This is a genomic window from Agrobacterium sp. El2ro-1b, from assembly GCF_048298475.1.
Taxonomy (GTDB): Bacteria; Pseudomonadota; Alphaproteobacteria; order Rhizobiales; family Rhizobiaceae; genus Agrobacterium; species Agrobacterium fabrum.
The window spans coordinates 825,344-883,014 of the sequence record NZ_CP103459.1; the positions used below are offsets into that span (position 1 = coordinate 825,344).

General features: G+C 60.2%; 53 protein-coding genes (2 of these 53 running past the window's edge). 34 read left to right on the forward strand and 19 right to left on the reverse strand.

All coding sequences use genetic code 11. The features are described from left to right. Positions 1-491 carry the 3' end of a DUF2332 domain-containing protein gene (locus NYR50_RS18015; RefSeq protein ID WP_174011076.1) on the forward strand. 550 nt of this gene lie to the left of the window's left edge, so 491 of the gene's 1,041 nt are visible here — the last part of the coding sequence; the start codon falls outside the window, past its left edge; it ends in the stop codon at positions 489-491. Here the strand turns inward: NYR50_RS18015 and NYR50_RS18020 are convergent. The 5 genes from NYR50_RS18020 to NYR50_RS18040 are packed head-to-tail and all read right to left on the reverse strand — an operon-like array spanning position 488 to position 5,981. Continuing rightward, positions 488-1,042, reverse strand: coding sequence for a sarcosine oxidase subunit gamma (locus tag NYR50_RS18020; protein WP_006313771.1), 555 nt, complete (start codon positions 1,040-1,042; stop codon positions 488-490). The two genes, NYR50_RS18015 and NYR50_RS18020, sit on opposite strands and share 4 nt — an antisense overlap. Further along, entirely contained in the window at positions 1,035-3,995 is a 2,961-nt protein-coding gene (locus NYR50_RS18025; protein ID WP_174011074.1) for a sarcosine oxidase subunit alpha, read from the reverse strand. The genes NYR50_RS18020 and NYR50_RS18025 overlap by 8 nt, the downstream gene beginning before the upstream one ends. Next, positions 3,992-4,306: a sarcosine oxidase subunit delta gene (locus NYR50_RS18030; protein WP_003508553.1), complete on the reverse strand. Its 315-nt coding sequence runs from the start codon at positions 4,304-4,306 to the stop codon at positions 3,992-3,994. Before NYR50_RS18030 ends, NYR50_RS18025 begins: the two co-directional genes overlap by 4 nt. Positions 4,307-4,317: 11 nt before the next feature. Continuing rightward, complete coding sequence (locus tag NYR50_RS18035) at positions 4,318-4,728, reverse strand: hypothetical protein (protein ID WP_162992432.1); 411 nt, start codon at positions 4,726-4,728, stop codon at positions 4,318-4,320. Beyond that, positions 4,728-5,981 carry a sarcosine oxidase subunit beta family protein gene (locus tag NYR50_RS18040; protein WP_003522141.1) on the reverse strand — a complete coding sequence of 418 codons (1,254 nt, stop codon included), beginning with the start codon at positions 5,979-5,981 and terminating at the stop codon, positions 4,728-4,730. Before NYR50_RS18040 ends, NYR50_RS18035 begins: the two co-directional genes overlap by 1 nt. A 316-nt stretch (positions 5,982-6,297) precedes the next feature. On the opposite strand from NYR50_RS18040, the gene rpsU reads away from it, so the two are divergent. Together rpsU and NYR50_RS18050 are read left to right on the forward strand one after the other, a co-directional pair. Further along, on the forward strand, positions 6,298-6,525 hold the full coding sequence (gene rpsU / locus NYR50_RS18045; protein WP_006313768.1) for a 30S ribosomal protein S21: 228 nt from the start codon (positions 6,298-6,300) through the stop codon (positions 6,523-6,525). 135 nt (positions 6,526-6,660) lie between these two features. Further along, on the forward strand, positions 6,661-7,557 hold the full coding sequence (locus NYR50_RS18050) for a tetratricopeptide repeat protein (protein ID WP_174011070.1): 897 nt from the start codon (positions 6,661-6,663) through the stop codon (positions 7,555-7,557). 72 nt (positions 7,558-7,629) lie between these two features. On the opposite strand, the gene NYR50_RS18055 is transcribed toward NYR50_RS18050, so the two are convergent. Then, complete coding sequence (locus NYR50_RS18055) at positions 7,630-7,896, reverse strand: DUF6074 family protein (protein ID WP_174011068.1); 267 nt, start codon at positions 7,894-7,896, stop codon at positions 7,630-7,632. Between the two features lie 343 nt (positions 7,897-8,239). On the opposite strand from NYR50_RS18055, the gene NYR50_RS18060 reads away from it, so the two are divergent. Beyond that, on the forward strand, positions 8,240-8,518 hold the full coding sequence (locus tag NYR50_RS18060) for an exopolysaccharide production repressor protein (RefSeq protein WP_174011267.1): 279 nt from the start codon (positions 8,240-8,242) through the stop codon (positions 8,516-8,518). 111 nt (positions 8,519-8,629) lie between these two features. Beyond that, positions 8,630-9,619: a glycosyltransferase family 2 protein gene (locus NYR50_RS18065; protein ID WP_418137768.1), complete on the forward strand. Its 990-nt coding sequence runs from the start codon at positions 8,630-8,632 to the stop codon at positions 9,617-9,619. A gap of 88 nt (positions 9,620-9,707) precedes the next feature. Here the strand turns inward: NYR50_RS18065 and NYR50_RS18070 are convergent, their stop codons facing one another. Together NYR50_RS18070 and NYR50_RS18075 are read right to left on the reverse strand one after the other, a co-directional pair. Further along, a complete protein-coding gene (locus tag NYR50_RS18070; RefSeq protein ID WP_418137769.1) occupies positions 9,708-10,676 on the reverse strand; it encodes a polysaccharide pyruvyl transferase family protein in 969 nt (322 codons plus the stop codon). Between the two features lie 51 nt (positions 10,677-10,727). Further along, positions 10,728-11,693: a glycosyltransferase family A protein gene (locus NYR50_RS18075; protein WP_418137770.1), complete on the reverse strand. Its 966-nt coding sequence runs from the start codon at positions 11,691-11,693 to the stop codon at positions 10,728-10,730. A gap of 117 nt (positions 11,694-11,810) precedes the next feature. Between NYR50_RS18075 and NYR50_RS18080 the strand changes: the two genes are divergently transcribed. The 10 genes from NYR50_RS18080 (at position 11,811) to NYR50_RS18125 (ending at position 24,305) form a co-directional block, all read left to right on the forward strand. Continuing rightward, entirely contained in the window at positions 11,811-13,289 is a 1,479-nt protein-coding gene (locus NYR50_RS18080) for a lipopolysaccharide biosynthesis protein (protein WP_174011061.1), read from the forward strand. Positions 13,290-13,660: 371 nt separating this feature from the next. Next, a complete protein-coding gene (locus tag NYR50_RS18085) occupies positions 13,661-14,809 on the forward strand; it encodes an acyltransferase family protein (protein WP_211398696.1) in 1,149 nt (382 codons plus the stop codon). Positions 14,810-14,813: 4 nt separating this feature from the next. Beyond that, on the forward strand, positions 14,814-15,605 hold the full coding sequence (locus tag NYR50_RS18090) for a glycoside hydrolase family 16 protein (protein WP_174011060.1): 792 nt from the start codon (positions 14,814-14,816) through the stop codon (positions 15,603-15,605). Between the two features lie 66 nt (positions 15,606-15,671). Next, positions 15,672-16,853, forward strand: a complete 1,182-nt coding sequence (locus NYR50_RS18095; protein ID WP_418137771.1) for a glycosyl transferase family 1 — start codon at positions 15,672-15,674, stop codon at positions 16,851-16,853. A 17-nt stretch (positions 16,854-16,870) separates the two neighbouring features. Continuing rightward, a complete protein-coding gene (locus NYR50_RS18100; protein ID WP_174011056.1) occupies positions 16,871-17,869 on the forward strand; it encodes a glycosyltransferase family 2 protein in 999 nt (332 codons plus the stop codon). Then, positions 17,866-18,810: a glycosyltransferase gene (locus tag NYR50_RS18105; protein ID WP_174011054.1), complete on the forward strand. Its 945-nt coding sequence runs from the start codon at positions 17,866-17,868 to the stop codon at positions 18,808-18,810. The genes NYR50_RS18100 and NYR50_RS18105 overlap by 4 nt, the downstream gene beginning before the upstream one ends. Further along, positions 18,810-19,790: a glycosyltransferase family 2 protein gene (locus NYR50_RS18110; protein ID WP_174011053.1), complete on the forward strand. Its 981-nt coding sequence runs from the start codon at positions 18,810-18,812 to the stop codon at positions 19,788-19,790. The genes NYR50_RS18105 and NYR50_RS18110 overlap by 1 nt, the downstream gene beginning before the upstream one ends. 84 nt (positions 19,791-19,874) lie before the next feature. After that, complete coding sequence (locus NYR50_RS18115; protein WP_006313752.1) at positions 19,875-20,780, forward strand: UTP--glucose-1-phosphate uridylyltransferase; 906 nt, start codon at positions 19,875-19,877, stop codon at positions 20,778-20,780. Between the two features lie 107 nt (positions 20,781-20,887). Then, positions 20,888-23,236 (forward strand): polysaccharide biosynthesis tyrosine autokinase, encoded by a 2,349-nt coding sequence (locus tag NYR50_RS18120; RefSeq protein WP_174011051.1) that lies wholly within the window; start codon positions 20,888-20,890, stop codon positions 23,234-23,236. A 124-nt stretch (positions 23,237-23,360) separates the two neighbouring features. Further along, a complete protein-coding gene (locus NYR50_RS18125; protein ID WP_174011049.1) occupies positions 23,361-24,305 on the forward strand; it encodes a 2-hydroxyacid dehydrogenase in 945 nt (314 codons plus the stop codon). Between the two features lie 24 nt (positions 24,306-24,329). On the opposite strand, the gene NYR50_RS18130 is transcribed toward NYR50_RS18125, so the two are convergent. After that, positions 24,330-27,305: a PAS domain-containing protein gene (locus tag NYR50_RS18130; protein WP_174011047.1), complete on the reverse strand. Its 2,976-nt coding sequence runs from the start codon at positions 27,303-27,305 to the stop codon at positions 24,330-24,332. A 363-nt stretch (positions 27,306-27,668) separates the two neighbouring features. Between NYR50_RS18130 and NYR50_RS18135 the strand changes: the two genes are divergently transcribed. From NYR50_RS18135 to NYR50_RS18145, 3 genes are all read left to right on the forward strand, one after another. Further along, complete coding sequence (locus NYR50_RS18135) at positions 27,669-28,667, forward strand: ABC transporter substrate-binding protein (RefSeq protein WP_174011040.1); 999 nt, start codon at positions 27,669-27,671, stop codon at positions 28,665-28,667. Positions 28,668-28,886: 219 nt separating this feature from the next. Beyond that, entirely contained in the window at positions 28,887-29,774 is an 888-nt protein-coding gene (locus NYR50_RS18140) for an ABC transporter permease (protein WP_174011038.1), read from the forward strand. Beyond that, entirely contained in the window at positions 29,767-30,828 is a 1,062-nt protein-coding gene (locus tag NYR50_RS18145; RefSeq protein WP_174011036.1) for a quaternary amine ABC transporter ATP-binding protein, read from the forward strand. The genes NYR50_RS18140 and NYR50_RS18145 overlap by 8 nt, the downstream gene beginning before the upstream one ends. On the opposite strand, the gene NYR50_RS18150 is transcribed toward NYR50_RS18145, so the two are convergent. After that, complete coding sequence (locus NYR50_RS18150; RefSeq protein ID WP_174011034.1) at positions 30,820-32,055, reverse strand: TIGR03862 family flavoprotein; 1,236 nt, start codon at positions 32,053-32,055, stop codon at positions 30,820-30,822. The two genes, NYR50_RS18145 and NYR50_RS18150, sit on opposite strands and share 9 nt — an antisense overlap. Positions 32,056-32,116: 61 nt before the next feature. Here NYR50_RS18150 and NYR50_RS18155 point away from each other — a divergent pair, with 61 nt between their 5' ends. From NYR50_RS18155 to NYR50_RS18165, 3 genes are read left to right on the forward strand one after another with little or no spacing between them, the layout of a single operon-like run. Then, positions 32,117-32,704: an IMPACT family protein gene (locus NYR50_RS18155; RefSeq protein ID WP_174011032.1), complete on the forward strand. Its 588-nt coding sequence runs from the start codon at positions 32,117-32,119 to the stop codon at positions 32,702-32,704. A gap of 49 nt (positions 32,705-32,753) precedes the next feature. After that, on the forward strand, positions 32,754-33,422 hold the full coding sequence (locus tag NYR50_RS18160; RefSeq protein ID WP_174011030.1) for a pseudouridine synthase: 669 nt from the start codon (positions 32,754-32,756) through the stop codon (positions 33,420-33,422). Between the two features lie 8 nt (positions 33,423-33,430). Continuing rightward, complete coding sequence (locus tag NYR50_RS18165) at positions 33,431-34,057, forward strand: class I SAM-dependent methyltransferase (protein WP_174011028.1); 627 nt, start codon at positions 33,431-33,433, stop codon at positions 34,055-34,057. Here the strand turns inward: NYR50_RS18165 and NYR50_RS18170 are convergent, their stop codons facing one another. Further along, entirely contained in the window at positions 34,058-34,243 is a 186-nt protein-coding gene (locus NYR50_RS18170) for a hypothetical protein (RefSeq protein ID WP_174011026.1), read from the reverse strand. 184 nt (positions 34,244-34,427) lie between these two features. Between NYR50_RS18170 and NYR50_RS18175 the strand changes: the two genes are divergently transcribed. Together NYR50_RS18175 and NYR50_RS18180 are read left to right on the forward strand one after the other, a co-directional pair. Beyond that, positions 34,428-35,657, forward strand: a complete 1,230-nt coding sequence (locus NYR50_RS18175) for a PQQ-dependent sugar dehydrogenase (RefSeq protein ID WP_174011024.1) — start codon at positions 34,428-34,430, stop codon at positions 35,655-35,657. Between the two features lie 87 nt (positions 35,658-35,744). After that, a complete protein-coding gene (locus NYR50_RS18180; RefSeq protein ID WP_092734144.1) occupies positions 35,745-36,761 on the forward strand; it encodes a DNA topoisomerase IB in 1,017 nt (338 codons plus the stop codon). Positions 36,762-36,764: 3 nt separating this feature from the next. Here NYR50_RS18180 and NYR50_RS18185 read toward each other — a convergent pair whose 3' ends face one another. Together NYR50_RS18185 and NYR50_RS18190 are read right to left on the reverse strand one after the other, a co-directional pair. Continuing rightward, complete coding sequence (locus NYR50_RS18185) at positions 36,765-37,487, reverse strand: response regulator transcription factor (protein WP_003522116.1); 723 nt, start codon at positions 37,485-37,487, stop codon at positions 36,765-36,767. A 1-nt stretch (position 37,488) separates the two neighbouring features. After that, entirely contained in the window at positions 37,489-38,724 is a 1,236-nt protein-coding gene (locus tag NYR50_RS18190) for a GAF domain-containing sensor histidine kinase (protein WP_174011022.1), read from the reverse strand. A 308-nt stretch (positions 38,725-39,032) separates the two neighbouring features. Between NYR50_RS18190 and NYR50_RS18195 the strand changes: the two genes are divergently transcribed. From NYR50_RS18195 to recX, 6 genes are all read left to right on the forward strand, one after another. Further along, entirely contained in the window at positions 39,033-40,049 is a 1,017-nt protein-coding gene (locus tag NYR50_RS18195) for an ABC transporter substrate-binding protein (protein WP_174011020.1), read from the forward strand. A gap of 101 nt (positions 40,050-40,150) precedes the next feature. Further along, positions 40,151-41,614, forward strand: a complete 1,464-nt coding sequence (locus NYR50_RS18200; RefSeq protein ID WP_174011018.1) for an ATP-binding cassette domain-containing protein — start codon at positions 40,151-40,153, stop codon at positions 41,612-41,614. Then, complete coding sequence (locus NYR50_RS18205) at positions 41,611-42,552, forward strand: ABC transporter permease (protein ID WP_006313733.1); 942 nt, start codon at positions 41,611-41,613, stop codon at positions 42,550-42,552. The genes NYR50_RS18200 and NYR50_RS18205 overlap by 4 nt, the downstream gene beginning before the upstream one ends. Further along, entirely contained in the window at positions 42,549-43,496 is a 948-nt protein-coding gene (locus tag NYR50_RS18210) for an ABC transporter permease (protein ID WP_174011016.1), read from the forward strand. Before NYR50_RS18205 ends, NYR50_RS18210 begins: the two co-directional genes overlap by 4 nt. Positions 43,497-43,530: 34 nt before the next feature. Continuing rightward, the gene (locus NYR50_RS18215; RefSeq protein ID WP_418137772.1) at positions 43,531-44,451 is read left to right on the forward strand and encodes an SMP-30/gluconolactonase/LRE family protein; all 921 of its coding nucleotides are present in this window, start codon (positions 43,531-43,533) and stop codon (positions 44,449-44,451) included. 70 nt (positions 44,452-44,521) lie between these two features. Further along, positions 44,522-45,112, forward strand: coding sequence for a recombination regulator RecX (gene recX / locus NYR50_RS18220; RefSeq protein ID WP_174011012.1), 591 nt, complete (start codon positions 44,522-44,524; stop codon positions 45,110-45,112). Positions 45,113-45,115: 3 nt separating this feature from the next. Here recX and NYR50_RS18225 read toward each other — a convergent pair whose 3' ends face one another. The 6 genes from NYR50_RS18225 to NYR50_RS18250 all read right to left on the reverse strand — a co-directional run bounded on the left by NYR50_RS18225 (position 45,116) and on the right by NYR50_RS18250 (position 52,271). Then, on the reverse strand, positions 45,116-45,514 hold the full coding sequence (locus NYR50_RS18225; RefSeq protein WP_174011010.1) for a c-type cytochrome: 399 nt from the start codon (positions 45,512-45,514) through the stop codon (positions 45,116-45,118). A gap of 98 nt (positions 45,515-45,612) precedes the next feature. Continuing rightward, the gene (locus NYR50_RS18230) at positions 45,613-46,140 is read right to left on the reverse strand and encodes a DUF992 domain-containing protein (RefSeq protein WP_003498285.1); all 528 of its coding nucleotides are present in this window, start codon (positions 46,138-46,140) and stop codon (positions 45,613-45,615) included. A 247-nt stretch (positions 46,141-46,387) separates the two neighbouring features. Next, positions 46,388-47,131, reverse strand: coding sequence for an ATP-binding cassette domain-containing protein (locus tag NYR50_RS18235; protein ID WP_418138270.1), 744 nt, complete (start codon positions 47,129-47,131; stop codon positions 46,388-46,390). A 100-nt stretch (positions 47,132-47,231) separates the two neighbouring features. After that, positions 47,232-49,196 carry a Fe(3+)-hydroxamate ABC transporter permease FhuB gene (gene fhuB, locus NYR50_RS18240; protein WP_174011000.1) on the reverse strand — a complete coding sequence of 655 codons (1,965 nt, stop codon included), beginning with the start codon at positions 49,194-49,196 and terminating at the stop codon, positions 47,232-47,234. Next, complete coding sequence (locus NYR50_RS18245; protein ID WP_174010998.1) at positions 49,193-50,095, reverse strand: iron-siderophore ABC transporter substrate-binding protein; 903 nt, start codon at positions 50,093-50,095, stop codon at positions 49,193-49,195. Before NYR50_RS18245 ends, fhuB begins: the two co-directional genes overlap by 4 nt. A gap of 28 nt (positions 50,096-50,123) precedes the next feature. Continuing rightward, on the reverse strand, positions 50,124-52,271 hold the full coding sequence (locus tag NYR50_RS18250; RefSeq protein WP_174011261.1) for a TonB-dependent siderophore receptor: 2,148 nt from the start codon (positions 52,269-52,271) through the stop codon (positions 50,124-50,126). Between the two features lie 172 nt (positions 52,272-52,443). Between NYR50_RS18250 and NYR50_RS18255 the strand changes: the two genes are divergently transcribed. The 5 genes from NYR50_RS18255 to NYR50_RS18275 all read left to right on the forward strand — a co-directional run. After that, positions 52,444-53,355 (forward strand): LysR family transcriptional regulator, encoded by a 912-nt coding sequence (locus NYR50_RS18255; protein WP_174010997.1) that lies wholly within the window; start codon positions 52,444-52,446, stop codon positions 53,353-53,355. A 253-nt stretch (positions 53,356-53,608) separates the two neighbouring features. After that, complete coding sequence (locus NYR50_RS18260) at positions 53,609-53,872, forward strand: spike base protein, RCAP_Rcc01079 family (RefSeq protein ID WP_174010994.1); 264 nt, start codon at positions 53,609-53,611, stop codon at positions 53,870-53,872. A gap of 195 nt (positions 53,873-54,067) precedes the next feature. Next, positions 54,068-55,735 carry a phosphoethanolamine transferase gene (locus NYR50_RS18265; protein ID WP_174010992.1) on the forward strand — a complete coding sequence of 556 codons (1,668 nt, stop codon included), beginning with the start codon at positions 54,068-54,070 and terminating at the stop codon, positions 55,733-55,735. Positions 55,736-55,801: 66 nt separating this feature from the next. Then, positions 55,802-56,455 carry a response regulator transcription factor gene (locus NYR50_RS18270; protein ID WP_006313721.1) on the forward strand — a complete coding sequence of 218 codons (654 nt, stop codon included), beginning with the start codon at positions 55,802-55,804 and terminating at the stop codon, positions 56,453-56,455. 21 nt (positions 56,456-56,476) lie between these two features. Beyond that, positions 56,477-57,671, forward strand: the 5' portion of a protein-coding gene (locus tag NYR50_RS18275; RefSeq protein ID WP_174010990.1) for a sensor histidine kinase. It continues 143 nt past the right edge of the window; only the first 1,195 of its 1,338 coding nucleotides appear in the window; its start codon is at positions 56,477-56,479; the stop codon falls past the right edge of the window.

Sequence of the window (57,671 nt, forward strand, 5' to 3'; positions counted from 1 at the left end):
CGCCGGATGGGCGGATCGAGGTCATCGAGCGTGCCGGATGTGACCTCAACCCGCTCGATCCCTCTTCAGCCGAGGACCGCCTGCGGCTGATGTCCTACATCTGGGCCGACCAGACCGACAGGCTGGAGCGTACCGCCGCTGCCTTGCGGATCGCGGTGGAGAATGGCCTGCAGGTGGAGAAAGCCGATGCGGTCGACTGGCTGAAACGCCGCCTTGCCACGCAACATACTGGCGCGACCCATGTCGTCTATCACTCCATCGCCTGGCAATATCTGCCGGATGCCCTGAAACAGGCGGGCGAGGCATTGATCGCTGAAGCCGGAGCCCGCGCCACGCCGGAAGCCCCGCTTGCCCGCCTGCAAATGGAGGCGGATGCGACACCTGGTGGTGCCGCCATTACCCTGCAGATATGGCCCACCGGCGAGAAACAGGAGATCGGCCGGGCCGATTTCCATGGGCGATGGGTGGAATGGCGGGGGTGGAGCGGCTAAACCGCCACATCGGCCGCCGCTTCTTGTAACAGCCCACCGACATAGTCCGCGAACGAACGCCAGCATTCCACCCGGAATGTATCATCCGCCGTGCGCAGCAGCACCACTTCCGCCTTGCCGAAAACCGTGCGCGAGCAGGCGCCGACAGGGAACCTCGCTTGAGACAGGTCCTGCGGGCAGCCGGCATTGAGTGCGGCTTCCGCGCCCGCGCCAGAAACGATGACGGCTGTGTTGCGGTGGGAAACATCGGTCGCGGAAAACAGCCCGGAGACGCCGGCAAGCGCCGCCATCAGGTCGCTTTCGCCCTGATCGATCACCAGCCACTCATCCGGGCCGAGCCACAGAGCAAAGCGCAGGCCTGATGTGACGGAGCCTTTCGGGCTGGTGGGAAGCGCAAGGCCTAGTGCTTCCGAAAGCGCCGGCACGGCACTTTCCCGCGCCCGCAACGACAGCCGCGAGGCGGAAGCGGCGGGTTTCAGCGAAACGAACGGCGAACCGCCGTGGAAATCCTCGAGCACGGATTTGCGTTTTGCGTGCAGCATGTCAGCCATTGAGACGGGTTCCTTCCTTGTCGAGGAAGACCATGTCGGTCACTTCGACGGCAATGGTTTTATCGGCAAGCGGAATATAGAGCGTTTCGCCCATGCGCGCCCTGCCATCCGCCACCAGCGCAAAAGCGATGGAGTGGCCGAGATTTTCCGACCAATAGGCGGAGGTGACATGGCCAAGCATGGTCATCGGCTTCGGCTGGTTCGGATCGGTAACGATCTGGCCGCCTTCGTCGGGCACGGTCAGCCTGTCCTTCGTCTTCAAACCGACGAGCTGCTTGCGGCCGGTGCGCGTCAGGTCAATGCGTTTCAGGCCGCGAATGCCGACGAAATCAGTCTTCTTCTTGGAAACGGCCCAGGCGAGCCCGGCATCGTCAGGTGTCACCGTGCCATCCGTATCTTGACCGACGATGATATAGCCCTTTTCCGCACGCAGAATATGCATGGTCTCGGTGCCATAAAGGCACCCGCCGACGGCTTCAGCCCTGTCACGGATCGCGGACCAGACGGCTGCGCCGTAATCGGCCGGCACATTGATTTCGAAACCGAGTTCGCCGGTGAAGGAGACGCGGAAAAGCCGAGTCGGCACGCCGCAGAACTTGCCCTCGGCCACCGCCATATGCGGGAAGGCTTCCGGCGACAGATCGATACCTTCGACGAAGGGCGCGATCACCTCGCGCGCCTTCGGCCCCTGCACGGCAATGACCGCCCATTGTTCGGTCGCCGAGGTGAGCCAGACATTGAGATCGGGGAATTCGGTCTGAAGATAATCTTCCATGTGCTGGAGAACACGCGGCGCACCGCCTGTCGTCGTCGTCACATGGAAACGGTCCTCGGCCAGACGCCCGACAACGCCGTCGTCATAAACGAAGCCGTCTTCGCGGGTCATGATGCCATAACGGCAGCGGCCGGGTTTCAGCGTATCCCAGGCATTGGTGTAGATGAGGTTCAGGAACTTCGCCGCATCCGGACCGACCACCTCGATCTTGCCGAGTGTGGAGGCATCGAACACGCCGACGCTTGTCCGCACCGTCTTGCATTCGCGGTTGATCGCCTCATGCATGTCCTCGCCCGCACGCGGGAAGAACCAGGCGCGTTTCCAGTTGCCGACGTCTTCGAACACCGCGCCGGCTGCCAGTTCTTCCTCATGCATCGGTGTCTTACGGGTCGGGTCGAACAGCGCGCCGCGCGAATGGTTGATGAGCGTGCCGAAAGTGACCGGCGTATAGGGCTGGCGGAAGGTGGTGAGACCGACCTTGGGCAAATCCCGGCCAAGCGCTTCCGACGCGATGGCGAGGCCATGCATGTTCGACATCTTGCCCTGATCGGACGCCATGCCATTGGTGGTGAAGCGCTTGATATGCTCGACGGAATGCATGCCCTCGCGCACGGCAAGGCGGATATCCTTGGCGCAGACATCGTGCTGGAAATCGATGAAGGCCTTGACGCCGGTGCCCTCACCCGCCCCTTCGGCCGCACCGATCATGCCACCGGTCCAGGCCCTTGCATTCTCGCCGGAAAACGCCACCGAACCGCCGCCGGCGGTTGCCGCTTCGGCAATGATCGCGGCAAGATCGTCCGTGCCGTTGCAGGCGCCGATGGAAACGCAGTTCTGCACATGGATATCAGGCAGGAAACGCTGGTTAGCCGCGTCAAACTTCAGCTTGCCGCGCGATTGTGAGAAGAGATGCACGGACGGCGTCCAGCCCGCCGAAACCACAAGCGCGTCTATGGCGATCTTGCGCTTGTTGGAGCCGCCATTGCGGCCAACGGTCATGGAAGACACGCGCAGGCGGCCGGCGGTGTTGTAAACACTGTGGCCCGCCAACACTTCGATGCCGAGCGCGCGCGCCTCGTCCAGCAGGCGCTGATCCGGGTTCTCGCGGCAATCGACGATGGCGGCGATCTTCACGCCGGCCTTTTTCAGGTCGAAGGCCGTCTCATAAGCCGAATCATGGGCGGTATAGACACCGACATTATGGCCGACGGATACACCGTACTGATTGAGATAGGTGCGGGCAGCCGCAGCCAGCATGATGCCCGGCCGGTCATTATTGGCAAAGACCATGTGGCGTTCGATCGCGCCTGCCGCGAGTACGACCTTTTTAGCGCGCACCTGCCACAGCCGCTCGCGCGGCTGGTGTCTGGCCGGCGTGGCGAGATGATCGGTGACGCGCTCCGCCAGCGCGACGAAATTGTGGTTGTAATAACCGAAGGCCGTCGTGCGTGTCAGAACCCGCACATTCGGCATGGACTGAAGTTCAGCGAGAACCTTCTGCGCCCACTCATAACCGGGCAGACCGTCGATCACCGCGCCGGTATCGAAGCGCATCGCGCCGCCGACCTCGGCATTCTCATCCACCAGAATAACGCTGGCGCCGGTTTTTGCCGCGGACAAGGCCGCCGTCAGACCCGCAACGCCGGCACCGGCGACCAACACGTCGCAATGGGCATAACGGCCGGAATAATGATCAGCATCCGGTTCGCTCGGCGCCTTGCCGAGACCGGCAGCGCGGCGGATCAGCGGTTCGTAAATCTTGTGCCAGGCGGCCTTCGGCCACATGAAAGTCTTATAATAAAAACCGGCCGCGAACATCGGCGACAGGAGGTCGTTGACGGCGCTCAGATCAAAGGACAGCGACGGGAAACGGTTCTGCGAGGCAATGATGGCGCCGTCGAACACCTCCTGCACCGTGGCGCGCACATTGGGCTGCTTGCGCAGGCTGTCTCGCGACACGTCAATCAGCGCGTTCGGCTCCTCCGGTCCGGCAGACAGGAAACCGCGCGGGCGGTGATATTTGAACGAGCGGCCGATCAGATGCACGCCATTGGCCAGAAGCGCTGACGCAACGGTATCGCCCTCCAGCGCCGGATAAATCTTGCCGTCGAAGGTGAAACGCGCGGTTCTGGCCGGGGTGAGGCGACCGGCGCCCTTGATACGATAGTCGCCGCTCATTGTCCGGCTCCCTTTTCTGCGGAAAGGACCGTCTCCGTATCCGGTTTGGGTTCGCCGGCCTTGTAGGTCATCAGGAATTTATCGCTGACGGAATCGCGGGCGGCGTTGAAGAAACGGCCGCAGCCGTGAATGTGACGCCAGCGCTCGAAAACGAGGCCCTTGTCGTTGTCGCGAATGAAGAAATACTCCGCGAAGGCCTCGTCGGAAATATCGGCGATGTTTTCCGGCCGGGCGATATGGGCTTCGCCCGCCCAGCGGAATTCCAGTTCGGAACGGTCTTCCCCGCAATAGGGGCAATGGATCAGAAGCATCGTCGCTCCACCTAGAGAGAGTTTTCCGGAAGTGCTGTTCCGGCGGGTTGGTCACACAGCCGCTTTCCCATGGCTACGAAAGGGGAAAGCCGCTTTAAAAGCTGCTCGAAATTATCGAAGGGACGCAGCGCCGAGGCCCGGCCCATATTGACGATGGCAACCGCCATCATGTCGGTGTCGATCGCGAAGGGGTAGTCCTGCTCGCCATCCTCCTTCTCGCCGACAAAATAGACCATCTTGTCCGCGAGACTTGGCGCACAGAGAAGCAGGCCTTTTTCCGCCATGAAAGGCCAGTCTTTCTCACCCTGCATCTTCCGGATTTTCTGGCTGCGAAAATCCTGTACCTCGGGAATGACGCTGCCGACGGGCACGGCCGCAGCCGCGCCGGATATGTTGATCGCAAGCATGGCCGCCGCCAGCATCAATGCGCTACCGCGGCAGCGGCAGCCTCGTCGATAAGCCGGCCGGTACGGAACCGGTCGAGCGTCAGGCCGGCCGCCAGACGATGCGGTTCACCGCGGGCGATGAGATGCGCAAAGAGATTGGCCGAACCCGGCGTTGCCTTGAAGCCGCCCGTACCCCAGCCGCAATTAACGAAGAGGTTCGGCACCGGCGTCACGCTCTGGATGGCGGAACGATCAGGTGTGTTGTCGGTGATGCCGCCCCATTGCCGCATCATCTTCACACGCCGGAAAATCGGGAAGAGCTCGCAGATGGCGTCGAGCGTATGGGTGATGATCTGCAGACCACCGGTCTGGGAATAGGAATTATACTGGTCCGTGCCGGCACCAATCACCAGCTCGCCCTTGTCGGACTGCGAAATATAGGCATGTACCGTGTTGGACATGACAACGCAGGGGAAGATCGGCTTCAGCGGTTCCGACACCAGCGCCTGCAACGGATTGGAATGCAGGGGAACGCGCACATCAGCCATTTTCATGATGACGGAGGAATGGCCGGCGGCGGAGACGCCGATTTTCTTCGCGCCGATGAAACCACGATTGGTTTCGACCCCCGTCACTGCTCCATCGGGTCCACGGCGAATGCCTGTCACTTCGCAGTTCTGGATGATATGCACGCCGCGGTCCGAGGCCGCGCGCGCATAACCCCATGCCACCGCATCGTGGCGCGCCGTGCCGCCGCGGCGCTGAAGGGCAGCACCATTGATGGGATAACGCGCATTGCCTGATATATCGAGCGGCGGGCAATAGGCTTTCGCCTGCTCCGGCGTCAGCCACTCATTGTCGATGCCATAAAGACGGTTGGCATTGATGTGGCGGCTGAAGGATTGCCGGTCATGAATATTGTGCGACAGCATCATCACGCCCCGCGCCGAATACATGACGTTATAATTGAGATCCTGGCTCAGGCCTTCCCACAGTTTCAGGGAGTGCTCATAAATATCCATGCTCTCTTCATAGAGATAGTTGGAGCGGATGATGGTGGTGTTGCGGCCGGTATTGCCGCCGCCAAGCCAGCCTTTTTCCAGAACCGCGACATTGGTAATGCCGTGTTCCTTGGCCAGATAATAGGCAGCGCCCAGCCCGTGGCCACCGCCACCAATGATGATGACATCATAATCCTTGCGCGGCTCGGGTGAGGCCCATTGCGCATCCCACCCTTTATGACCCCTGAGCGCCTCACGCGCCACGGCAAAAACGGAATATTTGCGCATTCGCAGTCTGCTCCTCAACAACCGGCCAGAGGCCGTAAGCATAGTCCCGGCCCGTATCATACACATGGCAAATCGGGAGGGGAGGCAATATTCATTTTGCGACGTCGCAATGATTTTGTTTCGACATTGCGGCAAGAACGCGGGACACGCCGCATTTTGCCGGTGGATTATGCGTGACCGGCTGGACTTGCTGCAAATGATCTGATATTGCACCACACCAATCGCCCGGCTCGCCAGCCGGATGGACCATTTTTGTTTGCGTGCGAATGCCTTTATTCGCACAGCAAGATAACCAAACTAAAGGAACGGGTTTAACGTGCAGGTACTAGTCCGCGACAATAACGTTGATCAGGCGCTCCGCGCCCTGAAGAAAAAGATGCAGCGCGAAGGCATTTTCCGTGAAATGAAGATGCGCGATTATTACGAAAAGCCCTCCCAGAAGCGCGCCCGCGAAAAGGCTGAAGCCGTTCGCCGCGTTCGCAAGCTGGCACGCAAGCGTGCGCAGCGCGAAGGTCTGATTGCGGCCCCGCGCGCGAGCCGTTAATAGGCCGTCTTTTGGACGTTTTTGAATGCTTGTTGGGCGGGGGCGATCAATTCGCCACCGCTCTTTGTGTTTGTGGTCGGAGACAAATCGTGGGACAACGATTATGAGACCGGCCTGCGAGGGAACCCACACCGAATGATCGCTGTCGACGCCTGTGTTGTGAAAAACTCCGATGCCTCCACGCGCCGGGTGCCATTGAAAAACAACAGAGGGTTTCGCGCTTCTCTGGTCATCTGCACCGTGCTTGCCGGCCTTTCCGGCTGTGCGACATCCAACCAGACGGAAGATGTGTTCAGGATCGACCGTGCCCAGGGCTCGCAGGAAAACATCGCCTCGCTCACCTCGGTCATCAACGCCAATCCGCAGGATCCCGAAGGCTATAACGTCCGTGGCTCGGCTTATGGCCGCGCCGGTGATTCGCGCCGCGCCATCGAGGATTTCAACAAGGCGCTGCAGCTGAACCCGCGCTTTTACCAGGCCTATGCCAACCGCGCGCTGGTTTACCGCAATAGCGGACAGCAGCAGCAGGCCCTGCAGGACTACAACGCCGCCCTGCAGATCAATGCAAGCTATGATGTGGCGCTAATCGGCCGCGGCAATCTTTACCGCCAGTCCGGGCGCGTGAACGAAGCCTTCAACGATTTCTCCCGCGCCATCGAGCTGGAAACCACCGACGGACGCGCCTGGCACAATCGCGGCCTGATCTATCAGCTGCGCAACCAGCATGCCCAGGCGATCGAGGACTTCTCCAAGGCAATCTCGCTGTCGTCGACATCGCCGGAGCCCTATAACGGCCGCGGCCTTTCTTATGTCGCGCTGAACGACGACGAAAACGCCTTTGCCGATTTCAACCACGCCATTTCGCTTGATGACAAGGTGGCGGAATCCTGGGCCAACCAGGCGCTCGTTTATGAGCGCCGCGGTGACATGGCCAAGGCCGCAAAGTCCTATTCGCACGCAGCGCGGCTGGACCCGAAATACAAGCCGGCGCTCGATGGCGTTGCACGCACGCGCGGCGCTAGCGCTTCCTGATTAAACAGGCACGAACAAAAAAGCCGGCGGGTGTCTCACCCGCCGGCTTTTTTAATGGAAACGAAAAGCGCCTCAATGACTGTCGCGGCGTGCCTCGGGCGTGGCGTCGCCCGCCCACAATTCCGCCTGCACCGCGTTTTGAAACTCCATGACCTCGCGCCGCATGGCGCCGTCCTCATAACCGAGTGCCATCAGACGGGCGGCCAGTTCGCGGCACTCCTTGCGCCAGAAATCATTCGCCTCCACACCATGCAGCCGGTCGAGCATGGTTGCACATCGTTTTACGTCGGCAATGCGGTTCTTTGCCGGAAAGGCGATTACTTCTGAACTCGTTGTCACGCGGGCACCTTGCTCTTGCTGAGGAATCAATACCGACTTTTTAAAGGCGAGATGGTTAACGAAGTCTGCAGAGGGCGTAAGACAGCCTGCAATCGCCGCGTGAGAACGGTTTAATGCCTCTCAGAAGCATGAAACGGCATCGCGCGGCAGCCCCCGATTGGGGGAAATCACCGATTACCAAGGAATTTACCAATCCAGATTACCGAAATTTCATGCGGCTGGAGTTAGAAGAAGTATATATGTGTGTTGAAACAACACCGGTCTCATCGTATATTTCTTGCAAAGAAAAAAAATGCCGCAGCGCAGCCAAAAACGGAGAAATCGTTCTCGGGAGGAGAGCACCATGTATGCACCTCGTGTTTTTTTCAGCATGATCGGTGCATTGCTTGCTTTTGCGGTTGCCACATACTTCATCCACGGATCGTTCTATACGGCCTTCATCCAGACCCTCATCTGTGCCGTCATTCTGCAAATCGGTTATTTTATTGGGATTCTGGTTCTTGTCAGCAGGGAAAAACGGCGGATGCGGGAAACCTTCTCGCTGGATCGCAACGCCGAGACAATTGCGACGGACACGGTCAAAAGCGCCCCGCCGCATGGTGCCAAACTGACCGATATGTGAGCTTTTAAGAAGCTTCATTTATTGCGTCGCAAAAAAATCGCTTGCATCCACACCCATGACACTTTCTGCTGGCCAAAATCCTGACGGTTGGTCAAAGCAGAAGGACAACACATGGTGAGCGGTTCACAGCCCATTTGCGTCATCATCGCTGCGAAAAACGCATCCGAAACCATCGATATCGCCATTCGCTCCGCACTTGTGGAACCTGAGGTCGGCGAGGTCGTGGTGATCGACGACGGTTCCACTGACACGACAAGCGATGTGGCGCATGCGGCGGATGACGGCACGGGGCGGCTCCGGGTTGTGCGATTCGAGGTCAATCGTGGCCCTTCGGCTGCGCGCAACCATGCAATCTCGATTTCCTCTGCCCCGCTCATCAGCATTCTCGATGCGGACGACTTCTTTTTCCGGGGCCGTTTTGCCGCCATGCTGGCCGATGACGACTGGGACCTCGTTGCCGACAATATTGCCTTCATCCAGCAATCAGTTCCCGGCGCGTCCTCCATGCAGCCGGCCCGCTTCGAACCGCAGGCGCGGTATCTGTCGCTCACGGAATTCGTGGAAGGCAATATTTCCAGGCCCGGCGTGGAACGCGGGGAAACCGGTTTCCTGAAACCTGTGATACGCCGCGCTTTTCTCGACAAACATGCGCTGCGGTATGACGAGGGCCTGCGGCTCGGCGAGGATTACGAACTTTACGTGCGGGCGCTGGCCGCCGGCGCGCGTTACAAGGTCATCCGCCATTGCGGTTACGGCGCGATCGTTCGCGGCAACTCCCTGAGCGGCCGCCATCGCACGGAAGATCTTCGTCGTCTATACGAGGCGGACAACGCTATTCTGGCCGGCTGCCAGCTATCCGCCGAGGAAAAGGCGATCCTGCGCGAACATGAAAAACACATCCGCGCCAAGTTCGAGCTTCGCCATTTTCTCGATGCAAAAAAGCAGAATGGCATGGGCGGCGCGCTGAGCCATGCGCTCACGCGGCTGCCGGCCCTGCCCGCCATCACGCGCGGCATCTGGAGCGACAAGACTGCCCGCTTCCGTAAAGTGCCGCCGGTCAGGGATGTGCGTTATCTGCTGGATGGCACGCCGGTTTCGTGAGTGGGAAAGACCGCCTCACCAAACTCTCTGCCGTCATCCTCGGCCCTGGGTGGCAAAAAATTCTCTACCGCGTCTATGGCCTTCACCCTCAAAGATAATCCCGCTTCACCGTTTCCAGGACGGCGGCGAAACGCTCCTTGCGCTCCTCCAGCCGGCCATCCGGGCTGAGGCGCGGTTCCGCACGGCTTGCCTGCCAGAGTGCCAGCGTGGAAGGCGCGGCCAGCACCTGTTTGGCCAGTTTGCGCAATGACCGGGGTTGCGTTTCCTGCGGCCGCACCAGCACATCACCCTCATGCGCCGAGCTCTTATGCGCCGGGGCAGAACCGGCCTCGGCGACAACGGGGGCTGACGGTGACGGGAAACTCATGCCCCAGAAACGGGAGCCTTTTTTCGCGGCCTCCGCGCGGGTGGAGACCGGAACATAGTGCGGCTGATAGTCGACACCGACGCTGCCGGCCCAGTCGCTCCATTTGAAGCTGTTGATCGACGGCGAGGTGCTGACCGCGACCCACGGCACGCGGAAGGCATCGGCAAGGATTGCGCCGTGCATGGATTCGGCCACGATGAATTCCGACTGGGCGATGGCGCGAATGACCGCCTTCGCCTCGCCGCGAGGGTCGAGATAGGTCAGCCCCGCCGGTTCGCACACGGTTTCCCACATGCCGAATTCCGCCGACTCCCAATGGGGAACGAAGGTCTTCTTGTAAAGCTTGGGCAGACCTTTGAAGTCCGGCATCTCGGTGACCATGACGGCCGGATCGACAATGCCCTTTTCGGGCGCGAGCCCGAGCTTGGCCGCGGTTTTTTCGCCGCGCACGCAGCGAATGTCCCAGAACTCGGTGCTGGTATCCGGCACAGCGCCATAACCATAACCGCTGCCGATCACCAGCTTGCGCTGTTTTCCGGGCAAAAGAACATCGTTCAGGACAGTGCCGACGCCGACCAGCATGACGTCGTCATGCACATCGCGCAGGCCGGGGAGCAGAAAATCCCACAGCCACAGGTTGAGATCGTCACCAAAATTGCCATGATGAGATTCCCAGTGGTAAGGTTTCATGAGGTCACTCCTGGGTAAAAAACATATAAATTCTTGCGGGCGAGAATTCGCTCATCTTGAGCGGCCGATTTTTCCTGCACCGAGCTCGAAAGCGGCACGCAGCAGTGCGGGATCGCGCATCGCCCATTTGAACAGCAGCCCGAATTGAGGTGCCCTGCGCCGTTTCAGATTGCCGGCCTGGCTCCACAGCGCCTGTTTGCGGGCGGTGTTTTTATAGGAAGCAATCGAGGCCACATCGGCCGGCCGGCGTGAAAAACGCCCCTCCAGCGTATCGAGCGCCACCCAGGTATTGAACTGCTGGCGCAGGAATTCCGGCGAGGTATTGTCGATGCTGTGAAAGATATTGACGCCCATTCCGCGCATCGCGCCGGCATCGTCACACAGCAGCGTACGCTTCGATGCAAGGATGGAATCACAGAAAAACAGCACATCTTCGGCCGCCAGTCTGAGCGCCGGATCGAAGCGGATCTTTTCAAAAAGAGGACGGCCGATCACCATGCAGGAGAGATGCAGGAAGCTCCAGTTGCGCAGCATGACGCTGGCGAGATCCGGCAGTTCGATCACCAGCGGCTTCTCGGAAAGCCGTGCCGCGCCCTCATTTTTCTCCAGCTCGGAAATGGCGAAATGATAATAAAATTCGTCACTTGCCTGCATGGATGCCCAGTAGCACTCGCCGCCATAGGTGTTAAGCGCGAAGGCGGCATTGCGCAGATGATCGGGGGTCCACATATCGTCGGAATCGAGAAAGGCGACATAGTCGGTGCCTTCAGGCACATGGTCGAGACCCGTGTTGCGCGCACCGCCCGGGCCGCCATTGGCCTGCTTAATGACGATAATCCGGTCTTTCTGTTCCTGCGAAAGTTCCGCAAGTTCCTTGTCGATCGGGTATGGCGATTCGTCATCGACGATGACAAGATCGAAGTCCTGGTAAGTCTGCGCAAAAACCGATGCGAGTGCACGTCCCAAGACACCGTGCTGCTTTTGGTAGTAGGGAATGACGACAGTAAATCTTGCCATTGTTTCGCCCCTTGCGTTGATCAAGAAGTGTCGGGCCCGATCCTAAAAGCGGCCCCGATGGTATCGGCAACTCCCAACCGGCTTCCTCCCGCCGGCCTCCAGAAACAGGATGCTTGTATGCCCCCAGCGCCAAATGTAAAGACCATCACCACGAATGTCGGCTGGAGCGTTTTATCAAAAACAGGGACATTCGGGCTTAAGTTTGTCACGGTCCCCATCCTCGCACGTCTCCTCTCTCCGGAAGAATTCGGGGTGGTGGCGGTAGGACTAACGGTTGTACAGTTCCTGACCATGATTGCCGGCGCGGGACTGACCTCGGCGCTGATCGTCGAGAAGGAAGAGGACATGGATACGATCCATACCGTCTTCTGGGCCAATCTGGCGATCTCCTGCACCATGGCCGCCGTGCTCTACATCTTCGCGGAATTTTTCGGCGGGCTGCTGGGCGCGGTGGAAAGCGCCTATCTGCTGCGCATCATGGCCTTCCTCATTCCATTGCAGCTGGCCGGCGATGTCGCCTATTCGCTCTTGGCCCGGCGGATGAACTTCAGCAAGGACGCGCTCTGGAGCATGGCGTCGGAAAGCATCGCGGCGGTGGTTGCCGTGGCTCTGGCGCTTCTCGGCTTCGGCGTCTGGGCGCTCATCATCCAGCTTTTTGCCGCAGCCCTCATCCGGCTTGTCGGTCTTTACGCCGTCTCGCGCTATTGCCCGCGTTTCGTCATGAAACCGCGCCGGCTGGTGCCGCTTCTCGGCTTCAGCTCCGGGCTGATGGGCTCGGAAATCGCCAATTTCGTTACCTTTCAGTCGCCGATGGTGGTCATCGCCAGGCATCTGGGCCTCGCCGATGCCGGCGCTTATTCCGCCTCCAACCGTTTTGCGAGCATCCCCAATCAGGTGGTTCTGTCGGCCGTCATGGGGGTTCTGTTTCCGGCCTTCAGCCGCATGATGGACGATCCCCAGCGCCGGCGCGACGCCCTGATGTTCAGCACGCAGGTGCTGACCGTGCTACTCGCACCGATGATGTTCGGCCTCTGGGCCGTGGCCGAACCGGCCATGCTTGTGATCTTCGGACAGAACTGGGCCTATGCTTGGCCCGTTCTCGGTCTTCTCGCCCTTTCCAAGGCCATTCTGACGCCCTGCAGCACCTTCATCCCCTATCTCAAAGGCGCTGGTTACGGTCGCGTGCTGTTCTGGTCCGCGACGATCCGCGCCATCGTCACCACGGTAGCGGTGTGGCTTGCCGCCCTTTATGGCACGCTGATCGACGCCATGGTCTGGTTGTGCATCGTCAATGCGGTGACGCTGGTCGCCTATTCCTGGGCCGTGTTCAAGGCAAGCGATACGCCGTTTTTCCGCGGCCTCTATGTCAGCAGCAGGCCGATGATCGCGGCGCTGATCATGGCCGTTGCAGTGCGTTATCTGCTTTACGTCCTTTCGGGTCATATTCCCAGCGCCAGCCTTCAGGTCCTTGTCGGTGCCGCCGCGGGTGGCGTCATCTATGGCGTCCTGATCCTGCTGACCGAAAGGGCGCTGCTGGGAAAAATCCTTGGGATGGTGAAATCACGGCGCATGCGCGACACTGCAACCCAAGGTTAGAGATTTCGTCGGGAAATACGCCTCATTTCCGCCGTTAACCGGTCCTTGCTGCGGCACGCGCCTCCGCCGCTGCAAGGCCGGACACCGCTGTTTTTGCAGCGCAACATCACGACAAATGACGATTCCACACAGTTCAGAGATTTTTAACGACGGGCGAATTTTAGAAAAGTTGTTTTATTTCATTCACTTGATTTGAACCCCCAACAGGAATTGCTAAAACGCCAGACATTCACCCGCAAAATCTAAGCTTGTGTTTTTCCCGCGCCGCCACATTTTATCCCAAAGTCGTAACCAGACTTTCCAGTGCGGGCGCAAGTTCGCTCTGGTTGCAACGCGGCGTGGGGAGACGCCGCCAAATAGGGGTGACTGATGTGACTGTCGATCAGAACCTATCCTCCCGTATCAATTTGATGCGCATATTGTTGATCTCGGGGATCGTGTTCGTGCATGTGCCGCACGATGCCGAAACGAGCCCGTTTCTCGGCCTCTACGGCTTCTTCGACTGGCTGCGGGTTTTCCTGGGCGATGCGCTGTTCCGTATCGGCGTGCCCTGTCTCAGCGCGATATCCGGTTACCTGCTGTTTCGTCGCGGCATGAGCAGTTTCGACTATCCGGCAACGATCCGTTCGAAGTCGAAAACCGTGCTTTTACCCTTCCTGCTATGGAATGGTGCGCTGTTTGCCGTTGTGCTGCTGGTGCAGCTGTTCGATGTCGGTGTGGGTTATTTCCCCGATCTCTGGAACGCCAGCCCGCGTGAAATCATCAGCCACGGAACGGCGCTAGAAGAGTTGCCGGTGAATGTGCCGCTGTATTTCCTGCGCGATCTCTTCGTCTGCATCCTGCTGTCGCCCGTGCTTGCCTTTCTGATGCGCCGTTTCGCGCTGCCGACACTGGCGATCCTGCTCATCATCACGGCGATGCCAGATCTGACGATCTTCATCGTCCAGAAAAAATCGATCCTCTTCAGCTTTTCGCTCGGCATTGCGCTCGCGCTGCACCGGGTCGATGTCAAGGCGCTCGATCCCTATGCCCTGCCGATCATGGTGCTGACCTTCGCCGCCTCCGCCATGCTGGCGACCGGCCTTTATTTCACCGGCCCGGAATTCACCTTCTGGCTCAACATGTCGCGCAATCTGCTCGCCGTCTTCGGTGCGCTCGGTTTCTGGGTCTCTTCTTCCATCCTCATCCGCAGCCGGCTTGGCCAGCGGCTTGCCGACACCGGCAGCCTGAGCTTCTGGATATTCTGTGCCCACTATCCGCTGCTCGTCATCATGTGGATGGTGTGGAACCGGGGCGGACCGGACTTTTACCCCGCCTTCTATATCAGCGCGACGCTTTCCGCCTTCGTCATTCTAGTGATCAGCAATGCCCAGACCCGCAAATACCTGCCGGCCATCTATGGCGTGCTGACGGGAAGCCGCAACGCCAAACGCAGGGCGAAAGCCGATGTTGCGAACAAACGCAGTTCCATCATCGGTCCGCCCACATCCGAAACGCTTTATTCGCAACGACAGAGGTGAACCAATGACAACATTTGTCACCCGCGTTCAGACACGCATTTTTCTTGCCGCAGCCCTCTCGGCCACGGCTCTCGCAACACCGATCCACGCGCAGGAAGGCAATGGCACATCCTTCATCGAGAACTTCGACCAGATGGACAGAAGCTTCTGGTACGTTTCCGACGGCTGGAACAACGGCGCGCATCAGAATTGCACCTGGTCGAAGAAGCTGGCGACCGTGGAAAACGGTCAGCTGACGCTTGGCTTCGATCAGCAAAAACTCGGCGAGCGCAACTTTGCCTGCGGAGAAATCCAGACCAAGGGCCGTTATCGTTACGGCACCTATGAGGCGCGCATGAAAGCCGCCACCGGAACAGGATTGAACTCCGCTTTCTTCACCTATATTGGCCCGACCGACAAGAAACCGCATGACGAAATCGACTTCGAGGTTCTGGGCAAAAATACCGGCAAGGTCCAGCTCAACCAGTATATTGCTGCCAAGGGCGGCAATGAGAAGCTGGTGCCGGTAGAAGGTGGCGCCGATGCCGGGTTCAACGACTACGCTTTCGTCTGGGAACCGCAGCGCCTGCGTTACTACGTCAACGGCAAGCTCGTCCATGAAGTGACGGACGAGACGAAAATTCCCCAGAACGCCCAGAAGATCTTCTTCAGCCTGTGGGGCACCGATACGCTGAAAGACTGGATGGGCAAGTTTGCTTATGCCGGGCCATCACAGATGGTCGTCGACCGCTTCGCGTTCACCGCGCTTGGGGACAAATGCCAGTTTCCCGAAAGCATCGCCTGCGCGCTTAATTGACCGGATTTTTTTGAACCAAAACCTGTGCTGCGGCGTCTTTGACCCGCGAACCAACCGGAACCCCGCATGACCCATGTTCTTTATCTCGCGCATGATTTGTCGGACCCCGCCATTCGCCGGCGGGTGCTGACCCTGCTTGCGGGCGGGGCACGGGTCACGCTGGCAGGTTTCCGGCGCGGACAGAACCGGCTGGCCGAGATCGAGGGGGTCGTTCCCGTTGTGCTGGGGGAAACCGCCGACGGGCAGTTTTTGCAGCGCCTGGCGGCGGTGGCGAAAGCCAGCCTTTCGCTCTGCAAGACATTGAGCGACATTCCAGCACCCGACGTCATTCTCGCCAGGAACCTCGAAATGCTGGCTCTGGCGAAGCGAGCCATGTCGCTTTACGACCGCCAGCCAGCGCTGGTCTACGAATGTCTCGACATTCACCGCCTGCTTCTCAACAAGGGCAAGCCCGGGCAGATGCTGAATGCTGCGCAGCGTTATTTCGCCCGCGACGCCAAGCTGCTGGTGACGAGTTCTCCGGCCTTCGTGGAGCATTATTTCAAGCCCGTCTCCGGCCTTAACCTTCCCGTCCTTCTGCAGGAAAACAAGGTGCTGGCGCTCGACGCCACCTTTGCCGCCACGCCGCAACCACGCGCACCTGCTCCCGGAGAACCGTGGAAAATCGGCTGGTTCGGCGCACTTCGCTGCCGCAAATCACTCGAAATCCTCGCCGACTTTGCGAAGCGCATGGAAGGCAGGGTCGAAATCATCCTGCGCGGCCGGCCGGCCTATTCGGAGTTTGCCGATTTCGACGGTTTTGTGGCTGCCGCCCCGCATGTGCATTTCCATGGGCCTTACAAAAACCCCGAGGATCTGGCCGCCATCTACAACGAGGTGCAGTTCACCTGGGCGATCGACTTTTTCGAGGAGGGCCAGAATTCGAGCTGGCTATTGCCCAACCGGCTTTATGAGGGCTGCCTTTACGGCACCCTGCCGATTGCGCTTGCCGGCACGGAAACCGCCCGTTTCATCGAAAAACGCGATATCAGCTTTGTCCTGCAACATGCACGCCCGGACGATCTCGCCGCCCTGTTCGGCCAGATGACACCGCAAACCTATGCGGAGGCCTTCAATACCCTCTCGGCAATCGACAGGAAACAATGGCTGACGGACCGCGACGATTGCCGTCAGCTGGTGCAGCACTTGTCCTCGCTTTCCAAATCCGCTTCCGGCCACGCCCGTGAAGCGCAGTTTTCACCCGTGTAGTGCGTAGGGGGCAAATCATGGAAGGTCTTGGTCATTCCGGCATCAAAACGCTGATCGTCATTCCTTGCCTCAACGAGGCAAAGACGATCGAGGGACTGCTTGTCAAATTCACCGGCGCGATGCAGGGGCGTCTTTTCCGCATCGTCGTTGCCGATGGCGGCAGCACGGATGGAACCCGCAATATCGTTTCCGCCTTTGCGGCGGCGGATGACCGCGTCACGCTGCTTGCCAATCCGAAACGCATTCAGAGCGCCGGCATCAACCTTGCCGTCGCCACCTTCGGCGAGGATTTCGATTACCTCATCCGCATCGATGCCCATGGCGACTATCCGGACGATTATTGCCAGCGGCTGATCGAGGATGCGGATCGTATCGGTGCGGATTCCGTCGTCGTCGCCATGGATACGGTCGGCCATGGTCTGTTTCAGAAGGCAACGGCCATCGCGCAGAATTCCAAGCTCGGCAATGGCGGCTCCAAGCACCGGGAAGGCGCCAAGGGCCACTGGATCGACCATGGCCACCACGCCTTGATGCGGATTGCCGCCTTCGATGCGGTCGGCGGTTACGACGAGAGCTTCAGCCACAACGAGGATGCCGAACTGGATTTCCGGCTGCGCAAATCCGGTTTCCGCATCTGGATGACCGACAAGACCCGCATGACCTATTACCCGCGCGCCAGCGTCATGCCGCTCTTCAGGCAATATCTCGCCTACGGCCGCGGCCGCGCGAAGAACCTCTTGAAACATCGCTCTATCCCGAAAATCCGCCAGATGATTCCGCTCGCGGTTCTGCCGGTATTCTTGTTTGCACTGCTGTCGCTCGTGCATTGGGCGGCACTTATTCCGCTCGGCCTCTGGATCGCCGCATGTGTGGGGTATGGCTTGTGGATGGCAATAGGTCAGAAAAACCCATACGGCCCCCTCGCCGCCTTTTCGGCAATGGTGATGCATCTGGCCTGGTCCACCGGCTTCTGGCTGGAACTCCTGAAATTCCGGGGAAGAAAGGCTGTCTCATGACCGACAACACCGTCACCCGCCTGCATGATTCGAAAACCGTCGATATCGGCATCTGCACCTACAGACGCCCGGCGCTGGTCGCCACACTTCTGTCACTCTTCGAGCTGGACGTGCCGGAAGGCGTGAAAGTTCGCTTGATCGTTGCCGATAATGACGAGCAGCCGAGCGCCAAGGCGAGCGTTGATCGCCTGCGCGAAACCGCCCCCTTCGAGATTACCTATGTGCATTGCCCAAAATCGAATATTTCGATTGCCCGCAATGCCTGCCTGTCGGAATGCACGGCGGACTATCTCGCTTTCATCGATGATGACGAAACCGCCCCGCCACATTGGCTCGCCGCCCTTCTTAAAAAGGCCGACGAAACCGGTGCGGAAACCGTTCTCGGCCCCGTGACGGCGGTGTACCGGGACAATGCCCCGGCCTGGATGAAACGCGGCGATTTCCACTCCACCGTGCCGGTCTGGGTGAATGGCGAGATCATCACCGGTTACACCTGCAACACGCTTCTCAAGATGGAAGCGCCCGCGGTGAAGGGCCGGCGCTTCGCCCTGGCGCTCGGCCAGAGCGGCGGTGAAGACACGCATTTCTTCTCGCATCTACACGCCGCCGGCGGCGGCATCGTCTTTGCGGAGGATGCCGTGCTGTCGGAGCCGGTTCCGGAAAACCGGGCGAGCTTCATGTGGCTTGCCAAGCGCCGCTTTCGTTCCGGCCAGACCCATGGCCGCGTGCTGGCCGAAAAAAAGCCCGGTGCTCGCCGCGTGGTTCAGGTCATCAAGGCTGGCGCAAAGGTACTTTATTGCGGCGTCTTTGCCGCGCTGAACGGTTTCAACGCCGTGCGCCGCAATCGTTATGCGCTGCGTGGCGCGTTGCATATGGGCTCGATGAGCGGCGCCTTCGGCGTGCGTGAAATCCGTCAATATGGCGCGGTGGAGGCGACCTGATGGAGAATCTTGCCTCGCCACCCGATATCAGCTTCGTCATCGCCGCCTATAATGCCGCCGATACCATTGAAGCCGCCGTTCAAAGCGCGCTCGACCAGAGGGGCGTGACGCTGGAAGTGATCGTCGTAGACGACCGTTCCGCTGACGATACCATCCCGCTCGTGGAGGCGATTGCCGCCATCGATCCGCGTGTTCGCCTGCTTGCGCTCGAAGAAAACCGTGGTCCGGGCGGCGCCCGCAATGCCGGCATCGAAGCCGCGACCGGGCGCTGGATCGCCGTGCTTGATTCCGACGATGTTATCCGCCCGGAGCGCTCAGCCTGCATGATGTGCCGGGCGGAAGCCGCCAATGCGGTCATCGCGGTCGATAATCTCGATGTCGTCTACACCGACGGCAGGCCGATGGAGACGATGTTTCCGGAAGAATTTCTGGAGGAACGAGCGGTTCTCACGCTCGAAGACTTCATTTCCTCCAACATCCTGTTCCGCTCCACGTTCAACTTCGGCTATATGAAACCGATGTTCCTGCGCAACTTCCTCAATAATGAGGGGCTGCGCTTCCGCGAGGATATCCGCATCGGCGAGGATTATATCTTGCTCGCCTCAGCGCTTGCGGCCGGCGGTCTCTGTGTCATCGAACCAAAGCCGGGTTATATCTACAATATCCGCGAAGGCTCGATTTCGCGTGTGCTCGAACTTCATCACGTCGAGGCGATGATGCGGGCGGATCAGGAGTTCCTGAGCCATTACACCTTGCTGCCTGCCGCCATGGATGCGCAGCAGGCGAGAGCCCGCAGCCTGCAGCTGGCGCATAATTTTTTGACATTGGTGGAAAACATCAAGCGCCGCTCGCTACTCGGCGCCTTGAAAACCACGATCAGGGATCCCGCCGTGCTGGGGCATTTGCGAATGCCGATTGCAGTGCGGCTGAGGAGGCTGCGGGACGCGATGTTTGCGCCTGCGGCAAAAATACAGGGGTGAGAAGGCAGATTTCGTGAAATTTGCGCGCGGACGACCTCTGCGCGGGGACTGGGGACAGATCAAACCTTGATGAAGGAGAACACGATGGACCTGAACAGAACTGTCAGAAAAGCCGTCATTCCGGTAGCCGGCAACGGCACGCGGTTTTTGCCCGCCACCAAGGCGATGCCAAAGGAAATGCTGACGATCGTCGATCGGCCGGTCGTGCAATATGCTGTCGACGAGGCCATGCAGGCCGGCATCGAACACATTATTTTCGTCACCAGCCGCAACAAGACCGCCATCGAGGACTATTTCGACAGCGCACCCGAACTCATCAACACGCTCACCCGCTCGGGCAAGACCGTGCAGGTGCTGCAGCTGGAAAAGATGCTGCCGGTTGCCGGCACGGTCAGCTACACCCGCCAGCAGGTGCCGCTCGGTCTCGGCCACGCCGTGTGGTGTGCGCGCGAACTGGTGGGCAAGGAGCCTTTCGCCCTGCTGTTGCCTGATATGGTGTCCTATGGTGCACGCGGCTGCATTGCCGGGCTGATGGAGCTTTACGACGAAGTCGGCGGCAATATTCTCGGCGTCGAGGAATGCCTGCCGGAAGAAGTCTCGTCCTATGGCGTGGTCGGCGTCGGCCAGAAGGTCAATCACGGCTTTTCCGTCACTGAAATGGTCGAGAAGCCGGAACCGTCCAAGGCGCCTTCGAATTATTATCTGAACGGCCGTTATATCCTGCAGCCGGAAATCTTCGATATTCTCGCCAGGCAGGAACGCGGCGCGGGCAATGAGATTCAGTTGACCGATGGCATGAAGCGACTTGCTGAAAAGCAGCCGTTCCACGCGCAGAAATATTCGGGCCGCACCTTTGATTGCGGCAGCAAGCAGGGCTTCATTGCCGCCAACGTCGCCTTCTCGCTGATGCGTTCGGATATGGAAGCCCAGGTCCTCGCTTCGGTGAAGGAACTGATTGCAAACCACGAAAGCCGCGTCCAGGCGGCCTGACGTTCATCGCGCCACCGGGGAGGCGGCCGGCGCATCGATAACGGGAGGCGGGAAGGCGAGCGATGCTCGGCTTCCCGCGTACCATTTTTAATTCACAAGGTAGGTCCATGCACCACAAGACCTTTAAATCAAATATTGGTTTTCCGGAATCCGGCAAGGATTCCGACACGTTCATCGACCTCGACCGCCTGTGGGCCGCCGTGGTGCGTCGTGCCAATGTCATTGCCGTCTCCGTCATTGCCGCCGTCGTCCTCGCCGGCCTTTATCTAGTGCTCGCGACCCCCGTTTACACCGCGATGACGCAGGTGCTCTTGGATGAAAGCCTTTCCCGTTACGCGGAAGAGGAATCTCCGGTGCCGGCCGCGCAGATCGTCGACAACCGCATAGCCAGCGCCGTGGAAATCCTCAAATCCAAGGAAATGGCGCTGACGGTGGTCGACAAGGCAAAGCTTGACGAGAACGATACCATCGTCAATCCGCCGATGTCGCCGGTCGAACTCGTCAAATCTTCCGTGCGCGGCATCCTCGATCTCGTCCTGCCGGGCGATCCACCGGTCTCCGAAGCCGCGATCCGCGCCGGACGCCGCGAAAAGGCAGCCGCCGTACTGCAGCAGTCGCTGACGGTGGAACGTGTCGGCCGCAGCTCGGTCATCGCCATCTCAACCCGCTCGACCGACCGGCAGCTCGCCGCGCAGATCGCCAAGACCTATGCGCAGGCCTACCTGACCGAACAGCTGAACGCCAATTTCGACGCCAGCGAACGCGCCTCCGTGTGGTTGCAGGAGCGCATGACCGACCTCAACCAGCGCGCCCAGGCGGCCGAGCTTGCCGTCCAGAAATACCGGTCAGACAACAATATCGTGTCTTCACGCGGCGAACTGATGTCGGAAAGCCAGCTTGCCGATCTTAACGGCCAGCTCATCGCCGCGCAGGCCGATGCCGCCACGGCATCTGCCCGTTACAGCCAGTATAAATCGATCATCGACCGTGGACCGGAAACGGCCGTCGACAACGCCGTCGTATCTGCTCGTGACACCGACAATTCGGTCATTCAGGATCTGCGCAAGCGCTACATCACGATTTCCGATCGACAGCGGGGTATCGTCCAGCAGTTCGGTGCAGATCACCCGCAGGCAAGCGCGCTTGACGCCGAGAAGAAGGAATTATCGCAGCAGATCTTCCAGGAATTGCAGCAGCTGACCGGCAGCTTCAAGAACGAATATGACGTCGCAAATTCCCGCGTACAGTCGCTGCGCGACAATATCGACAAAGTGGCTGGCCGCAATTCCGAAGCCAATATCACCATGGTGCAGCTGCGCGAACTTGAGCAGCGGGCAACGGCACTACGCACCCTCTACCAGTCCTATCTCGGCCGTTTCGAGGAGGCTTCGCAGAAACAGTCGCTGCCGATCGCCAAGGCCCGCATCATCTCCGAAGCAGGCCTGCCGACCTCGCCTTCCAGCCCCAAAAAGACCATGACAATGGCGCTTTCGGTCATCCTCGGCCTGATGCTGGGTGGCGGTATCGCCGCACTTCTGGAATTCCGCGATCGCTTCTTCCACACCGGCAATGATGTGCGGGACAATCTGCGCATGCGTTTCCTGGGCTATCTGCCCTTCATCGGTGAAAGAGGCGTGGAAAATGCCAAGACCGGCAACAACGCCGCTACCCCCGGCGGCGAGAATGCCACGCTTGACGAAAGCGGGCAGGTCTCCTTCCAGAAAATGCTGCGCCTTGCCGTCGACAGCCCGCGCTCCAGTTTCGCCGAAACGCTGCGCAACGTGAAGCTGACGGCGGATGTCGTCATTCAGGAACGCCAGTGCCGGGTTATCGGCGTCATTTCCTGCCTGCCGAACGAAGGCAAGTCGGTCGTGGCACTCAACCTCGCCGGGCTGATCGCCTCGACAGGCAAACGCACGCTTGTCGTGGACGCCGATATCCGCAATCCCGGCCTCAGCCGCATGCTGACGACACGCCAATCCGCCGGTCTGGTGGAAGTCGTGCTCGATGAAGTTCCGTGGACGCAGGCGGTGAAGGTGGATACGCGCACCAAGATGGGTATTCTGCCTGTTTCTACCAGCAACCAGTTCGCCCATTCGAGTGAATTGCTCTCCTCTTCCGGCATGCGCAAATTCATCGATTCTGCACGCGAAGCCTGCGATTACATCATCGTTGACCTTGCGCCCGTCGTTCCCGTGATCGACGCCAAAGCCTTTGCGCCGCAGGTGGACGGCTTCGTCTTCGTGACCGAATGGGGCAAAACGCCGATTCAGATGGTGCAGAACCTGATGGCCAACGAACCGCAGATCGCCAACAAGACGCTTGGCATCGTGCTCAACAAGACCGACATGACGGAATTGCAGCGTTATGCCGGCCCCGGCGGTTCGGAGCATTATCACGAGAAATTCTCGGCCTATTACGGCGACGCAAAACCGCCCGTGAAGGAAGATGCCTGATCATGAAAAGGCCCGGTGAAAACCGGGCCTTTTTTCTGCGAGGGTACGATCGACAAACCAATGGCATTACCCGGCGAAATGCGCATTGATGGCGGAAAGCCAAATCGCAAGCAGGACCAATCTCATGCCATCACCCATCGCCTTTGTTTCGCGGATGAATGCGGAAACGGAAGCCGTCTGGAAACAGGCGCTGCGCGCCGCCATGCCGGAAGAGGACATCCTTTCCTTTTCCGAATTGAGCGCGGAACAGAAAAGCCGGGTGGATTTCGCCATCGTCGCCAATCCCGATCCCGCCGATATTGCCGCACTTCCGGGCCTCACATGGATCCACAGCCTGTGGGCGGGTGTCGAGCGGCTGGTGCTGGAACTGGGTGAGAAAGCTCCGCCCATCGTTCGATTGAAGGACCCCGAGCTTTCCCGTGTGATGGCGGAAGCCGTGCTCGCATGGACCTATTATCTGCAGCGCGACATGCCGGCCTATCGAGAGAACCAGGAAAAGGCGCTCTGGCAGGAGCTGGACTACCGCCATCCCGGCGAGATGACCATCGGCCTGCTCGGCCTTGGGGCGCTCGGAACGGCGGCGGCCGAGCGCCTCACCCATGCCGGTTTCAACGTCGCTGGCTGGAGCCGTTCGGAAAAGGCAATTGCGGGTGTGGAAACACTGAAGGGCGATGACGGGCTGCAGGCATTGCTCGAAAAAAGCGACATTCTCGTCTGCCTCGTGCCACTCACCGATGCGACGCGCGGCCTTCTCGATGCCGGACGTCTCGCCATGATGAAACAGGGGGCTGCACTCATCAATTTCGCCCGTGGCGCCGTCATCGTCGCTGACGACCTACTCGCTGCGCTCGATTCCGGCCGGATTTCCCACGCCGTCCTCGATGTCTTCGAACAGGAGCCACTGCTCCCGGCTTCGTCATTCTGGCGGCACCCGAAAGTCACCGTCCTGCCGCATATTTCCGCGCCGACAAGCCGGGAGAGTTCGGCCCGCATCGTGGCGGGGAACGTCCGCATCTGGCGGGAGACCGGCAGGCTACCGGACACGGTCGACATGATCCGCGGTTACTGAGCCGGCGACAAGACGGCGGGCGGCCTATTCCGCCCCCGTCGCCTTTGCCGTATGGGCCTGTTCGACGGCCGAGACGATCTGCTGCTCGTCATAGGGCTTGGTCAGCAGCACCGCGCTTTCGGGCGCCCCTTCCGGCAGATGGCTGTCGCCCGTCGCAAACACGATGGCAAGGCCCGGCTTGCGGCGCAGGGCCTCCGCCGCCAACTCGCCGCCTTTCATGTCGGGCAGGCCGAGATCTGTCACGAGAACGTCTATCGGGTCCGCCTCGATCACCTTCAGCGCCTGCGCGGCATTTCCCGCCTCGACGACGGCAAAGCCGCTTTCCGACAGCATCTCCGTCGAATTCATCCGGATCAGCTCATCGTCCTCGACCAGCAGCACGCGGATAGACCTGTTTTCACTGTCCACCGCGCTCGCGGTTCGCGAAGGTTTGGAATAACCGCTCGTGGCCGCCGATTGTGCTCTCGACAGCGATACCTGCTTGCGATTGGCGATCACATGGCGAATGCGCCGTGCGAGCGCTTCGCGTGTATAGGGTTTGGACAGCAGCTCCACCCCGGCATCCAGCTTGCCGCCGTGCACGATGGAGTTTTCCGTGTAGCCGGACGTGAAGAGAACGGCGAGGTTGGGCAGTCGCTCCTGCGCGCGGCGTGCCATTTCCCGGCTTTTCAACGGCCCCGGCATCACCACGTCGGTGAAGATGACATCGATCGGAATGCCGCTTTCCACCACCGTCAGGCCGGCCTGCGCATCACGGGCGGTCAGCACCCGGTAACCGAGGTCACCAAGCGTCTCGACGACGGTGTTGCGCACCTCCTCGTCATCCTCCACCACGAGAATGGTTTCCGTTCCGCCCTCGACGGGACCGGTCGGCATCACCACTTCCCTGTCCTCATCGGCAGCGGAGCGCGGCAGGTACATCTTCACCGTCGTGCCCTGCCCCACCTCGCTATAGATGTTGACGTGGCCGCTCGATTGTTTTGCGAAACCATAGACCATCGAAAGACCGAGACCGGTGCCCTTGCCCTCCGGTTTTGTCGAGAAGAACGGTTCGAAGACCTTTTCGAGAATCTCAGGCGACATGCCCGATCCCGTATCGGTGACGGCGAGCATCACATATTGCCCAGCCGAAACCTCGGAATGCTTGCGGGCATAATCACGATCGAGCACCGCATTGCCAACTTCGATGGTCAGCTTGCCATGCCCTTCCATGGCATCGCGCGCATTGATGGCGAGATTGAGCAGCGCATTCTCCACCTGGTTGGGATCGGCATAGGTGTTCCAGAGACCACCTGACGTAATGACCTCCACCTCTATCCCCTCGCCGATCGAACGGCGCAAAAGATCATCCATGCCGGTCACGAAACGGGCGATATTGATGACGCGCGGCTCCAGCGCCTGCCGGCGGCCGAAGGCCAGCAGCTGGCTGGCGAGCTTTGCACCACGATGGACACCGGCTAGCGCATTTTCCAGCCGCCGTTCGGCGCGTTCATTGCCGATCACATCCTTCGACAGCAATTGCAGATTACCCGCGATCACCTGCAGAAGATTGTTGAAATCATGCGCCACGCCGCCCGTCAGCTGGCCGATGGATTCCATCTTCTGCGCCTGCTGTAACGCCTTTTCGGTCTGGCGGCGCTCCGCCATTTCCATCTCGACACGCGCTTCCAGGCCTTCGTTCAATTGCCGAAGCTGCTCTTCCGCCCGGATGCGATGGCGAATTTCGCGCTCGAGATTGCTGGCATGCTCCTTGAGAGTGTCTTCGGCTTGCCGCTGCTCGGTTATGTCCGTGTGAACCCCGACCCACTCGGCAATGGCGCCTTCCTTGTTAAAGATAGGCACGCCACGGATGGCAAAAGTGCGATAGACACCGTCGTGACGACGCACCCGATGTTCCCAGATATAGGTCGACTTTTCCGCGACCGCCCTGTTCCAGCTATCGACAGACCCCTGCCTATCGTCCGGATGAACCGCGTCTGCCCATCCAAAATCTTTATATTCTTCAGGAGTTTGGCCTGTCAACGCGGCCCAGGCAGGCTGATCGCCCAGCATCCTGCCCTCGGCGCTGTTGGTCCACAACACGCCATGCACAGCCTCCACCGCCGCCCGGAAACGGTTGTTGCTGATGAGGATTTCCTGTTCGGAGCGCTTGCGCTCCTCGATGTCAATGATGAGCACATAGATGCCATCGACGGAACCGTCAGTCACATAGCGCGGCACGTAGCGGATTTCCGCGGCGCGCATGGTCCCGTCAGGCCTGCGAATAACCGTGTCGGACACGATGTTCTCGCCGCCAAGTGCACGATCGAGATAGGGTTTTCGGGCGGCGAAAAACGCTTCGCCCACGATATCGGGCACGCTGCGGCCGATCACCTCTTCAGCGCCGCGGCCGAACCATTCCAAATAGCCGTCATTGGCGAATTTATAGATGTAATCACGATCGACATATCCGACCAGAATAGGGAGCGCGTTGGTCAGCCGGCTAAGCTCCATGCGGCTCTGCTCAAGCGCCTCGAGCGCCCTCACCTTATCGGTATTTTCAAGCACGGTGCATAAAACGCCGTCCACCGTGCCGCCCTCGTTATAGATCGGCGTGTAGAACAGATCGAAGATCACCTCTTCCGGCACGCCATGTCGCATCAGCGTCATCGGCTGGTCGCGATAGGCCATCACCTCGCCGCGGAAACCGGCTTCCAGGATGCGGCTGTTCCAGTCCCATATTTCGGGCCAGATGCCGGGCACCGTTCCGCCAAGTGCCCTCGGGTGATAATTACCGGCAATCTCCGCATAGCCGTCATTATAAATCATCACATGGTCGCGTCCCCACATCAGCACCTGTGGAATGGGGGAATTGACGACGGAGTTGGCCTTCTGCCGCAGATGCGGCGGCCAGTCGCAAATAGGACCGAGCGATGTCTTCGACCAGTCGAAGCTCCGCACAAGCTCACCCGTTTCACCGCCACCGATCGGCCATACCGGGGCAGCACGAAGATTGGTCATTCAACATCACCACAAATCGAGAGGAAACCTCCCGTAATACACGACGAGAGAAAAGTCCAAGAAAACAGAAACTTCCGCTTATTGTTCCAGAGGTTTTTCAAAAAATCGAAAAAGTTCCACCGCGTCACAAATTTCGTGTCGCAACCGCTAAAGAACGTGAAAATTCAGAGCCTTCGCACCGAAAATTTCACTAATAAAACCCTTCACAAGAGGCTTTGCTTGAGGATTGCCATCCTCAATACGCCAGAAATTGCCGCAAACGGAATGGCCACAAAGGAATTATTAAGCCTCAATAAGGGTGCTGGCGGTCGCGGTGCCGTCAGCGCCCGGGTCTTCGCCACACCGCGACCAGAGGGAACAACAATGAAAATACTTTTGGGTGCCACAATTCTTTCTGCCGGCTTCGCCTTTTCAGGCGGCGCGGCTTATGCCGCCGACTGTGGAAACGTGACAATCGCCAGCATGAACTGGCAATCCGCCGAAGTCGCCGCCAATCTCGATAAATTCATTCTTGAAAAAGGCTATGGTTGCTCCGCCGAAATCGTGACCGGCGACACCGTGCCGACATTGACCTCCATGTCCGAAAAAGGCCAGCCGGATATCGCCCCCGAGGCCTGGGTCAGCCTGCAGCCGGAAATCGTCAAGCGGGGTCTGGAAGGCGGCAAGGTGGTCGCAGCCGCCAAGATTTTGTCGGACGGCGCCGTCCAGGGCTGGTGGATTCCGAAATATCTCGCCGATGCCAATCCTGACCTCAAGACCATTCCTGACCTTTTCAAACACCCCGAACTGTTCCCCGCGCCGGAAGACAAGTCCAAGGGCGCCGTGTTCAACGGCCCGCAGGGCTGGGGCGGTACTGTTGTCACCGCACAGCTCTTCAAGGCTTTCGGCGGTGAAAAGGCTGGCTTCACCCTCGTCGATACCGGCTCGGCCGCAGGCCTCGACGGTTCCATCGCCAAGGCTTACGAAGCCAAGCAGCCATGGGTCGGTTATTATTGGGCCCCCACATCGTTGCTCGGCAAATATGAGATGGTGAAGCTCGGTTTCGGCACCGAATATGATGCGGCCGAATGGAAGCGCTGCACCTCGGTTGCCGATTGTCCGGACCCGAAGCCAAATGCATGGCAGGTGGATGACGTGCAGACGCTCGTCAGCAAGAGCTTTGCCGACCGTGCCGGCCCGGCCATGGACTATCTCAACAAGCGCGCCTGGACCAACGCCACCGTCAACAAGCTGATCGCCTGGATGACCGACAACCAGGCAACCGGTGAAGACGGCGCCAAGCAATTCCTGAAGGAAAACGAAGCCCTCTGGAAGGGCTGGGTCTCTCCTGAAGTCGCGGAAAAGGTCAAGGCCGCCCTTTAAAAGCGCGTCCTCACATATCTGCCCGGCAACCGGCGTTCGCCAATGGCGACGCCGCGCCGCATCGGCTCCGGAATGCCTGACGGCTTCCGGGCGATGATGCGCCGGTTCAACAGAGCGTTCCGCCCTGTGTCCTCAAGGACGCGCGGCGCTCTGGCGATTTTACTCCCGGAGTGCGGAGGACATCGATCCCCGCCTCCGGTTCTTCATGGAGAACAGGATATGGAATGGCTTTTCAAATTTCCGACCATGAATGACGATGCTCTGCGCGCGCTGAAAAAAATCATCGACGAGGGATTCCGGGGCTTCACCCGAACCTATGGCGGCGCGATTGAGGGACTGTTCACACCCCTGCAGAGCTTTCTCATCTGGGCGGAAAGGCTTTTGATCGGCGCACCCTGGCCGGTCGTTATTCTTATTGTCGGCGCGCTCGCCTGGTTTGCCAGCCGCAGCGCTACCATCGTTTCACTGTGTTGCGGTATTCTCTTCGCCATCGGCTGGTTCGGCATGTGGGAAGACACGATGAAGACGGTCTCGATGATCTTCGTCTGCGCGGTGATGTCCATCGTCATCGGGTTGCCGATCGGCATCGCCATGGCACGGTCGAACCGCCTGCAGAACGTGGTCAATCCCGTCCTCGACGTGATGCAGACGATGCCGAGCTTCGTTTACCTCATTCCCGTCGTCATGCTTTTGGGCATCGGCCGCGTGCCTGGCGTCATCGCCGTCATTATCTATGCCATTCCGCCCATGATCCGGCTGACCAATCTCGGTATCCGCATGGTCGACCACGACGTGCTGGAGGCGGCCGACGCTTTCGGATCCTCGAAGCGCCAGAAACTGTTCAAGGTGCAGCTGCCGCTCGCACTCCCCACCATCATGGCCGGTATCAACCAGACCATCATGATGGCGCTCGCCATGGTCGTCATCGCCTCCATGATCGGCGTGCAAGGTCTTGGCCAGCCGGTGCTGAAGGCCATCGCCAACCAGTATTTCACGCTCGGCGTGTTCAACGGGCTTGCCATCGTCGGCATCGCCATCATCTTCGACCGCATCAGCCAGGCCTACGGCCTTCGTCTGCAAAAACACCGGGAAGTGGCGCATGGCTAGTCAATCGATCGAAATTCGCAGCCTCTACAAGATTTTCGGCTCCAAGGCGGCAAATCATGTCGAAGCCGTGAAGGCCGGCATGTCCAAGGCTGAGCTCAACACCACGCATGGCCATGTGCTTGGCCTGCGCGACATCAACATCACCATGCCAGGCGGGCAGATCACCGTGATCATGGGCCTTTCCGGCTCGGGCAAATCGACGCTGATCCGCCACGTCAACCGGCTGATCGACCCGACTGCCGGCGAAATCCTCTATGGCGGTACCGATGTCTGTCGCCTCAACGAAGCGGATCTTCTGGAATTCCGCCGCCACAAGACGGCGATGGTATTCCAGAAATTCGGGCTGCTGCCGCATCGAAACGTGCTGCAGAATGTCGTCTACGGCCTTGAGGTGCAGGGTATCGACAAACGCGAACGCGAGGAGCGGGCCGAAGTCTGGATCAGGCGCGTGGGGCTTGAGGGTTTTTCCAACCATTATCCCAACCAGCTTTCCGGCGGCATGCAGCAGCGTGTCGGCCTCGCCCGCGCGCTCACCAACAATGCCGAAATCCTGTTGATGGACGAGGCCTATTCCGCACTTGATCCACTGATCCGTGTCGACATGCAGACGGTGCTGCTGGAATTGCAGAAGGAGTTGAAGAAGACCGTGGTCTTCATCACCCACGATCTCGACGAGGCGCTTCGGCTTGGCGACAAGATCGCCATCCTGCGTGACGGCGAGATCATCCAGCAGGGCACGGCCGCCGAGATCGTGATGTCACCAGCCGACAGCTATATCGAGGCCTTCGTGGAAGAGGTCAATCGCGGCAGGGTCATTCGCCTCGGCGCCATCGTGCAGCCGGAATTTTCCGGCCAGTCCCGCCTTCAGCTCGATGCGGATATGACGGTCGAGGAAGGCCTGCGCGCGCTGGTCCGCGAAAATGTCAGCAGCGCCACGGTTGTCGGGGAAAATGGCAAGGTGCTCGGCACTGTCACCACCGACATCATCATGCGCTGCCTCGTTACGACCGCGCATAGCGAGGACGGCGGCATGGCGGAACGGCTGTCAGGCTGAACCTTCAAGCCACCCGGCCATACCCTTCGCCGCCGCCTTGCCGGTGGCGAAACAGGCGGTCAGGAGATAACCGCCGGTTGGCGCTTCCCAGTCCAGCATTTCCCCGGCAACAAATAGCCCGGGGATGCTTTTCAGCATATAGTTCTCGTCAACACCGCTCCACGCGACGCCGCCCGCTGCCGAAATCGCCTCGGCAATCGGCCGCGACCGCAGGAGCGGTATCTCCAGGTGTTTCAGTCTCGCTGCGACAAATTCATCCGGCATGGCCGCGATGTCGGGGAAGATTTCCCGCAACAGCCCGACCTTGACGGCGGAGAGGCCGGCGGCCTTGCGCATGCGGTTTGCGAAACTCTCCTTCCGCCCAAGCTTTTCCAGATCGCGGCTGAGCCGTTCCACCGTGCGTCCGGGTGCAAGATCAACCGCAAGCGCCGCGCCGCCCACCTGTTCCAGCCGGTCGCGCAGTGCGGCGGAATGGGCATAGACCACGCTGCCCTCTATGCCGTGTTTCGTGATCACGAACTCGCCCTGAAAGGCTCCGGCCGGAGAAATCGTCACCGTGGATTTCACGGCCTCACCGGCAAAACGCTCTCGGAAAATATCGCTCCAATCGACGTCGAAACCGCAATTGGTGGGACGGAACGGGGAAACCTCCACACCCTTCTGCGCCAGCATCGGCACCCAGGCGGCATCGGAGCCGAGCCGTGGCCAGCTCGCGCCGCCGAGTGCCAGCAACACGGCATCGGCCTTGATGGTGACCTCGCCGTCAGGCGTTGCAAACACCAGCCGGTCGCCGGAAAAACCCGTCCAGCGATGTCGCGTCCGGATGGTAACGCCCTGCGCTTCCAGTCGTGCAAGCCAGACGCGCAACAGCGGCGACGCCTTCATCACCCTGGGAAACACCCGGCCGGAGGTGCCGACGAATGTTTCCTGCCCCAGCCGCTCAGCCCAGTCGCGAAGCTTCTCAGGCGTGAAATCATCAAGGGCGGCGCGCAGCCTCGGTTCCGCCTCGCCAAAACGGTAGCGGAAACTGTCGTAATCTTCGGCATGGGTGATGTTGAGACCGGATTTTCCGGCCATCAGCAATTTGCGCGCCACGGTCGGCATAGCCTCGAACACCGTCACGGCATGACCCGCGGACGAGAGCATCTCGGCCGCTATCAGCCCCGCCGGCCCGCCGCCGATAATCGCGACCTGCCTCGCCTCGCTCAAAACCCTCTCCTTAGCCATCTTTGCCGTTGGGAGCCTTATACCGATTTCCGGGCGCGAATATATGCGATATTGAACGCGGATGTTCACGCTCGACCGCCCCGTTACCTTTTCGCAGGATATCAAAAAAAGCCGCTTCATCGCCTTTGCCGCACCAGTGACCGGCGAGGAGGATGCGAAGAGCTTTCTGGCAGTGCATTCGGACCCCGATGCCAACCATAATTGCTGGGCCTGGCGAACGGGTCAGACCTATCGTTTCAGCGACGATGGCGAGCCTTCCGGCACGGCGGGAAAGCCGATCCTTCAGGCGATAGACGGTCAGGCGCTGGATAATGTCGCGGTTCTCGTCATCCGCTGGTTCGGCGGCATCCTGCTCGGCAGCGGCGGGCTGATGCGTGCCTATGGCGGTACGGCGGCGGCCTGCCTCCGGCTCGGCGAGACTTCACCCGTCATCGCCTATGTCAGCGCGACCTTGCGCTGCCCCTTCTCCGATCTGGCGCTGGTGAAATCGCGGCTCTCCGCCACGCCAAACCTGCGGCTGGAGAAGGAAGATTTCACCGGCAAAGGCGCGGATATGCTGCTCTCCGTTCCAGCCGAAGAAGCCGAACGGCTGACCCGGCTTCTGAGCGACCTGACCAGCGGGCGCGTCAATCTTCACATTCCAGACTAGCACACCTCGAGCGACTGTCCGAATGCGCAATTCGTGCTAAGGAGGCGGTATGTCACTTAAGCTTTCCAACCCGATCTACAATCCGCCGCTTGATCCCTGGCTTACTATCGTGCACCGCGATGACGACCTGCTGGTGCTGGACAAGCCGAGTGGGCTTCTATCCGTGCCGGGGCGCGATCCGGCACTGTCGGACAGCCTGATGACGCGGGTGCAGAAACAGTTCCCGAAAGCGTTGATGATCAACCGGCTGGACAAGGACACGTCAGGCATCGTGCTGATGTCGCTGAACCGCAAGGCGCATGCGGCGATCGCCGCCCAGTTCGAGAAGCGTGAAACGCGCAAATCCTATGTGGCCATCGTCTGGGGCACGGTCGCGGGCGAAGAAGGCAAAGTGGACCTGCCGCTGGCGATCGATCCCAACAACAAGCCCCGCCACCGGGTGGACCATGAAAATGGCAAGTCGGCGCAAAGCCTTTGGCGCGTCCTGGAGCGATTGCCGCTTCCCGCGACGAGGCTGGCGCTTACGCCCCTTACCGGTCGCACCCACCAATTGCGGGTGCATATGAAGGCACTCGGCCACCCTATTCTCGGCGATGAATTTTATGCCGAAGGTGAAGCGCTCACCGCCGCACCGCGTCTGATGCTGCATGCGCAAGAGGTGGGCTTTCGCCATCCGGATGGCCGTGACGTCACCTATACCGTGCCCTGCCCGTTCTGAGGTCGCAGATGAAGGAACAAAACGAAAGTTTCGTGGTGGATTTTGTTGGCGGCGCGGTCGGCCACCGTTTCCGCTCCGGCGAAGGGCGCGGACAGGCCCTGCCGAAAGCCGCCGGTTTCACCAAGGGCCGCACGCCGAAAATTGTCGATGCCACGGCCGGGTTGGGGCGGGATGCCTTCCTGCTCGCATCGTTGGGAGCCGAGGTCACCCTCATCGAACGTTCGCCTGGCATGCATGCTCATCTCGCTGATGGTATCAGCCGCGCCCTGGAAGCGGGCGGCGCTTATGCCGAGGCGGCGTCCCGCATGACGCTGCTGCAGGGTGATTCCCGTCAATTGCTGAAAGAGCTTTCACCCGAGGTGGTGGTCATCGACCCCATGCATCCGCCCCGCCACAATACGGCGCTGGTGAAAAAGGAAATGCGGGTGCTGCGGGAACTGGTGGGCTCCGATCCGGATCAGGTGGAGCTGATGGAGGTGGCGCTTGCCCATGCAACAAAGCGGGTGGTGCTGAAATGGCCGCTGCGCGCCGAGCCGATGCCGGGCATTCGCAAGCCCTCACACCAGATCATGGGCAAGAATACCCGTTATGATGTTTTCATGATCTTCGGAAACTCTCTCGACCAGCAGGAATGATCAGCGAAAGTTTGGCTTGCGCTGCGCATTCATCAGAAGCTCGTGCCGCGACGCGAACTCGCCGAACAGCTTTCTCAGCCTGACTTCCTCGGATTTGTCCAGCCGGTAACGGCGGCAGAATTCCGCGACGTTAAGGATCGGCTTCGGTCTGTTCCCGTCTATCGTCTTGTTGTCGATGATCTGCATGGCACCCTCCGTATAACAGAGGCCAAACGTCGCCCACGCCTCGCGGTTCCCTATGAATTCGCATGGATGAGAAAAGAGCGTGGTGCCTGCACACGCAATGATCAAGTTTTCTTGAAACTCTCGAACGAAACGAAATTCTCCCCAAATGGTTTCCTGCGTGACCTTAACGATGGAAGGGAGACCCATGTTCCACAACAACCGATTTCTGAGTTCGACGATCCTGTGCGCGTTGCTCGCCGTGCCGCTTGCCGGCGCCGCCCACGCCCAGACCGCTCCGGCTGCCGAAACCAAACGGCCGAATGTGCCGGATCAGAAACCGGCTTTTGAGGGCCAGACCCGGGCGCCGCAGGCCGCCACCCAGCCAAACGTTGAAAAAACCGTTGTCGCCGAGGGCCTGCCGCATCTGTGGTCCATGGAATTCCTGCCCGATGGCCGCATCATCGTCGCCGCCAAGGAAGGCGCCATGCATATCGTCGCCGACGGCAAGGCCGGTCCTGCGCTGGAAGGCGTGCCTGCTGTCGCCTCCGACGGACAGGGCGGTCTTCTCGACATCGCGCTGGCACCGGATTTCGAGACATCGCGCAAGATATTCTTTTCCTTCTCCGAACCGCGTGATGGCGGCAACGGCACCTCCGTGGCCTCCGCAAAATTGACCGAAGAGGGCGGCACGGCGAAGCTGGAAGATGTCTCGGTGATCTTCCGCCAGATGCCGACCTATGACGGCGACAAACACTTCGGCTCCCGCCTGGTTTTCGGCCCGAACAACGAGCTTTACGTCACCGTCGGCGAACGTTCGGACGCAAAGCCGCGCGTGCAGGCACAGGATCTGTCGAGCGGTCTCGGCAAGGTTTTCCGCATCGATACCGAAGGCAAGGCCTTTGAGGGCAACCCCTTCGCCGGCCAGCAGAATGCGCTTCCCGAAATCTGGAGCTACGGTCACCGCAACATGCAGGCGGCAGCGCTGGACGGTCAGGGCCGGCTCTGGACGGTGGAGCATGGCCCCAAGGGCGGCGATGAGCTGAATCTGCCAAAAGCGGGACTGAATTACGGCTGGCCGGTCATCACCTATGGCGTCGAATATAGCGGCCGGTCCGTCGGTGAGGGTGCCACCGCCAAGGAAGGCATGGAGCAGCCGGTCTATTATTGGGACCCGGTCATCGGCCCGTCGGGCATGGCCTATTATGACGGCGACCAGATTCCCGAATGGAAGGGTTCCTTCATTATTGGTGGTCTGGTGAGCCAGGGTCTCGTTATCCTGCATATCGACGGCGACAAGGTCGCGACCGAAAGCCGCCTGCCGCTCGAAGCGCGTATCCGCGACGTCAAGATCGGGCCGGATGGTGCGGTGTACGCCGTGACGGAAGAGCGCGGTGGTGGAAACTCGCAGATTCTGCGGATTGCCAAGGCCGGCTGAGAAAACTCGTGATCGGAACGACAGGTCGCCGGAACGAAGGCGGCCTGTTTTTCGTTTGCCGCAGCGTGAAACCTGCCGGGAAAAACAATGCCACAACCGCCGACCCGCCTACTTGCCAAAATCGGACTTGCCTATGTCAACGATCAGGAGCCGGGTATTGCCCGGGAGAAACGTGGGCGCGGTTTCTGTTATCGTCTGCCGGGCGGCGAACTTCTTTCCGACGGCGTCGAGCTGAAGCGCATCAAATCGCTCGGCGTGCCGCCCGCCTACAGGGACGTATGGATCTGCATCGACCCGGCAGGGCATTTGCAGGCTACCGGCTTTGATGCGCGCGGGCGAAAACAATATCGTTATCACCCCGACTGGCACGCCCTGCGCGGTGAGACCAAGTTCTTTCAGCTGAAAAGTTTCGGCAAGGCGCTGCCCGCCATCCGCCGCCGCGCCATGGCCGATATTGGAAAGCAGGACCATGGGCAGGAGATGACGCTTGCGGCGCTGACCCTTCTGCTTGACGCCGCCTATCTGCGCGTCGGCAACCGTTCCTATCTCGAAACCAATGGCACCTATGGCGCGACGACCCTGCTCAAGCGCCATGTGTCCTTCGGTGAAACCATCGAACTGCGTTTTGCAGCCAAGGGCGGGCAGAAGGTGAAACGGCAGTTGCGCCACCCGCGCCTTCAGAAAATCCTCGAGGAAATCGCCGACCTGCCCGGCAAGGAACTCTTCGTCTGGCAGGATAGCGAAAACCGGGTGCATTCCGTCGATTCCAGCGACCTCAATGCCTACCTCTCAGGCATTGGCGGTCAGGGTATTTCGGCCAAGACCTTCCGCACCTGGGGCGGAACGCTGGCGGCGTTCTGCAACGCGATGGAACATGTGGCGGCGGGTGAAAAACCGAGCATAAAGGGCATGTGCCAGGCCGCGGCATCAGAGCTTTCCAACACGCCCGCCATCTGCCGCAAGAGCTATGTGCACCCGGCCGTTCTCGACATTGCGACAGAAGAAAAAGCCCGGAAAAAACTTGGTCGCATCCTGAAGGTCGGTGCAAAACCCGTCTCCGGCCTCAGGGCCGATGAAAGACGGCTGCTGGCCTTCCTGCCGTAAGGCTCAGCGGCTCCCGGCCCATTCCGCCAGCTCCCGCTCGGCCCTTTCAAGCGCGCTGTAATTCAGCAGCTTGCGCAGGAAAGCCACCGTGACGGCGCGGGTCCGGAGATTATACCGCCCTTCCGCTTCGTCGTCGCCAGCGGCCTGATGCACGTTCAGCTTTTCATAGAGGCTCTGCAGCCGGTTCTGCACGCTGCGCAGCGACAGGTTGCGGCGGCGGGCAATCGCCTTGTCGGTGAGGCCCAGCGCAACATCTACGAGAATTTCATATTCGGAATCGGTAAAACCATGCGCCTTGCCGAGGCTCTTCTCCTGAAGGCCGCGTACTTCCCGGTCGATAACGCATTGCGCCTCGATGAAGATGCTGCGCAGCGCAAGCCGCAGACGGTCATCGGAGGCCGATTTCAGCACGTAACCATAGGCCGCACCTTCCGGCACGATACGGGACACACCGCGGACATAGGCCTCATCCGAATAGTTCGACCAGAACAGGATGCGGGTATCCGGCCGCTCCTTCCAGATGGTGCGCGCCGCCTCGATGCCGTTGCGCTCGTTCATCTGCAAATCCATGACGATATGGGCTGCCCGGTTTTCCCGCGCGAGCTTTTCGCCGGTTCTGCCATTCGCGGCTTCGAGAACCTTGTCGCATTCCGGCAGGGCAGCTCTGACGGCCTCATTCAGATAGGCGCGGTGCAGCGCATCGTCCTCGACGATCAGCACGTCCATGTCACACATCCTCCCGATGATCGAAAGCGTCTTCCGGCAGGATCACGGTGATGCATGTACCCGCCCCGTTGCGATTGCCGCCGATATCGAATCTCGCCGAAATCAGCCGCGCCCGTGTCTTCATGTTGCCGATGCCGAGACCGCCGGAGGTCGCGCCGTCGCCACCGCCATTGCCGTCATCGCTGACCGTTACCCTCAGCCCGCCGTCGACGGCGGTGAGGTTCACGGCAATGGTTTCCGGCTGGGCATGACGAATGGCGTTATTGACCGCCTCCTGCACGATGCGGAACAGCGAGATGGCCACCGTCTTGTCGAGCCTTTCCACCAGCCCGTCCGTCTCATCCGTTACAGACCACTCTATAACTGAGCCGCTGTCGCGCACGGAGCGGTCCACATAGGTCTCGATGGCCTCAACGACGCCGAACAATTGCAGGATCGAGGGTTTTGCCTCCTCGATGATTTCGCGCAGGTCCTGCATGCAATGCTGCAGGCTGCGCACCACCGGTTCCAGCGTCTCGCCGGAAACATCGGCGGAATGGCTCATGCGCTCTATACGCCGCGCAAGCCGTGTCAGATCGGCCAGCGTCTGATCATGCAGGTCCATGCCGATGCGCTGCCGCTCGGCCTCCAGCGCCTCCGTCAATTGCAGCGCGCCGAGGCGCAGACCTTCTTCGCGGGCATTGGCACGCGCCTCTTCGATGGCTGAGCGTTTAGCCTGTTCGGCGGCGCGGATGGCGTAGAAATAGGGCGCCAGCAGATCGGCGACAGCGCGGGCATTCGCCACATCCTCAACCGTATAGGCATTCGACTGGTGCGAGGAGCAGCTGAGCGCGCCGATAATGTCGCCATGTACCTTCATCGGCACATGCAGGCGGCTATGCAGATTAAGCTCGATGATGGGGCTCGAAAAAGCGCCTTCGAAATGAAAGCGCGGATCGGCACAGGCGTCACCGCTCAGCAGGTGTTCCACGGCACCTGATAGCAGCGAGCGGATCGGGCTGCCGGTCAGAAGGGCGGGCGGCTGCCGGCTCCAGGCGCTGACGAGCCCGCTCTCATAGGCAATGTGGTACTTGTCATCCAGCTGCTTGATGCAGACATCCATATGATCATGCGGGATGATATGGCTGATCTCGGTGGCGACAGCCTGAATGATGGCGTTAAATTCCAGCTGCCCGGCAAGCAGCCGCGAAATACCCATATAGTGGTGGAAAAGAGCGCTTTTCGGCGTATCCAGCATGTGCGGACGCCCTCCCAAGCGCCTGCCTAATCGACATCAGGCGGCGCAGTTTTAAACACATCAGAACGCCGCATCATCCATTCTGCGCCCGGCAATGCCGTTTCGTCCTGCGGGTTCCCGCATGCTTTCTGCGGAAACCCGCAGGAAGATTGCCGTGATCCGCCTATACAAGCCAAATCTTCTTGGTCATTCTCGCTTGTACTGGGGAACGGAGCTCCAGTGCAACGGGATTTCGTCTGCCGCCGAGGAGATTTGCGGCAGATGAGGGTTCCGGACCCCGAAAGGGCAAGCCACCAGGGAGGAAATCAATGGCTTTCAGAAAGATGCTTCTGGCATCGGCTGCTGTCGCATGCGCAGCTCTGCCGATCACCGCTCACGCCGATACGTCGGCTAAAAAAATCGCGCTTTCAAACAATTACGCAGGCAATTCCTGGCGTCAGGCGATGCTGACCAGCTGGGACAAGATCACCAAGCAGGCCGTGGCCGACAAACAGGTGGCCGCCGCCGACGCCTTCACGACCGCCGAAAACCAGGCAACCGAACAGGCGGCGCAAATCCAGAATCTCATCCTGCAGGGCTATGACGCCATCGTCATCAATGCCGCTTCGCCGACAGCGCTTAACGGCGCAGTGAAGGAAGCCTGTGATGCCGGCATCACCGTCGTGTCCTTCGATGGTATTGTCACCGAGCCTTGCGCCTGGCGCATCGCCGTCGATTTCAAGGCGATGGGCGAAAGCCAGATCGATTATCTCGCCAAGGCCATGCCGAAGGGCGGCAACCTGCTCGAAATCCGCGGTCTCGCCGGCGTTTCCGTCGATGACGAAATCCATGCCGGCATTGCCGCCGGTGTCGCCAAGAACCCGCAGTTCAAGATTGTCGGTTCGGTCAATGGCGACTGGGCGCAGGATGTTGCCCAGCGCGCCGTTGCCGGCATTCTGCCGAGCCTTCCCGAAGTCGCGGCTGTCGTGACACAGGGCGGTGACGGTTACGGTGCGGCACAGGCCTTCGCCGCCGCCAAGCGCCCGACACCCACCATCGTCATGGGCAACCGCGAAGACGAACTGCAATGGTGGAAACAGCAGAAGGACGCGAGCGGCTACGAGACCATGTCGGTCTCCATCGCCCCCGGTGTCTCGACGCTCGCTTTCTGGGTTGCGCAGCAGATCCTCGACGGCAAGGACGTGAAAAAGGACCTGACCGTTCCTTTCCTGCGCATCGACCAGGGCAATCTTGAGGAGAACCTCAAGAACACCCAGAAGGGCGGCGTCGCGAATGTGGAATATTCGCAGGAAGACGCCCAGAAGGCCATCGCCTCGGCCAAATAAGGCCGGCCAAGTCTCGATATGACCGATTGCGGCGCTCCTGAAAAACGGGCGCCGCAACAGCCTCCGATATTATCCTTTTCAGATTACTGGCGTAATTGCTCATGAATGACATCATCGAGGCGGAAGAAGTCGTCGCCGCGCGCGGCGTGAAGGTCGTGTTCGGCGCGGTCAAGGCGCTAGATGGGGCCGATCTCGTTATCCGTGCCGGGGAATGCCTTGGGCTCGTCGGCCATAATGGCGCGGGAAAATCCACCATCGTCAACGTCATCAATGGCGGGCTGACGCCGCATGAAGGCTCCATTTCCTACGGCGGTGACCAGAACCGCCACGGCATCGCGGCCGCGCGTGCCAGCGGCGTGCGCTGCGTGTTTCAGGAACTGTCGCTCTGCCCCAACCTGACGATCAGCGAAAATGTCCGCATCATGCATGCCGCTATCAGCGGGCGAAACTGGCGCGGCCGGGCACTCGCCATGATCCGCCAGACGCTCGACGAGATTTTTCCCGGGCACGGCATCGATTGTGAATTGACGATTGCCGAACTTTCCATCGCCGAACGGCAGATGGTGGAAATCGCCATCAATTTCTGCCGCACGCCGGACGCCCCGAGGCTAGTGATCCTCGATGAACCCACCTCGTCGCTCGATGCCGGCCTTGCCGAACAATTGATGGATTATGTCCGCCGTTTTGTCCGCTCGGGTGGTTCGGTGCTGCTGATCTCGCATATTCTCGGCGAGATTCTTTCGACCGCCACCCGCATCGTTGTCATGAAGGATGGCCGCGTGGTGGCCAACCGGCCGGCGGGCGAATTCACCACGCGCACGCTGGTGGAGGCCATGGGCAGCGTCGTCAAGCAACAGGATAGGCAGAAAAGCGAAAACCGCAAGGCGGGCGAAAAGGTGCTGTCCATGCCGGCGCGCCGGGGCGAAGGCCTTGCCTTCGAGGCCTTTCGCGGTGAGATCATCGGCCTTGCCGGCCTTGGCGGCCATGGCCAGACCGAAGCGCTTCTCGAACTTTACCTTGCCCGCAATAGCAGCTGGCTGCCGGCGCGCAAGACCGATATCGCCTTCGTCGCGGGTGACCGCAGCCTGAACGGCACCTTCCCGCTGTGGAGCATCCTGAAAAACCTGTCCATCGCCTCGCTCAGGGATATTTCATCCGCAGGCATGGTGGACAGGACGAAGGAAACAGAACGCGGCGATCAGTGGAAAAAGCGCATCGAAATCCGCACGCCCGATATGGGCAACAAGATCCTGTCCCTTTCTGGCGGCAACCAGCAGAAGGTGCTTTTCGCCCGCGCGCTCGCCACCACCGCCAGCACCGTTTTGATGGATGACCCGATGCGCGGCGTTGATATCGGCACCAAACAGGAGGTCTATGACATCTTGAGAACCGAAGCTTCCCACGGCCGCACCTTCATCTGGTACTCCACCGAAATGGATGAAATCCGTCTCTGCGACCGCGTTTATGTCTTCCGCGATGGCGCCATTCAGGCGGAACTCGTCGGCGATGACATTACCGAGCAGAATGTGCTGGCTGCCTCCTTTGCCGGAGAGGACCACGCATGAAACTCTCGGCAAACGCCCTCCGCCTCATCATTCCCGCAGCCTCGCTCGCTTTCCTGCTCGCCGCCGTCTTTTACATGCAGCCGCGCGCCATGAGCTATACCGGCATGAACCTCCTGTTCAATCTGGCGGTGCCGATCGCGCTCGCCACCATTGCGCAGATGCTGATCATGTCGGTCAACGATCTCGACCTGTCGATGGGCACCTTCGTCAGCTTCTGCGCCTGCGTCACCGCCACCTTCCTGCAAACCTCGCCGCTGACAGGCATTGCGATTTTCGCCGGGGCGATTGCGGTTTACGCCGTGCTGGGCGCAGTGATCCACATCCGTAACCTGCCTTCCATTGTCGTCACCCTTGGCATGAGTTTCGTCTGGGGCGGCCTTGCCGTGCTGATCCTGCCATCTCCTGGCGGTCAGGCACCCGCCTTCATCCGCACGCTGATGACGGCGAAACCGCCCTTCGTGCCGATCGCCATCGTCGCCAGCATCCTGATTGCGGTCGTCGCCCATTATATCGTCATGCGCTCCTCCTTCGGTGTGCTGATGCGCGGCGTCGGCGGCAATTTCCGCTCGGTCGAGCGCTCCGGCTGGTCGGTCGTCGGCATTCGCGCCGCAACCTTTGCGCTCGCCGGTTTCTTCGCAGTGCTTTCGGGCATCGCCCTTGTAGGTCTCACCACTGCGGCCGATGCCAATATCGCGCTGCGCTATACGCTGCTGTCGATTGCCGGCGTCATCCTTGGCGGCGGTGAGTTCGTCGGCGGCAGGGTTTCACCAATCGGTGCCGTCATCGGCGCACTGACGCTGACGCTCGCCGGCTCGTTCCTCTCCTTCATGCGCATTTCGCCGGACTGGCAGATCGGCGCTCAGGGGGCGATCCTCATCATCGTGCTGGCGCTACGCATCCTGCTCAACCGTCTCGAAAAGCGGGAGAAAAACCAATGAACGGGCTCTCTTCCCTCACCAGAAAACCATGGATCTGGTCCTTTGCCGCAACAGTTGCGGTGTGGATCGTCACCGTGCTCTTTACCGGCGGCGCAAGCTCCTTCGGGCTGTCGCATGCGGCGCTCACCTTTGCGGCCTTTTCAGTCATCGTCGGCATCGGCCAGATGTTCGTGATCACGCTCGGGCCTGGCAATATTGACCTTTGCGTTCCCGCGACAATGACTTTGTCGGGCACGCTGGCCCTGAAATTCATGGATGTGTCCGACAGCCTCATCCTGCCCGGACTGCTGATCGCCATCCTGATCGGCATTGCCATCGGCATCGGCAATTATGCGCTGATCAAGCTCCTGCGCATTCCGCCGATCATCGCGACGCTGTCGATGAGCTTCATCGTACAATCCATCGCCATCTGGTCGAACCGCGGCCTGCGCATCAAGCCGCCGGAAACATTGGCGACATTCGCGATCTCAAGCTCTTTCGGCATTCCGAATGTGGCGCTTGTCGCGCTGCTGCTCTCGGTCGTCGCCTGGCTGCTGCTCGACCGCACATTTTACGGACGCTGGATTGCCGCCATCGGCCAGAGCACCTTCGCTGCCCGCATGACCGGCATTCCCGTGGATGGTACCCGTTTCGTCACCTATGTGCTCTGCGCGGTGCTGGCGGCGATTGCCGGTTATCTCCTCGCCAGCTTCTCCGGCGGCGCGGCACTTAACATGGGGTCGGAATATCTGCTGATGTCCATTGCCGTCGTCGTCATCGGCGGCACGGCGGTGGCGGGCGGGGATTCCAATGTTCCCGGCATCTGGGGCGCCTCGCTTTTCATGTTCCTGGTGGTATCGATGCTGAACACCTATGGTTTCGGCGCCGGCATCCGCCTCATCCTCACCGGCCTCATCATCATATCAGTCATTCTTCTGGCAAGCGGCCGCAAGGCCACGCGCTGAACCCAAACGACAAGCCCTCAAGCGGACCACGCTCATGACCACAGACAAGACCTCCCCTTACGAAATCCACGATGACCGCTTCCGCCATCTGATCGTCGGCAATGCGGAGTTGGAAGAGCTTTATTCCGGCTGCCGCTGGGCCGAAGGCCCGGTGTGGTTTGCCGATCTCAACTGCCTGCTGTTCAGCGATATTCCCAATGAACGCATGTTGCGCTGGGTGCCGGATGGCGGGATTTCGGTATTCCGCCAGCCCTCCAACTTCACCAACGGCAACACCCGCGACCGGCAGGGGCGACTTGTCTCCTGCGAACATGGCGGCCGCCGTGTGACCCGCACCGAGGTCGACGGCTCGATCACCGTTCTTGCCGACAGCTACGGCGGCAAAAGATTGAATTCACCCAATGATGTCGTGGTCAAATCCGACGGCAGCGTCTGGTTCACCGACCCGACTTACGGCATTCTCTCCGATTACGAGGGCTACAAGGCCGAACCGGAGCAGAAGACCCGCAATGTCTACAGGCTCGACCCCGCAACCGGAAAGATTGACATTGCCATCGACGACTTCGTGCAGCCGAACGGCCTTGCATTCTCGCCAGACGAGACGAAGCTTTATGTCGCCGACAGCTCCTATAGCCACGATATATCCCGCCCGCGCCATATCCGCGTCTTCGACGTGGTAGACGGTGTGAAGCTCGCCAATGGCCGGGAATTCTGCAATCTCGACAATGGCCTGCCGGATGGCTTCCGCCTGGATACCGCCGGTAATCTCTGGACCAGCGCCGGCGATGGCGTTCATTGCTTTGCGCCTGATGGTACGCTGATCGGCAAGATCAATGTGCCGCAGACGGTGGCGAACCTCACCTTCGGTGGCCCGAAGAAGAACCGCCTGTTCATCACCGCAACGAAATCGCTCTATTCGGTTTATGTCGCCGCCACCGGCGCACAGACGCCCTGAGACGCCGAAACCGGGGAATTCAGACCGGGAAGGAACTGGCAAGACGGCTCAAGCGCGCTATAAATGCGCCATGAGTGACGATTCCAGCCTCTTCCTGACTGACGATATGGAGTTCGACGGCGAAGCGCCGGCCGTTGAGCCCACCAGCCGTATGCTTTCCTGGGCGCGCAATTCCGCTCTCTACCGGCTGCAACAGCGCATGATGACGGAAAAGCAGCTGCGCGACGCCATCATGCGCAAGGCGCGGGAAAAATTCGAGGATATCGGCCCGGCTCAGGTGAAGGCGCTTGGCGAATTTGCCGTGACTTTCGCTTATGGCATCAAGGCGCTCGACGATACGGCCTATGCGGAAATCACCGTGCGAAGCGGCCAGCGCAGCGGCAAGTCAAAACGTGGGCTGGCGCAGAAACTTCAGTTCAAGGGCATCGCCCGGGAAACGGCAACGGCTGCGTTACAGGAGACAAACGATCTGGTCGCCGCCGTCATTTTCGCGCGCAAACGCGCCTTCGGGCCTTATCGCCGTGTCGAACCGGACGAAAAGCGCAAGGCCAAGGAATTTTCCGCTTTCGCCCGCAACGGCTTCAGTTTCGAAATAGGCGCGAAGGTGATGGCGATGACGGCGGAAGAGGCGGAGGACATCCTTTCCGACGCTCCCCTCTGACATTTATTGCGGCAGGGGATGTGTTTTTAGATAGGCGATCAGATCAACAATATCGGTTTCGCTCCACAGCCCGAAAAAACGCATCGCGTTTCCGGGGATCGCCTTCTTCGGGCTGGCAATGAATTTCTGTAGTTCGTCTTCCGTCCAGACCCGACCCCCGGCACCGGCATCCTTCAGCGCCTGCGAATAATGGCCGTAATCGGCAACTGCCGCCATCGGCCTGCCGACGATACCCATCAGATGCGGCCCCATGCGGGTGCGCGGCGTGTCCGCGCTATGGCAGGTGGAACAGCGGCTGAAAACCTTCTCGCCATGCGCCGCATCGCCCTCGGCAAAGGCACTCGCCGCAAGGAGAAGGAAAAACGCGGTCGCGGCCGCAGTTTGTCGAGAAACGGAAATCATGGTCCGTATAATACAACGCCCTCTCCGTCTGACAACGAAGAGGGCGTGTTTTGGCATGCGACAGAATGCCCGGTGAAAAACACCGGGCAATTCGCCGATCAGTTCATGGCGGTCAGCGTCACGGACGTGCCGGTCGCTGCAAGGTTGAGGCCAACCTGACCGGTTACGCTGACAGTCTGCAGCTGGATGGAGCCCGATGTGCCGCCAACGAGAACGTTGGTGCCGACGCCGAGACCGACGGTGACTTCAGCCGTTGCGCCCTGATAGAGGCCGCCCAGCGAACCGCGGTGGTAACCGGCGGTCGGGGCGAAAACGGCCCAGACCAGACGGCCCTGCGTGGTGAAACCGAGGTCAACGCCCATCTTGCGGATGGCGCCGGTGTAATGGTCGGTGCGACGCGCGCCCATGGTGGACTGGAAGGTGCAATCCAGTTCCTTGGCCGAGCCGATCACGTAACCGACGCCACCGCCGATATCGCAGGTGAGGTAACCGATCTTGACGCCGTTGCGATCGTCCTGCTCCTGCGGAGCCGGCTCATATCTTGCAAGGTCGGCAGCGAGTGCGGAAACGGTTCCGCCAAGGCCCATCGTCAATGCGGCAAAAGTTACGGCAACAGCCTTTTTCATCTGATTTTCTCCTGTTTTATTCCTACCCGCAGCAGCCCTTCTTGCCCTCTCCGGATATTGAATTCCGCACTGTTAACGTTTGTTCCGAAAAATCGATCCAAAACAACTTAATTGGAGGCGATGAAAGCGAAACGGTTAACAATGTCTAATGGCGGTAGGCTGGCATTAAGACATTGTTAGGGCGGCAAATGCGCGCGGAATCACCATCAACAACAAGCGTTTGCGGCCGTTGTTTTGCTGCAACATCTCAAAGCGGCAAGGCGACGGGAAGGCCGGTGGCCGCATGGGTCATGACATCCATGCGCACGCCATAGATGCGCTCCAGCGTCTGAGGCGTCATGATCTCCTGCGGCGTTCCGCGGGCGATCAGTTGGCCGGAATGCAGCGCGACGATCTCGTCGCAAAAACGTGCCGCCATGTTGACATCGTGCAGCACCACGATGACGCCGAGGCCCTTTTCCCGCGACAGTCTCTGCACCAGTGACAGCACCTCGAGCTGATGCGCCATGTCGAGCGCGGAGATGGGTTCGTCGAGAAGCAGGCTTTCGGCATTCTGGGCCACCAGCATGGCAAGCCACACGCGCTGGCGCTCGCCGCCGGATAGCGTGTCCACCAGCCGGTCGCGGAAAGCGACGGTATCGGTGAGTTCGATCGCTTCGTCCACCTTCTCCTGATCCGCCTTGCTGAATTGCCCAAGCGCGCCATGCCAGGGATAACGGCCGAGCGCCACCAGCTCCCGGGCCAGCATGCCGGAGGCGGCCGGCGTATATTGCGGCAGATAGGCGAGCTTGCGCGCGAATTCGCGGTTGCCCCAGGCATTTAACGGCTTACCCTCGAACGAAACCCGGCCCGCCGTCGGCTCCTGCATGCGCGCCAGGATTTTGAGCAGCGTCGATTTTCCCGAACCATTATGGCCGATCAGGCCGATGGTCTTGCCGGTCGCAAAATGTGCCGTCAGCGGCTGAAGCAACGTCCGGCCCGGCACTTCCATTGTGACGCCATCAAGAAAAAAAAGCGGCGTATCGTCGTGAGCGACCGCAGGCGCTGCCTGACCCATGATTTTCATCTCCGTAAATCGACTGAAAAAATCATCATCGCCTGCCTGACAGCCAGATCAGGTAAGGCGCGCCGGCCAGAGCCGCAAAAAGCCCGAGCGGCAGTTCATAGGGAAAGGTCACCGTTCGTGCACCGAGATCGGAAAGCGCCATCAGCACCGCGCCGAACAGGAAAGAGGCGAAGAGATGGTCACGCGGCGTGGTGAAACCGGCCCGCAGTGCAATATGCGGCGCCATCAAGCCGACGAAACTCAAGGGGCCAACGAGCAGCGAGGCGGCGCCGGTGGCAATGCCCGCCACCGCAATGACGGCGATACGTGCGGCGCTGAGCGGCAGGCCGAGGGAAAGCGGCACGTCCCGCCCGAGCGGCAAGATCGTCAACCAGCGGGTCACCGAGAGGGCGGCCGCCAGAAGCACGACGGAAAGGATGGCGAGAAAGATCGCCGAAGCCGGTGTCGCCGTCGAACCCGAGCCGCTGAGCCAGCCGAGAATCTGCCATGCCCGCTGATCGCCGATGGCAAGCAGCGCCGAAAGCACCGCCGAGCAAAGTGAACTGACGGCAATACCCGCCAGCAGTATTTTTTCCGGAGCCAGATGCCGGCGCACGGCGAAGAACAGCACAAGGATCATGACGGCCGCCGAGCCGATGCCGGCGCCGCAAAACAGTTCGAACAGACCCGCCGCCGGAAAAATCGTAATGGCGGCGGCAAAACCAAGGCCGGCGCCACCACTGACGCCGATCACTTCCGGGCTTGCCATCGGGTTGCCGGTCAGCCGCTGCAAAAGCGCGCCCGCCATGGCGAGAAGACCGCCGGCGGCTATGGCGGCCACCAGCCGCGGCCAGCGGAAAGGCAGAAGGGTTTGCAGGTCACTGGCCTTGAGCATTGTCCAGCCATCAGGCCCCTTGCCGATGGCGAGTGCGGCAAATACCAGCACCGCCATGATGACCAGCACCGGCAGCAGGGCCGAAAGTCCGCGTCTTGTGGCGAGATCGACGCCTTCGCTACGATGAACGTCGGTCGGCCGGATTTTTGGCAGCAGCCATAAAAGCAGCGGTCCGCCGATCAGTGCCGTCACCGCACCCGTCGGGAAAACTTCCGCCGTCGTACTCGCCAGAAGCTGTACGAGGCCGTCGCAGAACCAGAGCAGCAGACCGCCCAGTAAGGGCGAAACCAGAAGTACGGAGGATGACCGCCGCACACCGAGCGCCCGGGTGAGCGCCGGTGCGGCAAGGCCGATGAAGCTGACGAGGCCGACCGCGGATGCAACGAAAGCAGCCAGCATGACCGCGACGGCGGCGACCGCCAGCCTGATCGAAAACAGCGAGACGCCAAGCGAACGTGCGCCGGAATCGCCAAGACCCAGAACAGAGAGCGGCCTTATCAGCAGGCCGGTCAAAACAAGCCCCGCGAGAAGCTGGAAAGCGAGCACAACGGCATTCGACCAGTCCTGCTGGCTGAGCGAACCGCCATTCCAGACCACGAGGGACATCAGATATTCGCCCTGCGCCAGGGTCAGCGCCGCTGAAACGGAGGCTGCGGTGATGCCGACCAGCAGCCCTGATACCACCATGGTCACCGGCTCGAAGGAGCGTCGCCAGCCGAGAAGGAAGACGATGCCGGCCGCAGCCTCCGCGCCGGCGAGCGCCACCAATGCGCGGTTGCCATCCAGCATCGAAGGGAAGAACAGGGTGGCGATGACGATGGCGAGCTGCGCGCCGGCCGAGATGCCAAGCGTCGACGGGTCCGCAATCGGATTGCGCAACAATTGCTGGAAGAGCGCACCGGACAGGCCGAGCATCGCCCCTGCAAGAATGGCGACCGCCATGCGCGGCAGCAGGCTGAAGGCGAAGATGATCTGGTCCATCGACATGGATGCGGCATCGAATGGCAGGCCCGGCCATGCGCCAAGGGGCAACCGCTGCAGGCCGGCATGCAGGGAAAGGCCGCAAGCGAAAACAAACAGAAGCCCGAAGAAAAACTGGAGAGGCCGTGCCGTCACAGGGCTTCTCCCTGTGCCGTCAGCGCGTCTGTCAGAAGCCGTGCAAACCGCATGCCGGCAGTGATACCGCCGTAAGGGCCGACATTACCGAGCGTCACCACCCGGCCTTGCCGCACCGCCGGAAGCGCGCCCCAGATGGCGCTGTGGCGCAGGCTTTCGCGGGCTTCCACCGGAATATCGGAAACGATGACGATACGTGCCTCGGGCGAGGCGGCGAGATTTTCGAGCGGCACCGGCGCCGCGAAGGTGAATTGCGACCGGTCCACCCAGGCATTGGCAAGCCCTAGCCTGCCAAGGATATCGCCGAACATACTGTCCGCACCAAAGGCACGAAAATGCCGGGCATCGCCGATATTGATGACATAGGTCGGGCGTGCGGAAAAACCGGCAAGGCGGGTCCGCATGGCTTGTATGGCAGCGTCCGTTTCGATGAGAACCTTGCGCGCCTCGTCAGTGCGCCCGAGCTTTTCACCAAGTGCAGTGACCGCCGCCAGCGCCTTTCCGAAAGGCTGCTCACCCTTCACGTAAAAGGGCAGCGAAAACACCGGGGCGATCGCTTCCAGCCTGCCGGTGTAGCGCGTGTAGAACGGCGAAATCAGGATGAGATCGGGCCGGGTGAGTTGCAGAAGCTCGAAATTCGGCGCGCCGCGCAGACCGAGATCGGCGACGCTTTCGGGGATATCAGGCTCGACCGCGTCGGCCCGGAACTGGATGAGTTCGGTCGCCGCCACCGGCATGACGCCGAGTGCCACTGATGTTTCGAGCATCGCCCAGTCGATGGCGGCTATGCGCGGGGTCGCCTGTGCCCGCGCATTGCCGGCAAAGGCCGAAGCAGCGAGCAGGCCCAAAAACTCCCGCCGCCCCCAGAGGGGGGACATCCATCGATCCTTGCGCGTCATGCCCCTGCTGCTTCACTCTGATATGGCGTCACCAACGATAGGTCAGCTTGCCCATAACCGTTCTTCCGTCACCGTAATAGCATCCGAAAGTGGAGCAACTAGAAATATATTCTTTATCAGTCAAGTTTTGCACCTGAAGCGAGGCGCGGTAACCGTTTTTCTCGTAATGCACACCGAGATCGAGCAAGGCGAGGCCCTTCATTTCAAAGGTATTGGCGGCGTCGCCGTAACGCTTGCCGACATACCGGACACCACCACCGATGCCGAAGCCCTCGAGCGCGGTATCTTCGGCAAAGGTGTAATCCAGCCAGAGGCTTGCGGCGTGCCGGGGCGTGCTATCAAGCTCCTTGCCATCATTTACACGGCCGGAAACCTCGCTGTCCATGTAGGTATAGGCCGCGCGTAGGTCGAGCCCGTCGGTGAGGCTTGCTACCCCCTCCAGTTCAAGGCCTTTCACATGTGCCTCGTCCATCTGCTGTGTTACGCCGCCCACCGTCGTCGTGACATTCTTCTGCTTCAGATCGTAGATCGCGGCGGAGAAGAAACCGTCGAAGCCGTCAGGCTGGTATTTGATGCCCGCCTCCCACTGTTCCCCGGTTGTGGGCTTCGGCGCATCGCCGACAGCCGGCTGCGGCACCGGCTCGAAGGAGGTGGCATAGCTGACATAGGGCGCGAAGCCGCCATCGAAGAGATAACTGACGCCGACGCGGCCCGTCAGCTTGTGGTCATCCTTGTCGAGCGTGCGGTAGCTGGTGCCGTTGAAGGTGGTGCCGCTGGTGCTTGCCCAGTCCTGCCGCAGGCCGGCGGTAATCCGCCAGTTCTCGATCGCCATCTCGTCCTGCGCATAAAGACCGATCTGGGAAATATCCGTCTTCACATCGGCATAAAGCGTGCGCGAGGTCAGACTGATCGGCCCGCCATAGATAGGGTTGACGGGGTTGAGCGGCGTCGCGGCCCAGAATTCGGTTTTGACGTTATTGTCGAAATAACGGTAGTCCAGCCCGACGAGCAGGGTGTGGTCGATTGGCCCCGTGGAAAAATCCGCCTGCAGGCTGTTGTCGATGTTGAAGGTGTTCAGCAACTCGTCCTGGAACGTCGCATTGCGGCGGATGAGATTGCCGATCATGCCGCCGCTGGTCGAAGACATGCCGAGCGCCCGGTAGGACCAGTCGAAGTTGGAGTAACGCGCATTCTGCCGGAAGGTGAAGGTCTCGTCGAAACGGTGCTCGAATTCATAGCCGATATTGGTGAATTTGCGGTTTGACGTATCGAAGGAGGGATCGCCGACATAAAAGCTGCGATCCAGCATGTTGCCCGGCCGCGAATAAGTCAGCGCCGGCGGCAGGCCGGAGGGCGAACTGGGATTATCGTGCTGATAGGATGCAAGAACCGTTAGCTTCGTGTCCTCATCCGGCTGCCATGTCAGCGCCGGGGCGATGAAATAGCGGTCGTTCTGCAGATTGTCCGTCTGGGTGTGGGCGTTGCGGGCAAGGCCGGTCAGACGATAGGCGAAACTGTCGGTGCCTGCGACCGGTCCGCCGATATCGAACATCGACTGGTAATAATCGAAGCTGCCGATCTGTGCGCCCACTTCGCCAAAACGCTCGAAGGTCGGTCGCTTGCTGACGAGATTGATGAGACCGCCGGGATTGCCCTGACCATAAAGCACCGAAGCCGGCCCGCGAATGACTTCCACCCGCTCCAGACCGTAGACCTCATAAGAGGGCGCACCGGCCGTGCGCATCAGCCGCAGGCCATTGAGAAACTGCAGCTGGTTCCCCTGAAAGCCGCGAATACGCGGCGCATCGAAACGCGGATCGGCACCGAACGGCTGCGCGACGACGCCGGGCACATAATTCAGCGCCTCGCTGAGATTGCGGACATTCTGCGCCTCCATCTGGTCTTTGGTAATGACGGAGACCGATTGTGGCGTCTCGACCAGCGAGCGGCCCGTCTTGGTGGCGCTGGCGCTGGTTTTCGCCACATAACCTTTCACCGGCGCCTTGGGATCCTGATTTTTGGTGCCTTCCACGGTGATGGTTTGCAGCACCGTTGTTCCGGCTTGCTGAGCAAGGGCAGCAGCGGGAGCCAGGAACGCCACATAGGCAATGGCGGCACAACCACCAGCCAGAATAGAAATGTGTTTGGATTTTCCCTGCACGCCAATACCCTTCATCACCCGCGCCGCCTTGAAGCGGTTTTTTCTGGAGAATTTAAGTCATCTTATTACGCAAGGTACAAATCGTGATCCAATAAGTGACACCGGTTTTTTTCATAACTATTGATTATGAAAAATCGCACCGATAATAGCTTGGAATTATTCAAATCTAGCGCGGGAGGCCGTGACGATGGGCAGGAAACCGGCAGGTCGCGCCGATACATTCGAGCTGCGGCATCTGCGATATTTCACCACGCTCGTGGATGAGCGCAATTTCGAGCGTGCCGCCGCCCGCCTCGGCATTGCCCAGCCGGGTTTGAGCCAGCAGATCATGGCACTCGAAGATATTGTCGGCATGCCTCTGCTCGACCGGACGCGCCGGTCGGTGAAGCTGACGACATCGGGCCAGCTGCTCTATGAAGACGCCCGAAAAATCCTTGCCAATGCGGAGGCGGCACTTGCCTCACTCAGACGTGTCGGCCGTGGCGAGACGGGCCGCATCTCCATTGGCTATGTCGCCTCCGCTGCCTATTCCGGCCTGCTGATCCAGTCCATCGCCAGTTTCCGCGCCTCGCATCCGGATGTGGAGCTGCAGCTCATCGAGATGGAAATGCGGCTGCAACTGGCGAAGATCGCCGATGGCAATCTGGATTTCGCCTTCATCCGCCCGCCCGCGCCGATCCCGGAAGGGGTTACCACCCATGTGGTTCTGCGCGAACCCTTGATGGCCGCCCTGCCGGAGAACCATCCTTTGGCCTATGCGCTGCAACTCGATCTCAAGAACCTCGCCGCGGAAACCTTCATCACGCCGCGACAGCCGCGGGATGTCGGCTTTCACTACAATACGATAGAGGCCTGCAACGAGGCCGGTTTCCAGCCGGTGATCAGCCCGGAAGGCCGGGACTACACCACCATCACCAGCATGGTGGCGATCGGCCTTGGCGTCGCGCTGGTGCCGCGATCTCTAGACTGTCTGCGATTGCCCGGCGTGCGCTACGTGCCGCTTGCGGCAAGCGCCACCACCTCCGACCTCGCCATAGCACACCGAAAAACAGAAGCCTCTCCCGCCGTCAGGGCCTTCATTCTCCACGCCCGCAGCTAAAGCCGGCACTATTAAAAATCCGGGCCCGCCTGCCGATCCCGTGGACGAAAAATCCGCCCATCTTTTTTTGCAGCGTATCGATGGCAACAGGACGATACGGCACAACCGTATGAGATTGCGGGGAAAATGCCGCACTCATCGGCAGGCCGGAAACGAGACTGGAATTCGGCCGGACTGTTTCTCGTCCCCGCTTGTCCCCATCGCTCCGGCGCGCCGCATAATCACGGCAGATTTCGGTTTACGGGAGACAAAAATGGCTGAGACTTACGAACACCACGCGGCGGGTCTCGAATCCCCGGCACTCCACGCTTTCGATGTCGTGCCTGACGATGTGAACCCGCTGCCGTCCCCCACGCGTGCCATCTATGTGGGCAATGCCGGTCATCTTTGCCTCACCCTGCTTTCAGGCGCGACGGTGACCTTCCAGAACCTGCCGGCGGGCAGCCTGCTGCCGGTAAGGGCCACGCGCGTATTGTCAACGCGCACCACCGCCACGGGAATCGTCGGTCTCAACTGAGCCACACCTATCGCCAACCACCGCCTGGCGGAAACACAACCTTATCGGGAAATTCGATGCCATATGACACTTTCGTGACAAGCGTTCAGGTTGATGTCAGCAAAGACGCGCATCGGCCACTAATCGGGCCGTGCGGCAGTTTGGACCGGGGCGCTTGCGCCCTCTGGTCGCTGCCATCGGCCCATCGGAAATCTGGTGGATCTGATAGTGGCTCTTTTGACCTCGAAAGCGACGGGAACAACAACAATTCGTCCGGAAATCGGCAGCGTGGCTCTCAGCCTGCTGACAGCGGCCTATCTGCTGCTGTTTACGAACCGCACCTTCTGGTCGAAGGTCCATACCTATCTTTCGGCCTATCCGGTTGCCATCGCAGCCCTTTATTTTGCCATGGCCGCCTTTTTCGGCGCTCTCATCATCATTTTTTCCGCCAAATATCTCATCAAGCCGTTCTTGATCCTGCTGGTCTTTGCGGCGGCGGCGGCCTCCTGGTTCATGGATCGCTACGGCATCGTCATCGACAGCGACATGATCCGCAACGCCATGGAAACGACCCAGGCGGAAGCAGGCAATCTGATTACGCCCGGTTTTCTCTGGCATATGGCTATTTACGGGCTGGTGCCGTCCATCCTCATCATCGCGGTGCGCATCCGGCATCGCCCGATCCTCGACAAGCTGCTGTGGAACACCATCAGCATCCTGGTCTGCCTCGCTATTGCGGGCATCATCAGCTTTGCGAATTCCAAGACCCTCACGACCGCCATTCGCCAGCACAAGGATATCGTCAAAAGCGTCAACCCGTTGTCGCCGATGATCTCCACCATCCATTATTTCACGCAGGCCGGCCAGGAAGCGGAGATACAGGTGAGCCCGGTCGGCACGGATGCAAAGCTGATGCCCGCCCTCGGCGGCGTTCGCAAACCGCGCATCACCGTCATCGTTGCCGGCGAGACCGCGCGCGCCGCGAATTTTTCCCTGAACGGTTATGGGCGCGACACCAATCCGGAACTCGCCAAACGCGACGTGATCTATTTTCCCAACACCACCAGCTGCGGCACGGCGACGGCGATTTCCATTCCCTGCATGTTCTCGAAATTCACGCGCTCGCAATATAGCCACAGCAAGGCGCTCGCCAATGAGAACGTCATGGATGTGCTCGTCCATGCCGGCGTCGGCGCCACATGGCTGGACAACAATACCGGCAGCAAGAATGTCGCCGACCGCATCCCCTATTTCGACCTGCCTTCCACCAATGACAGCCGCTTCTGCACCGGTGGCGAATGCCGCGACGATATCTTCTTCGACAAGCTCGATGCCTGGCTCGACAACGTCACGAAGGACAGCGTGATCGTGCTGCACCAGATGGGCAGCCACGGACCGACCTATTATCTGCGCTATACCGATGAATTCCGCAAATTCACCCCGGATTGCCGCACGGCCGAACTTGGCAATTGCAGCGACGCGGAGATCGTCAATTCCTACGATAATACGCTTCTTTACACCGACCATTTCCTCTCGACCGTGATCGACAAGCTCAAGGCACGCTCCGACAAGCTGGCGACGGGCATGATCTATGCCTCCGACCACGGTGAATCGCTGGGTGAGAACGGCGTCTACCTGCATGGCGCGCCCTATCTGCTCGCGCCGGACCAGCAGACGCATGTGCCGTTTCTCGTCTGGTTCGACGACGATTTCGCAACGTCCATGGGGCTGGACAAAGCCTGCCTGGCAAAAAGTGCTGCGGAGGGCGGGCGCTCGCACGACAATTATTTCCACAGCATCCTCGGCATGATGAGCGTCTCGACTTCGGTCTACGATCCCTCGCTTGATGTTTTCAGTGGCTGCACCAGACGGCAGACCAGCTGAACAGACAATGCTTGACGCTTATCCGGACAAAGAGATACGCAAGACGACGCGTTAGAGGGAGCTGTCTTGCGGGTTCTGCTTGTTGAAGACGATTATGTGCTTGGAGAGGCGCTGCGAGACCATGTCGCGGCGGCTGGCCATGCTGTTGACTGGTTCAAGACGCTGGGCGACGCCATGGCGGCGACGCTGACCATGGGTTATGGCCTGATCCTGCTTGACATGCGGCTGCCTGACGGCGAAGGCATCACCCTTCTGCAATCCCTGCGCAAGCGCGACGACGCGACACCGGTGATCATACTGACGGCCCATGACCAGGTCTCCGACCGGATTGCCGGGCTGAATGCCGGGGCCGACGACTATGTGGTCAAGCCCTTCGATCTCAACGAGCTTTCGGCGCGGATGCTGGCGGTTTCGCGCCGTTACGAGGGCCGCTCGGCACCCGTCATCCGCTTGCCCGGCATCGAGATCAACCAGGTGGCGCGCAATATTACCGTCGACGGAACGGCACAGACATTGAGCGCCCGCGAATGGGCGGTGCTGGAAAAGCTGGTCGAACATCCCGGCGCGGTCGTCTCGAAAGCGCAATTGCACGACACGCTCTATGAATTCGGCGCGGAAATAGAGAGCAACACGGTCGAGGTCTATATCAGCCGGCTGCGCAAGAAAATCGGCCATGACCGCGTCGAGACCGTGCGCGGCGTCGGCTACACCATCAAGTAGACGAACCGCAGGCAGGCACAGATGGCCAGACCGACCAGCATGACCCGCAAACTCGTGACGGCGCTGACGAGCGTTGTCGCCATATCATGGCTACTCGCCTGCGCTTTGGGCGTCATGGCAATGCAGGACGAATTTGCCGAGATTTTCGATGCCGGCCTTGAAGAAACGTCGGAAAGGCTGCTGCCGCTTCTTCTGGACGACCTGCGTGAAAACAACACCGCACCGGCCGCACAAAAACTCAACCAGTCGGCGGAAGGGTCGGAATATCTGACCTATCAGGTTCGCGACCGGGAGGGCCAGGTCGTGCTGCACTCGCATGACAGTTCGACGGAGCCTTTCGAAGTCGGGCTTGATCCCGGTTTTTCCGAGACGTCGTCGCAGCGCATCTTCACGGTGGCTTCGCCCGACGGCAATTATTTCCTGCAGGTGGCCGATGCCTTCGCCAATCGCCGCGAGGCAATCATAGAAGCAGGCAGCGCGCTGATGCTGCCTGTGCTCATTCTCATTCCCGCCAGCATTATTGCCGTCATCGTCGTCGTGCGGCGTGCCCTGCAGCCCGTGCAAACGTTACGTGACGAAATCGGCAAAAAAGACGGCGGCAATCTCGCCCCGCTCGCGACACAGCCGTTCCCGGCCGAACTGCACCCCATTGCCCGTTCGGTCAACCTGCTGCTCGGGCGGCTGCGATCAACGATCGAGGCCGAGCGGGAATTCACCGCCAACAGCGCCCATGAATTGCGCACGCCGATTGCGGGCGCGCTGGCGCAAGCGCAGAGGCTACGCGCCGATATTCCGCCGGAGCTCTCGCCCCGCGTCGAGAATATCGAAAAATCCTTACAGCATCTCGCTCATCTCGCTGAAAAACTGCTTCAGATGTCGCGGGCGGAAGCGAAGATCGGGGTAACCGATAAAACAAGCGATCTGATCCCCGTGCTTGAACTCGTCATTGACGACATGAGCAGAACGGTGCTCGGCACATCCCGCATCCGCTTCACCAATCGCTGCGAAGGCAGCCTGCCTTGCCGGATCGGTGCGGATGCCTTCGGCATCATCATCCGCAATCTTCTTGAAAATGCGCTGATCCACAGCCCGGCGGAAAGCCCGGTGCAGGTCATCGCCGAAACGGACGGCACGATCCGCATCGTCAATGCCGGGCCTGTCATAGACCCGGCCTTGTTGCCCAAGCTGACCACACGTTTCACCCGAGGACAGACCA

Excerpts from the sequence above, each read along its gene's own strand:
- NYR50_RS18020 (WP_006313771.1), bottom strand. The coding sequence starts at position 1,042 with ATGGCTGACATGCTGCACGCAAAACGCAAATCCGTGCTCGAGGATTTC.
- NYR50_RS18025 (WP_174011074.1), bottom strand. The coding sequence starts at position 3,995 with ATGAGCGGCGACTATCGTATCAAGGGCGCCGGTCGCCTCACCCCGGCC.
- NYR50_RS18030 (WP_003508553.1), bottom strand. The coding sequence starts at position 4,306 with ATGCTTCTGATCCATTGCCCCTATTGCGGGGAAGACCGTTCCGAACTG.
- NYR50_RS18035 (WP_162992432.1), bottom strand. The coding sequence starts at position 4,728 with ATGCTGGCGGCGGCCATGCTTGCGATCAACATATCCGGCGCGGCTGCG.
- NYR50_RS18040 (WP_003522141.1), bottom strand. The coding sequence starts at position 5,981 with ATGCGCAAATATTCCGTTTTTGCCGTGGCGCGTGAGGCGCTCAGGGGT.
- NYR50_RS18050 (WP_174011070.1), top strand. The coding sequence starts at position 6,661 with ATGATCGCTGTCGACGCCTGTGTTGTGAAAAACTCCGATGCCTCCACG.
- NYR50_RS18060 (WP_174011267.1), top strand. The coding sequence starts at position 8,240 with ATGTATGCACCTCGTGTTTTTTTCAGCATGATCGGTGCATTGCTTGCT.
- NYR50_RS18065 (WP_418137768.1), top strand. The coding sequence starts at position 8,630 with ATGGTGAGCGGTTCACAGCCCATTTGCGTCATCATCGCTGCGAAAAAC.
- NYR50_RS18070 (WP_418137769.1), bottom strand. The coding sequence starts at position 10,676 with ATGAAACCTTACCACTGGGAATCTCATCATGGCAATTTTGGTGACGAT.
- NYR50_RS18075 (WP_418137770.1), bottom strand. The coding sequence starts at position 11,693 with ATGGCAAGATTTACTGTCGTCATTCCCTACTACCAAAAGCAGCACGGT.
- NYR50_RS18080 (WP_174011061.1), top strand. The coding sequence starts at position 11,811 with ATGCCCCCAGCGCCAAATGTAAAGACCATCACCACGAATGTCGGCTGG.
- NYR50_RS18090 (WP_174011060.1), top strand. The coding sequence starts at position 14,814 with ATGACAACATTTGTCACCCGCGTTCAGACACGCATTTTTCTTGCCGCA.
- NYR50_RS18095 (WP_418137771.1), top strand. The coding sequence starts at position 15,672 with ATGACCCATGTTCTTTATCTCGCGCATGATTTGTCGGACCCCGCCATT.
- NYR50_RS18100 (WP_174011056.1), top strand. The coding sequence starts at position 16,871 with ATGGAAGGTCTTGGTCATTCCGGCATCAAAACGCTGATCGTCATTCCT.
- NYR50_RS18105 (WP_174011054.1), top strand. The coding sequence starts at position 17,866 with ATGACCGACAACACCGTCACCCGCCTGCATGATTCGAAAACCGTCGAT.
- NYR50_RS18110 (WP_174011053.1), top strand. The coding sequence starts at position 18,810 with ATGGAGAATCTTGCCTCGCCACCCGATATCAGCTTCGTCATCGCCGCC.
- NYR50_RS18115 (WP_006313752.1), top strand. The coding sequence starts at position 19,875 with ATGGACCTGAACAGAACTGTCAGAAAAGCCGTCATTCCGGTAGCCGGC.
- NYR50_RS18120 (WP_174011051.1), top strand. The coding sequence starts at position 20,888 with ATGCACCACAAGACCTTTAAATCAAATATTGGTTTTCCGGAATCCGGC.
- NYR50_RS18125 (WP_174011049.1), top strand. The coding sequence starts at position 23,361 with ATGCCATCACCCATCGCCTTTGTTTCGCGGATGAATGCGGAAACGGAA.
- NYR50_RS18130 (WP_174011047.1), bottom strand. The coding sequence starts at position 27,305 with ATGACCAATCTTCGTGCTGCCCCGGTATGGCCGATCGGTGGCGGTGAA.
- NYR50_RS18135 (WP_174011040.1), top strand. The coding sequence starts at position 27,669 with ATGAAAATACTTTTGGGTGCCACAATTCTTTCTGCCGGCTTCGCCTTT.
- NYR50_RS18140 (WP_174011038.1), top strand. The coding sequence starts at position 28,887 with ATGGAATGGCTTTTCAAATTTCCGACCATGAATGACGATGCTCTGCGC.
- NYR50_RS18145 (WP_174011036.1), top strand. The coding sequence starts at position 29,767 with ATGGCTAGTCAATCGATCGAAATTCGCAGCCTCTACAAGATTTTCGGC.
- NYR50_RS18150 (WP_174011034.1), bottom strand. The coding sequence starts at position 32,055 with ATGGCTAAGGAGAGGGTTTTGAGCGAGGCGAGGCAGGTCGCGATTATC.
- NYR50_RS18155 (WP_174011032.1), top strand. The coding sequence starts at position 32,117 with ATGTTCACGCTCGACCGCCCCGTTACCTTTTCGCAGGATATCAAAAAA.
- NYR50_RS18160 (WP_174011030.1), top strand. The coding sequence starts at position 32,754 with ATGTCACTTAAGCTTTCCAACCCGATCTACAATCCGCCGCTTGATCCC.
- NYR50_RS18165 (WP_174011028.1), top strand. The coding sequence starts at position 33,431 with ATGAAGGAACAAAACGAAAGTTTCGTGGTGGATTTTGTTGGCGGCGCG.
- NYR50_RS18170 (WP_174011026.1), bottom strand. The coding sequence starts at position 34,243 with ATGCAGATCATCGACAACAAGACGATAGACGGGAACAGACCGAAGCCG.
- NYR50_RS18175 (WP_174011024.1), top strand. The coding sequence starts at position 34,428 with ATGTTCCACAACAACCGATTTCTGAGTTCGACGATCCTGTGCGCGTTG.
- NYR50_RS18180 (WP_092734144.1), top strand. The coding sequence starts at position 35,745 with ATGCCACAACCGCCGACCCGCCTACTTGCCAAAATCGGACTTGCCTAT.
- NYR50_RS18185 (WP_003522116.1), bottom strand. The coding sequence starts at position 37,487 with ATGGACGTGCTGATCGTCGAGGACGATGCGCTGCACCGCGCCTATCTG.
- NYR50_RS18190 (WP_174011022.1), bottom strand. The coding sequence starts at position 38,724 with ATGCTGGATACGCCGAAAAGCGCTCTTTTCCACCACTATATGGGTATT.
- NYR50_RS18195 (WP_174011020.1), top strand. The coding sequence starts at position 39,033 with ATGGCTTTCAGAAAGATGCTTCTGGCATCGGCTGCTGTCGCATGCGCA.
- NYR50_RS18200 (WP_174011018.1), top strand. The coding sequence starts at position 40,151 with ATGAATGACATCATCGAGGCGGAAGAAGTCGTCGCCGCGCGCGGCGTG.
- NYR50_RS18205 (WP_006313733.1), top strand. The coding sequence starts at position 41,611 with ATGAAACTCTCGGCAAACGCCCTCCGCCTCATCATTCCCGCAGCCTCG.
- NYR50_RS18210 (WP_174011016.1), top strand. The coding sequence starts at position 42,549 with ATGAACGGGCTCTCTTCCCTCACCAGAAAACCATGGATCTGGTCCTTT.
- NYR50_RS18215 (WP_418137772.1), top strand. The coding sequence starts at position 43,531 with ATGACCACAGACAAGACCTCCCCTTACGAAATCCACGATGACCGCTTC.
- recX (WP_174011012.1), top strand. The coding sequence starts at position 44,522 with ATGAGTGACGATTCCAGCCTCTTCCTGACTGACGATATGGAGTTCGAC.
- NYR50_RS18225 (WP_174011010.1), bottom strand. The coding sequence starts at position 45,514 with ATGATTTCCGTTTCTCGACAAACTGCGGCCGCGACCGCGTTTTTCCTT.
- NYR50_RS18230 (WP_003498285.1), bottom strand. The coding sequence starts at position 46,140 with ATGAAAAAGGCTGTTGCCGTAACTTTTGCCGCATTGACGATGGGCCTT.
- NYR50_RS18235 (WP_418138270.1), bottom strand. The coding sequence starts at position 47,131 with ATGGAAGTGCCGGGCCGGACGTTGCTTCAGCCGCTGACGGCACATTTT.
- NYR50_RS18245 (WP_174010998.1), bottom strand. The coding sequence starts at position 50,095 with ATGACGCGCAAGGATCGATGGATGTCCCCCCTCTGGGGGCGGCGGGAG.
- NYR50_RS18250 (WP_174011261.1), bottom strand. The coding sequence starts at position 52,271 with ATGAAGGGTATTGGCGTGCAGGGAAAATCCAAACACATTTCTATTCTG.
- NYR50_RS18255 (WP_174010997.1), top strand. The coding sequence starts at position 52,444 with ATGGGCAGGAAACCGGCAGGTCGCGCCGATACATTCGAGCTGCGGCAT.
- NYR50_RS18260 (WP_174010994.1), top strand. The coding sequence starts at position 53,609 with ATGGCTGAGACTTACGAACACCACGCGGCGGGTCTCGAATCCCCGGCA.